The sequence below is a fragment of the Variovorax sp. W2I14 genome (genome assembly GCF_050435205.1).
In the GTDB taxonomy this organism is placed as follows: Bacteria; Pseudomonadota; Gammaproteobacteria; order Burkholderiales; family Burkholderiaceae_C; genus Variovorax; species Variovorax paradoxus_C.
Genome location: NZ_JBNDJX010000001.1, coordinates 846040 through 902542, shown reverse-complemented (window position 1 = coordinate 902542; position 56503 = coordinate 846040). Strand labels below are relative to the sequence as shown.

Sequence of the window (56503 nt, the reverse complement as noted above, 5' to 3'; positions counted from 1 at the left end):
GAGCGGCATCCCGCCGCTTTCGAAGCCCCTAGACTCGGACGCATGAGCCGTCCGAGTCCCCGCAAAGCCCTCCTCTACGCCTTCGTCCTCGGCCTTGGCGCTCTCTTCATCTGGTATTTCAAGCTCCTGGCCCTCGGCTATTACTGGCTGAGCACCACGCTGGGCGCATCGCAATGGGCGGGCAACTCGCTGTGGCTGCCGGGCTACCGGGTAGCGGTCGAGGGAATGCCGATCCAGGGCCTGACCCGCAACGCCTCGGGCCTGACCTTCAACACCGAAACCGGCACCCTCTTCACGGTCATCAACCGCCCGCCGCAGATCGCGGAGCTCACCACCGAAGGCCGGCTGCTGCGCGTCGTCGCGCTCGACGGCGTCAAGGACCCCGAGGGCATCACCTACGTGCAGGGCGACAGCTATGTGATCTCGGACGAGGACAGCCACCGCATCTACTGGGTGCAGATCGGCCGCGATACGCAGCGGGTGTCGGTGGCCGGCCGGCCGAGCCTGGGCATCGGCATCGACAAGCTGCACAACAGCAGCTTCGAAGGCGTGTCCTGGGACAGCGTGCACAAGCGCCTGTACGTGGTCCGCGAGAAGCTGCCGATGCGCGTGCTGATGATCACCGGGCTGGACCCGGCTACGCCCTCCGCGGGCTTCAACATCGACATCAGCGAATGGAAATCCTCGCGCGCGGCCTCGCTGTTCATGAGCGATCTTTCGTCGGTCACGGTGCATGACGAGACCGGGCATCTGCTGCTCCTGAGCGACGAGTCGGCGCTGATCGTGGAATACGCGGCGGACGGGCGCCCGGTCAGCATGCTGCCGCTGTGGCGCGGATTCAACGGCCTGCAGCGCAAGGTGCCGCAGCCCGAGGGCGTCGCGGTGGGGCCGGACGGCAAGCTCTACCTGCTGTCCGAGCCCAATCTGTTCTACCGCTTCGAGCGCGTGTCCGCGACGGCGCCTTCGCCTTCGCCTTCGCCAAAATAGAAAGACTGGGTGTCGGCGCGCGCTGCCGCAGAGCCAACGCATTGCCGCTCAAGACCCCAATGCCGGTATCGCGCACGATCGCATGCTCATCGCCGCTGCGAGCGCGTGGGCCAGCATGGCGGCGAGCGCCGCTCGGCCAGGCTCGGCCAGCCCAGCAAGCCCAGGCACAGCCAGGGTGCGCCCACGGCGACGGCAACCGCGGCGGACACCAGCCACGGACAGGCGGGTCCCATGGCGATCCACAGGAACAGGAAGAGCGTCAGTTCCTCCATGCAGTGACCCATGCCCCCTGGAGGGCGTCGCCGTGCGACTTCATGGCAAGGCACGGCGCGGTGCACGGCGTGCGCAGAAAAAGGCGGTAGTTGCCGGCGTCGCCTGCGACTTGCAGGCATGGCAATACACCCTGGGGCAGTTGCCCGAGAGCCGAATGCGGTACTGCAATGAACAGCGCCTGCTCCGGCCGCTTGTCCGCAACCCGCCGCGGATCGGCAATCTGCAGTGCGCGCCCACCTGAATAGAACGCAGCGGAGAACATGCGCTCCTGCACGAACGCCAGCGGCGTTTCCGGCCGCAGCTGGGCGCGGTACAGCTGCACCACGGCCTTGGCCGATTTGGCTTCGGCACGGCCGCCTGCGGTGAGATCGAACAACCATCCCGCAAACAGCACCGTGGCGACGAGCGTTCCTGCAAACAGCAGCCGGCGCGCACCGCCGTCGTCGCGATCGCTCAACCAGAGCGCGGCCAACAAGACCAATGGCGGCAGGCCTGGAAGCACATAGGTCCAGAGGATGTTGCCGGACGCCGTGAAGATCACGCCCGGCGCGAGACCGCAGGCCAGCAGATAGAAGACGATCGACCGCCGCGCATCCGCGTCCGCGCCGTCTGCCGGCGGACTTGTCCTCCCGCGCCGCGCACGCCAGATGGCAAGCGGCACCAGGATGCTCCAGGGAAGAAAGGCGCCGACCAGGAAGAGCCAGATGGTGCCGCGGGGAAAGGCATGCGCCGAACCGTAGCGGTCGCCCTGCCATCCCGAAACGACGAACCGGCTCCAGTGCTCGCCGATGAAGAAGTAGTCCAGGAAACCGGGCGTGCGCGTTTCGGCGAGCACATACCAGGGCGCGGCAAGCGCCAGCAGCAGCACGCCGTTTCGCATCCACGGCACGGCCTGCCACACCCTTTGCAGCTGCCCGGTCCACAGCGCCCAGGCGCCGGCAGGCAGCAGGATCAGCGCGCATCCCACAGGTCCCTTCGCCAGGAGAGTGATCCAGAGTCCGGCGATGAACAGCCATGCCTCGCGCTCGCGGTGCCCGGCCGGCCCTTGCAGCGCCAACCAGAAACTGCGCATCGACAGCACCGTGCCCAGGCACAGCGCCATGTCTGTGGTCACGGCGCCGGAGACCGTCCAGAACAGGACCGTGGTGCCGAGCAAGGGCAGCACATAGGCGGGCCGCCGCATCCCGGCGCGCCGCGCCCAGTCGTACGTGAGTCCGGCAATCGCAACGGCCATGAGAAAGTGAGGCAGCCGCGCGGCGAACTCGTTGATACCGAAGATCCGCATGCTCCCCGCGGACAGCCAGAAAGCCAGCGGCGGCTTGCCCCAGAACGGCATGCCGTCGGTGAACCACGGCGTGATCCAGTCCCCGCGCTCGGCCATCTTTCGCGCGATCTCGCCATAGCGTCCCTCGGTGGTGTCCATCAGCGGATAGCCCGCCAGCGACACCAGGCGCAGCGCAACGAAAAAGACGAGGACGCAGGTGGTCGCCGTGCCCAGCGCCTGCCGGGTGTCGGTCAGAAAACGCGACATCAGCGAACCGCGCCCGATCTGGATTTCGACAGCGGCGCCGCCGCCATCGCCGGCTCATGCCACCAGGATTCGCCCAGGCGCACGCTCCGCCTCATGTTCACCACGTCGGCACCGCCGCGCCATGCAGCGACCATGTCGGGAAGGAACTCGGGAGGGTCCTGCAGATCGGCGTCGATGACCACCACCGCCTCGCCGGTTGCGAGTTTCAGTCCTGCGCTCATTGCCGCTTCCTTGCCGAAGTTCCGGGTGAGGCGCGCATAGGAGATTCCGGAGTGGCTGCGCTGCAGGCGCTTGAGCAGATGGATGGTCTGGTCGGTACTTCCATCGTCGACGTAGATGATTTCGTACGTCACGCCAAGGCCCGCCAGCACGGCGGCCAGGCGCCGCAGGCATTCGACCAGCACCGCCTCCTCGTTGAACACCGGAACCACGACGCTGAGCGTCACCGCGGGGGCAGGACGCGGGGTCGGCCTCCCCCGCTGAGCCCACACGGCGCTTGTTGACGGCCCCCCCACCGTGCGGCCAGGCGAATAGAACCGATCAGCGCGCGCGCGATAAGGGGAACTTGAGCCGACAGAATGAAGCATTGAAATCGCACCAGGGCAACAGGATTTCTGCATCCTCCGTCTGTCAGACTTTCCGGCGACTTACCGGCCCTGCCCCGCCCGTTGCAAAGCTACGGGCGCGCTTGTGCCCCCGAACGGGCCAGCACAAACCTCATGCCCGGTTCGGCGTCCTCAGCGGACAGCGTCCATCCATGCGCCTGCGCGATTTCCTGGCAGATGGCGAGACCCAGGCCGGCACCATGGTCGCGCCGATGGGCGCCGCGCCAGAAGCGCGTGAACATCTTCGCGCGCTGTTCTGGATCGGCGCCCGGTCCCCAGTCCCGAACCGCCATGGCCTCGGCGCCCACCTCGACCGCGACCTCGGTGCCTCGCGGTGCGTGCTGGATCGCGTTCTCCATGAGGTTCTTCAGCACCGTGAAGAGCGCACCCCGGTCGGCGGTCCAGTGAACCGCCTTGCTGTGCAACCGGACTGAAAGATGCACATCCGCCGCGTGGGCCATGCGCTCCAGGTAGGCGACGCTCTCTTCGGCAACCTCCCGCACATCGACTTGCGCGAAGCTGTAGTTCTCGACCTCGCTGGCCTCGGCCAGGTGCAGCAGTTGCTGCACCTGCCGCGCCATGTGTTCGACATCTTTCAGCAACGCGCCGCGGCCAGCGCCCGGCTCGCTCAGTTCGATTTGCGCGCGGATCAATGCGAGCGGCGTCTTCAATTCATGCGCCGCCGTCGCAAGAAACTCCTGCTGAATGCGAAACCCGTACTCCAGCCGCTCGAGCACGCGATTGAAGCTCTCCACCAGCGGCACGATCTCGGACGGAACGCCAGCGGCCTGCAGCCGGGCATGGATGGACCTCGGGGCAATCGCCGCTGCGGAAGCCGCCACGTTTCGCAGCGGCTTGAGCGTGTAGCCGAGAACCAGGTATGCGCACGCACCGAACACGATGAGCAGGACGAGGCTGAACACGCCGATCCCGGCGGCCACGAACGGCAGCACGAAATGCCGATGCACGAGATCTCCAAACCGTGTGCTCGCGGCGAACTGCAGGAACCACGTCCGGCCGGCGTGTTCCACCGGCACGGTGGCGCCGTGTATCGGCATCCCGCTGTGCTCGAACCTGAAATAACCGCGTTCGGCCGGCCATGCCGCGCCCCCCCAGAACGCTTCGACCGAAGCGGACGACATCACGGCCTTGCCGGAAGCATCGAGGACGCGGTAGGCCACCTCTTGCCGGAGGCTCTCGTACATCCAGTCCGCACCGCTTTCGCGCGCATCGAATCCGACGGGTGTTCCCGTGTCGTCGAACTGCAATGCGCCCGCGAGCTCTTCCGCGCGTCCCACCAGATCGGCAACGAACAGCAGATCGCTGCGCACCGTCAGCACTGTGATGGCGATCGATGCGATCAACACGATGCTCAGCACCACGCCGAGCACGAACGCCAGCAGGATCTTCAGGCTCAGGCTATGCAGCCACGCCGGCTTCGCGAAGCGCATAGCCCAACCCTCTCACGTTGACGACCCGCTGGCGCGAGCCGATGGCGAGGAGTTTCCGGCGAAGCCGGTGCAGTGCCACGTCGAGCGCATTCGGCGTGACGGCTTCGCCCAATCCCCACGCAGCCGCTTCCAGCGCGGCGCGGCGCACCGTCTCGCCGTCGTTGTGCATCAGGAGAAGCAGGATCTGCATCTCCGCGGGTGCCAGCGAGATGCGCTCCTCACCGCAGCAGACGCTTCCATCGGCGGGTTTCAGCTGGAGATCGCCGAGCGCGGGATCGAGCGGCCGGCACACCATCGGGCGGCGCAGCAGTGCCCGCACGCGGGCCACCATTTCGTCCATCGCGAATGGCTTGGCGAGGTAGTCGTCGGCGCCGGACTCGAGCCCCTCCACCCGGTCGCGCAAGGCATCGCGCGCCGTCAACACGAGGCACGGCACGCCGACGCCACGCGCACGCAGGCGTTGCAGCAGGGCGAGCCCGTCGCCATCGGGCAGTCCCCGGTCGAGCACCAGCGCACCGTAGGGCTCCTGCTGCAGGGCTGCCCATGCGTCGTCGCCGCGATGAACGACGTCGGCTGCAATGCCTGCCGCTTCGAGCCCGCCGCATGTGAGCCGGGCCAGCCGTTCATGGTCCTCGACCAGGAGAATGCGATTCATCGACAGTGAAGCGGAAAGCTCGGGAGCGCACGCCGACGCTCATGTCGCGTTGACAAGCAAGGGATGGCGCGGCGGCAGAAATCGGTCGGTATCGGCTCAGCTGCCATTCATGCGCTGGAACAGCGCCTCGCCATGCTGGCGCGTACCGACCGCCTGGCCGATCAGCACTTCGTCGCGGTCTTCGTCCAGTAGCTTCAGCGCTTCGGCCGCAAACGCATCCGGGCTCATCATTCCGGCGCTCTTCGTGCCGTCGCTGCGCGTGTCGCCGCCCAGAGCGGTGTCGACGATGGGCGGAGCCAGTTCCACGACCTTGATCGCGGTGTGGCGAAGTTGATGCCGCAAGCTGAGCGTGAACGAATGGAGCGCGGCCTTGGTGGCGCAGTACACGGGCACATCGGCGATCGGCGCGAAAGCCAGGCCCGACGTGACGTTGACGATGACAGCGCGCGCTTGCCTCCGCAACTGCGGCAGGAGCTCGCCGATGAGCTGCACCGGCGCGGTGAAATTGATCGCGACTTCCTGCTCCAGGCCGTCCAGCGCGTGATCGCCGGTGAAGCTGCGGCGCGATTGAACGCCGGCGTTGTTGAAGACGACGCTCAGGTCCGGATGCTCGGCAGCGATCCACTCGACCAGCGCCCTTCTGCTCTCGGCGTTGGTGACATCGCAGACTCGCGTGATCAGCGCCGGCTCGATCGCCTGCGCGCGGGCCAGTGCCTCTTCGCCCCGGCCGCAGACGATGACGCGATTGCCGCGCGCAAGCAGTCCTTGCGCAAGCGCGAATCCGATGCCGCTGGAGCCTCCGGTAACGAGGATCGTGCTGTCCCGCAATGTCATGCTCTGGTCCTTTGAAAACGGGCACCGGTCCATCGCACTCGATGGCTCTCGGCGCCGTCCTGATAGGATTGAATGATGCCAACATGACATCATGTTGTCAATAAAGCTTGATAGAGACGTATGGCAAAAACGAAGCGAACCCCCGCCGGAGAAGCAATGAGCGGCTTGATGCTCGAGCTGTTCAGGCTCAACAGCCGCCTGCTGACGGCCGGCGACCGGCTGGTCGCGCCGCTCGGGCTCACGAGCGCCCGCTGGCAGATCCTCGGCACCATCTTCAAGGGCGAACACCCGCAGCCGGTGGCCTGGCTTGCCCGCAACCTGGGCGCCAATCGGCAGAACGTGCAACGGATAGTCAACGACCTCGAGAAAGAAAATCTCGTCGCGTTCGAGGCCAATCCTCACCACCGGCGGGCGCAACTGGTCGTCCTGACCGAGAGAGGAAAACAGGTCTACACCGATGCCATGGCCTTGCAGGCGCCGTGGATCAACAGCCTGTCGGACGGGATTGCCGTGGACGACATCAAGACGATGCAAACGATCATGGCGTCGCTGCGGCAGAAGCTGGAGCAAGACACGGAAGAAGACGAGGCGAGCTGACCGCTGTCAACGGCCAGCCTGCGCGGTGCTCTTTCAGACCTGAACCGGCAACCGGTCCAGGAACTTGTCCAGCGTGATCGGGTAGTCGCGCACGCGCACCCCCGTCGCGTTGTAGACCGCGTTGGCGATGGCAGCCGCCACGCCGCACAGGCCCAGTTCGCCGACGCCCTTGGCCTTCATCGGCGACATCGTGTCGTCCACCTCGTCGATGAAGATCACGTCCTGCTGCGGGATGTCCGCATGCACGGGCACCTCGTAGGCAGCGAGGTCGTGGTTGATGAAGCAGCCGGCGCGCGGGTCCACCACCAGTTCTTCCATCAACGCCGCACCCGCGCCCATCACCATTGCGCCGATGACCTGGCTGCGGGCCAGTTTCGGGTTCAGGATGCGGCCCGCCGCGCACACGGCCAGCATCCGCCGAAGCCGGATCTCGCCGGTGAAGGCGTGAACGCCCAGTTCCACGAAGTGCGCGCCGAAGGTCTGGTGGGCGTATTGCTTCGACAGGTCGCCGTAGGTCATCTCGTCCTCGGCCACGAGTTCGCCTTGCGCGGCAGCGTCCTTGAGCGGCACGCGGCGTTCGCCGGACTGCACGTGCCCATCGACGAACTCGATGCCGGTGGCAGTGAAGCCGAGTTTCTGCGCCACCGTCTCGCGCAGCTTCACGCACGCCGCGTACACGCCGGACGTCGCCGACGCAGCGCCCCACTGGCCGCCGGAGCCAGGTGACTCCGGAAGACGGCTGTCGCCGAGCCGCACGACGACTTGATCGAGGCGAACGCCCATCATCTCTGCCGCGGTCTGCGCAATGATGGTGTAGCTGCCCGTGCCGAGATCGGTCATGTCGGTTTCCACCGTGACGACGCCCTGACCGTCGAGCCGCACCCGCGCGGCGGACTTCGCAATCGGCGCACCGCGGATCGCAGCCGCCGCGCCCATGCCGACCAGCCACTGTCCGTCGCGCACCACGCCGGTTTTCGATTGCCGCTGGCGCCAACCGAAGCGCTCGGCGCCCACGCGCAGGCATTCGACCAGTTGTCGTTTGGAGAACGGCCGCCGCGGCTCTTCCGGCGCGAACTGCGTGTCGTTGAGGATGCGGAACTCGATGGGGTCGATGCCCAGCTTCTCGGCCATCTCGTCCATCGCGATCTCCAGCGTCATCATGCCGGGCGCCTCCCCGGGCGCACGCATGGCGTTGCCTTCGCCGAGGTCGAGCACGGCAAGGCGCAGCCGCGTCATGCGGTTCGCGCCTGCATAGAGCCAGCGCGTGGAGGCCGTGGCCGCCTCGGTGCGGCCGCCGCGCAGGTTGCCGGACCAGCTCTCGTGCCCGATGGCGGTGATCTTGCCGTCGCGCCCCGCGCCGATGCGGATGCGCTGGATCGTGGCGGGCCGGTGCGTCGTGCTGTTGAACATCAGCGGCCGTGTCAGCGCGACTTTCACCGGTCGTCCCACGGCGCGAGCGGCCAACGCCGCGGCCACGGTATCGGCCAGCACGGTGCCCTTGCCGCCGAATCCGCCGCCGATGTAGGGCGCCAGCAAGCGGATGTTTTCCTTGGGAATGCCGAGGATCAGGCCGAGATCGCGTGCGCCCCAGTTGAGCTGCTGGATCGGACACCACACGGTCAGCCGGTCGCCTTGCCACACCGCGATGCTGGCGTGCGGCTCCATCATCGCGTGCGACTGGTCGGGCGTGGTGTAGGTCTCGTCCAGGGTGACGGGGGCGGCGGCAAAGGCGCCCGCAAAGTCGCCGATGCCGCTTTGCGGCGGCGGTCCGAACGCAGCGGCCCTGGGTGTGACCGCGATGTCCTTGGCCACGGCCAGATCGAAGGCGCCGTGCGCCCGCACATAACGCACGTCCAGCAGCGATGCAGCCGCGCGCGCCTGCTCGAAGGTCTCGGCGACGACCACGGCCACAGCCTGCCCGTAGTGATCCACGCCCGGCCCCGCCAACGCGCGATCGACATAGAACGCACCGACGCCAAGCTTGCCGGCATTGCGTGCCGTCACGATCGCGAGGACGCCCGGCGCCGCCCGGGCACGCGACTCATCGATGCTGGAGATCCGCCCCTTGCCAATCGCTGCGCCCAGCACGAAGCCGTAGGCGGGCTTGCCGCCGATGTCGCGGTTCTCGTAGGCGTAGGTCGCGGTGCCGGTGGTTTTGAGCGGCCCGTCGATGCGGGTGACCGGTTGGCCCACGACCTTGAGCCGGTCGATTGGATTGCTGCCCGCAGGTTTGTCGAAATGCATGTTCCTATCCTCTTGGCTGCGCCAGCACGGCAGCGATGGCGCGGGTGGCCAGCGGCAGTTTGAAAGCGTTTTCTTCGGTCGGCCTGGCGTCCGCCAGCAGGTGCTCGGACACGGCGCGCGCACCGCGCGGCAATGCGGCATCGGCCGCTTCGACGCGCCACGGCCTGGGCGCCACACCGCCCAGCGCCACGCGCCCCGTGCCATCGCTTTGAACGATCGCCGCCACCGACACCAGCGCGAACGCATACGAGGCCCGGTCGCGCACCTTGTGATAGACCTGCGTCCCGCCGACCGGTTGGGGCAGCGTCACCGCCGTGATCAGCTCGGCCGGCTCCAGCACGGTTTCCACATGCGGCGTGACGCCGGGCAAGCGATGAAAGTCGGCAATCGGAATGGTGCGAGTCCGGCCATCGGGCCGTACGGTCTCGACCGCCGCATCGAGCACCCGCATCGCGACCGCCATGTCGCTCGGATGCGTGGCAATGCATGCGTCGCTGACACCGAGCAGGCCCAGCGACCGGCTCGCGCCGCCGATGGCCGAACAGCCGCTGCCCGGCATGCGCTTGTTGCAGGGCTGGTTCGTGTCATAGAAGTACGGGCAGCGGGTCCGCTGCAGCAGATTGCCGGCCGTCGTGGCGCGGTTGCGCAACTGCCCCGAGGCGCCGGCCAGCAGCGCGCGCGACAGCACGGCGTAGCCCTTCCGCACGCGCAGGTCGGCCGCCAGATCGGTGTTGCGAACCAGGGCACCGATGCGCAGGCCGCCTTCGGGTGTTGGCTCGATCTTGTCCAACGCCAAGCCATTGACATCGATGAGGTGCGCGGGCGTCTCGATCTGCAGCTTCATCAGGTCCAGCAGATTGGTGCCCCCGGCAATGAAGCGCGTCTCCGGACGCTGCGCCGCCAGTGCGGTGGCCTCGACCACGCTGTTCGCGCGCTGGTAACTGAAGAGCTTCATGCGCCCTCCCCGACTTCGGTGATGGCTTCGAGAATGTTGGCGTAGGCGCCGCAGCGGCAGATGTTGCCGCTCATTCGCTCGCGCAGCTCCTGCGCGCTCAGCAAGGGCACCGATGCGAGGTCGGCCGTGGCGTGGCTGGGGACGCCCCGCTTGATCTCGTCCAGCACAGCGACTGCCGAGCAGATCTGCCCGGGCGTGCAATAGCCGCATTGGTAGCCGTCGTGCTTCACGAAAGCTGCCTGCATCGGGTGCAGATGCCCGGGCCTGCCGAGCCCCTCCACCGTCGTGACGCTCGCGCCTTCGTGCATCACGGCGAGCGTCAGGCAGGAATTCACACGGCGGCCGTCCACGATGACGGTGCAGGCGCCGCACTGGCCGTGGTCGCAGCCCTTCTTCGTGCCGTTCAGCGCGAGGTGCTCGCGCAGCATGTCGAGCAAGGTGGTGCGCGGGTCCAGCTGAAGGTTGCGCAGTTCGCCGTTCACGTTCATCTGCACCCTGTGCAGCGCGGCTGGCTGCATGGCGGAAGCCGGCGCCGAACTCGCAGCAGCGCTCGGCTGGGCCGGTATCTGCGTCGAGACGCCAGCGCCTACGCCCATGAGGAAAAGGTCGCGTCGATTGATGGTGACATCGCGAGGTTCGGCCATGTGTGGACTCCTTCCAATCGCTTCAGCCCGCGGGCTGCGTCGCCAGATGCCGCGCCAGCGCCTCGCGCGCACGGCGGGCGCTGTCGGCATCCACGCGATCGCCCAGCACCTGCCCGAGTTGCTGCATCTGCCGCGCCGACAGGCCGACGTTCATGCTGATGCGGATGTGCGCCTGCAGTTGCGACTCGACGCCCGCGAGCGCGGCCAGCATGCTGACCGTGGCGACCTCGCGGCTCTGCCAGTCGAGGTTGTCTCGCTCGAAGATGTCGCCGAACAGATGCGTGCGAAGGTATTCGTTCGCCACGGGCGCGAAGTCGAACAGCGGCCCCTGCACCGGCGCGCCCGACAGCTTGGTCTGGTTGGCGGTTCCCGCGGCCAGCAGGGCATCGCCCTTCGGAATCGGGCGGCTGGGTGCGCGGCCCGGCGCATCCTTCACGCCGCGCTGCTTGCGCGCCTCCACGACCTTCATCAGTTCCCCCAGCGCATTGAGGCTGCGCGGAAAACCTGCGTAGGCGTAGAGCTGCACCAGCACTTCCTTGGCATCGCTGACGGCGAGGCCGGCGTCCAGCCCCTGGTTCAGCGCAGTGTTCAGTTTGGCGATGTCGCCGGCGGCTGCGAATGCCGCGATCGGCACGATGGCCTGCTGTGCGGCCGACAAGGTGTCGGCGTTGGATGTCGTTGTCATGTGGGTCGGTTCCTGGTTCTGGGATGCATGGCCGACGGAAGCCGTCAGCCCGAGAGCAGTGATGGCGGGCCATGGCTGCCGCGGTGCGGCGCCTAACGTGCGTGGTATTGCTCATCGCCCACCTTCTCCATCCACTCGACGTTCTTGCCGTCCACGGTGCCGGTCACGGCCAGGTGGCTCATCGCGGTGGTCGGTGCCGCGCCGTGCCAGTGCTTGACGCCGGGCGGGCACCAGACGGTGTCGCCCGCGCGGATTTCCTGGATCGGCTTGCCCCATTCCTGCGTCAGCCCCACGCCAGACATCACCACCAGCCGCTGGCCCGCGGGATGCGTATGCCAGGCCGAGCGCGCGCCGGGCTCGAAGGTCACCATGCCGCCCGAGGCGTTGATCTGCGCATTGGCAGGCCACACCGGATCGACCCGGACGCGGCCTGTGAAGTACTCGGCGGGACCGGCCGCCGAAGGCTGGCTCCCCGCGCGGGCGATCTGCTGCGCGGCGGCGGTTTGCGGTTCGGCGCCGCCGGCCTGGAGCGATGCGGCGCACAGCGCGGCGTAGCACAAGGGTGATTTCATGGGGTGTCCTTTCTGCTGGCTGGATGTGGGTTGCAGCGGCGTCGGATCGCGCGTCGGTCGGGTGCGCCGGCAGGCGGCGGCCGCATCGCGCAACGCCATGGCCCACGGTCGTTGTTGACTGAGATCAAGCGTAGGCGCGCATGCCCGCGATGACTAGCCACGCCGGCCCGCATGCACTTATCGACCTGCCGCATGAATCCCGCGCCGTCCTCCTACGTCGCACCGGCGGATCGATTGATGAATGGCAGCGATAGATGCATGCGGCCGCGAAGGTCTGGTCGCGCGGCCGGCGCATGCCTAGACTTGGCCTGTGAAAACCAACGCTACGAGACACGCATGCCACGCGACGATTTCAACGACCTGCTCGCATTTCTCTCGGTGGCGCGCGAGCGCAGCTTCACGCGTGCGGCCGCCAGGCTCGGCGTGTCGCCATCGTCGCTGAGCCACAAGGTGCGCGGGCTGGAAAGCCGCATGGGCGTGCGACTGCTGACCCGCACCACGCGCAGCGTGACGCCGACCGAAGCCGGCGAGCGGCTGATGGCGACCGTCGCGCCGCAGTTCGATGCCATCGAGACCGAACTGGAGTCCCTCGCCGAATTTCGCGACAAGCCCGCCGGCACCGTGCGCATCACCGCGGTCGACACGGTGGCGGACCTGTTCATCTGGCCGCGGCTCGCGCCGCTCCTGCATCAGTACCCCGACATCAAGCTGGAGATCGACACCAGCTACCGCATGGTCGACATCGTCGAGGAGCGCTACGACATCGGCGTGCGCACCGGCGAAGCCATCGACCGCGACATGGTGTCGGTGCGCCTCACGCCGGACTTCCGGCGCCTGATCGTCGGCGCGCCCGCCTACTTCGAAAACCACCCTGAACCGCGCACGCCGCAAGACCTTCTGCAGCACAACTGCATCACCCTGCGGCTCGCCACGCGCGGCGGCCTCTTTGCGTGGCCGCTGATGCGTGAGGGACAAGCCGAGCGCGTGCAGGTGCAGGGACAGCTCACCTTCAACGGCACCTACCAGATCCTGCAGGCGGCGCTGGACGGCTGCGGCCTCGCGTTCTCGCCGGAGTACTTGGCCGGACCGCATGTGCAGGCCGGTCGCCTGCGCTGCGTGATGGAAGACTGGTTTCCGACCTCGCCCGGCTTCTTCATGTATTACCCGAGCCGGCGCCAGAAGACGCAGGCGGTGGCGATGGTCATCGACGCGCTGCGCCTGGGAGATGCGCCGGGTTGAACTGCTGTGGGGTGCGCAGTGCGTCGATGACCAGCGCCAGCGTGCGTGTCGACTGACGCCGGCTCGGGTAGTAGGCATGCAGGCCCGGGAACATAGGGGCCCAGTCCTGCAGCACAGCCTGCAGGCGCCCTGCTGCCAAGTGAGGCTCGACCAGGTCTTGCGGAACGAAGGCCAGCCCGCAGCCGCTGAGCGCCGCATTCAACATCTGGTAGACGCTGTGGAAGGTGGCCTGCCCGCTCACGTTCACGTGCAGCTCGCGCGCGCCGTTTTTCAGTTCCCACGCGTACAGGCTGCCGCTGGACGCCAGGCGCAGCGTGATGCAGTTGTGCGCGAGCAATTCTTGCGGCGTGGCCGGCGCGCCATGCGCGGCCAGGTAATCGGGCGCGCCGACGATCAGCATCCGCTGGTCGGGCATGAGGCGCACGGCGACCATGTCCTTGGCGACCTGGTCACCCCAGCGCACACCGATGTCGAAGCCCTCGGCCACGATGTCGACCATGCGGTAGTCCGTGCTGATCTCGATCTTGAAATCGGGGTACTCGGCAATCAGCGGCCGCAGCCGCGGCCACAACAGGGTGTCCACCACATGGTCGATGGCCGTGATGCGGATGGTGCCGGCCGACTTGGCGCCGAGCTCGCTCACGGCGGCCACCTCGGATTCGATGTCCTGCAGCCGCGGCGCCACCGTCTGCAGCAGGCGCTCGCCGGCCTCGGTGGGCGCCACGCTGCGCGTCGTGCGCGTCAGCAGGCGCACGCCCAGGCGGGTTTCGAGGGCACGGATCGTGTGGCTCAGCGACGACTGCGACACGCCCAGCTTGGAGGCCGCGCGCGTGAAGCTGCGCTCGCGGGCCACCGCCATGAAAGCCAACAAGTCACTGATCGAGTCACGCGCCATTTGATCGCCAGGTTCGGTGATGCGGCATTCTGTCACCGGCCCGCTGTTGCACTACCCGCGATGGGCTGCCGCGCGCGTCAGCCTGAAACCTGCTTGCAGCTCTTGGATTGCTGCGCTTGCGCCAGCAAATTCGACCTGCGCTCCGATTCGTTCATGTGACTCGATGCATCGATGTAGCGAGCGGCAATGGCAAACGGTATGACGACTTTCCAGGAGTTGCTCTTGGCCTCGGCCGAACGCTCCTGCGTTACCTGCTCCTGCGCCAGCTGGTCTGCGATGGCGCGGCAATCGAGCGAGGAAAACTGCGTTTCCGGCATGCTGCTCTTGGGGATGTTCGTGCAACCCGTCACGAGCAGAACGAGGGGGAACGACAGCAGCAACGCATATCTCTTATGGATCATCTGTTTCTCTTTGAAGTGGAGGACGCGTCGGCGTGGAACGGCATCGGTTTCAAGTTACGCGGTGCACAGGTTCGGCACGGCGACCTTCTGAAAAAGATGCGGCCTCGCGACCATCGACGCCGGATGCGCCTTCACCTTCTCCTTGAATCCCGGGTGCCTGAAGGCCGCGCGCCATGCTGCAGCGGATTCGAAGACGGCGTAGTTGAGATACGTCGGGCTGTCTCCCAGCGCGCGATGAAGCTGTGTCGAGATGAAGCCCGGCTGGCTCTTCATGAAGGCGGCATCGCCGGCCCACGCCTCCAGGAACGCCGCTTCGTCTTCGGGCGCCATGGTGCAGAGGTTGACCAGCACGATGGGCGAGGCATCGATGTCCATCTGGCGACCGATCGGAAATGACGGGTCGAGCGGCTCGAGATCGGGCATGTTTTCGGTTCCTTGAAAAATCGCAGTCCTGTCGGACCACCGGGTCGGCGGAGCGACATGTCTTTCCCCGAACACCAACGCCTGGTGCCGATGAGGAAGCCTGATTGAGACATGCACTCGTGCCAGTTTCTGGCACCAGTTCAGAACTCCTGCCGCGTCGGACGAAAGAGGATTTCGTTGATGTCGACGTCTTCGGGTTGGCTCATCGCGAAGAGCGCGCAGCGGGCAAAGCTGCTCGCGGGAATCGCGTTGCGCGCGTAGAAGGCCTGCATCGCCTGCGTCATGCCTTCGGCCTTGGTGGAGGCGGGCAAGTCGGTGTCCACCGCGCCGGGCGAGAGGATGGTGGAGCGGATGTTGTAGGGCTTGAGCTCCTTGCGCACGCCTTCGGAAATGGCGCGCACCGCGAACTTGCTCGCGCTGTAGACCGCGCCGCCCGCGCTCACGATGTGGCCGGCCACCGACGAGACGTTGATGATCTGCCCGCTCTTTTGCGCCTTCATGTGCGGCAGCGCGGCAGCGATGCCATGGAGCACGCCCTTGATGTTCACGTCGATGGTCTGGTTCCACTCGTCCACGCGCAGCATCTCCAGCGGCGAGAGCGGCATCACCCCGGCGTTGTTGAGCATCACGTCGATGCGCCCGTGGGATTCGATGGCACGGGCCACCAGCGCCTGCACCTGATCGAGATGCACGACATCGGTCTGCACGATGCTCTCGGCACCGAGGCCGAGTTCTTCCGCCAGGGCCTGCAGGCGGTCGAGCCGCCTCGCACCCAGGACCACCTTGGCGCCGGCCCACACGAGATGGCGCGCCGTTTCCGCGCCCAGGCCGCTGCTGCCGCCGGTGATGACGACCACCTTGTTTTCGATTCCTTGCATCGCGCTTGTTCTTTCTTTTTCTGCTTCGGGTTGAAGCTGCGTCACAGGCCCAGCAGGCGCTCGGCGTTGCCGTGGGCAATGAGGGCCTTGTCCGCGTCGCTCACGGGCAGGCGCTCGATGAAGGCCCGCGCGCCGTCCAGGCTCTGATACGGATAGTCGATGGAATAAAGAATGCGCTCGGCACCCATCAGCGCATGGATGAACTGGAAGTGCGGCAGCGTGAGCATGCCGCTCGGCGAGACGTACACATGCTCGCGGTAGGTCTGCACGATGGGACGCCTGAGGCCCGAGGCTTCCTGCGGAATGGAGTCTTCCAGCCGCTGCAGGAAGAACGGCACCATCTCGCCCCAATGGCCGCTGATGACCTGCAGCCCGGGGTGCCGGTCGAAGGCTCCCGCGAGCAGCATGCGCACGACCTGGATGCCCGATTCGTTGTGCCAGCCCCAGGCGAACATGGCCAGGCGCGCGCTGAGCTCGCGCTCAAGGCCGCCGTAGTACGGTGCCTGCACGGCGGGCAGCGGCAGGCCTGGGTGCACGTACAGCGGCACTTTCAATTCGCTGAAGGCGGCAAGGATCGGCTCGTAGCGCGCATCGTCCAGGAAGGTGTCTCCGGGCCGGCCATTGATGAGCGCGCCCTTCAGGCCGAGCTCTTTCACCGCCCGCTCCAGTTCGCGCGCAGCCGCCTCGGGCGCCTGCCAAGGCAGCGTGGCAAAACCCGCGAAGCGCGTGGGATGCGTCCGCGCCGTTTCGGCCAGCCTGTCGTTGGCCGCGCGGTTCAGCGCAATGGCCTCCGCGGCGGGCAGCAACTGCGGGAACCCGCCATAGGAGAGCACCTGCATGTCGATGCCGGCGGCATCCATGTCGGCCAGCCGCGCGGCGCCCATCTCCAGCCCCTTGCGCGCGGACTCGCTGGGTGCAATGACATGCGGGCGGCTCGGGTCGGCCACGTTCCGGCCGTCCACCACGCGGCTGCCCCAGTCGCCGAAGTAAGGCGCCTCGGCGCGCACCAGCGCCTGGGTGGCGCCACCGATGGCACGGTCAAGCACGTGCTCTTCGACACAGATCAGTTTCACGCGATCCCCTTGAAAGCTTCAGCGGGCTTATGCCAACAGGGCGTCGCGCAGCGCGATGCCCAGGCTCGCGGCGGACTGCGGGTTCTGGCCGGTGATGAGCCGTCCGTCGACGACCACGTTGTCGGCCCAGTTGGCGGCGTTCTGGTGCTGCGCGCCGCGTTCGTTGAGCGTGGACGCGAGCAGGAAAGGCACGACGTGCGTGGACTCCACCTCCTCTTCCTCGCCGTTGGTGAAGGCAGCCACCCGCTTGCCGGCCACCAGCAGGCTGCCGTCGGCGCGGCGCGCGTTGACCAGGGCCGTCGGGCCGTGGCACACGGCCGAGACGATGCCGCCGGCCGCATCGATCTCGCGGATGGCCTTCTGCGCGGCCGCGTTGTCGGGGAAGTCCCACATCGTGCCGTGGCCGCCCGCAAAGAAGATGGCCGAGTAGCGCGACGGGTCCACGTCGTCGATGCACTGCGTGTGGGAGATGGCGTGGCGGAAATCGGCATCGGCCCAGTAGCGGGCAATGACCGGGTCTTTCATGTCCTCCAGCCCGTCCAGCGGCGCATCGCCACCGAGGATGGAGGCGAACTCCACCTGGATGCCGGCTGCCTGCAGCTTTTCCAGCGGATGGGTGACTTCGGCCAGGTTGTAGCCGGTGGGAATGCCCGTTGCGCCCTTCACGGCATTGCTGCTGACGACGAAGAGGATGGGCTTGAGTTCGGAGGCTTGCTTGGTCATGGTCGTAGGTTCCTGTGTTCGGCGCGCCTCAGGCGTTGCCCGGTGCGAAAAGCGACTCCCAGTTCAGGAAGGGTCCGAGCGGGATGACGTCCCAATCGAGGAGGCCGGCCTTGGCGAGCGGAAATTCGCGCAGCGTCTTCAGGGCGACCTCGGCCGATTCGCACTCGGCAATGATGGCCACGCCGGGGCGGTCCTGGCGGAAGTAGATGTCGCGCACGACGCCGCCCTTGTAGAGCTGCCAGGCGTGGCGGGCTTCGTCCTGCATGTGCGGCTGGTACTTTTCCAGGGTGGCACCGGGCGCGGGAATATCGAGGCAAAGAAATTTCATGAAGAGGCTCCTTGGTGAAAACGCATCAAGCGGGTTGAAGTCGGCGAACGGCCTGGGACGTGCGGCGGCCGAGAGGGGCGGCGGTTTCTGCGCCGCGGCGGCAGAAGAACGATCAGAGGGAGTTGATTGCCGCCTGGCTTTGTCGCCCAAAATTCTCGATTTCTTCTTGAAAACGATGTTAAGGTAGAAAAATACGATCCAATGTAGAAAAGCGTTCCCTTGCGGGACGGCTCAAATTCACCAATAGATGGGGTCGAGCGCAACGTGAAGGGCCATGGCTCGGCGCCACGCACTCGAAAGGCACCGACCGCGCTAGGTGCTGTCGGCCTGGTTGCAGGGAAGCCCAGCTCGCCATTCCTTGACAAGCTGCCGCCGCGCGCGCGGATAGCGTTCTTCCAGGAAATCGACCGTCACGATGCGGTCTGTGCGAATGCGGCAGAAGTCGCCGCTCTCCTCGCACCACGCGGCGATCAACCGCTGCGATTCGACGAAGCCGAGCATGATCGGCCAGAGGGTCAACTGAGAAACGGCCCCGCTGTCGTCCGCGTACCCGATGTGCATCTTTCGCTGCTCGCGCATGGCCCGCCGCACCTGCGCCAGATCGAAGACCGAGGCGTCTTTTCTCTTGCGAAAGATGTAGAGCGCGTTGTCGTCCAGCTCCGCCCTCATCTCGGCCGGAAGCACGCCGTTGATTTTTGCGAGCGCGTTCTGCACGGCAAGCGCCAGCGCCTCGTCGGCGTGGCGGCTGACCCACTGCGCACCGACCACGAGCGCCTGCACCTCTTCTTCCGTGAAAGACAGCGGCGGCAGCAGGAAGTCGGGCCGGAGGATATAGCCGACGCCGGCCTCGCCCTCGATGTGCGCCCCGATGGACTGCAGCGTGGCGATGTCGCGGCGAAGGGTCCGCAGCGACACGCCCGTCTCGCGCGCCAGCACTTCGCCGGACACGGTTCCGCGATGCCGGCGAAGCACCTGCATGAGGTCGAACAGGCGGTGGCTTCGCGACATGTCAGGCCATTGCCACGAGGCCCTTGCCGCCGAGCTTGCGGCCCGCTTCGAGCGCGGTGACGAGGCCGATCGCCTCGTTCAGCGGAACGATTTCGGCAATCGGCATCCGGAACTTGCCCTCCGCCGCGGCACGGGCGAGGCTGTCCAGAATGTCGGGCCGCGGCGTGCAGACGATCGGTTTGAGCCGCCGGTTGAAGACCGAACGAATGAACTTGCCCGGCGTGGGATCGAGGTCGAGGAACACGCCGTCCTCGCGCAGCAGGCTCAAGCCCAGGGCGGTCGTCATCGTGGCGGCCGTGTCGTAGACGACGTCGAAACGCTCGCGCATCTTCGACAAGTCGGTGGTCCGGTAGTCGAAGACGTTCTGCAGGCCAAGGGCACGTGCCCGCGCCATGGTTGCCGCGCTGCAAGTGCCGGAGACGATGGCGCCGTGCATTCGCGCAATCTGGACCGCCGCTTCGCCGACCGCGCCGGTGCAGCCGTTGATGAAGACATGCTGCCCGGCTGTCAGCCTGGCTTTGTCGACCAGCCCGTTCCAAGCCGTGACGCCGGGTGTTCCAAGGCAAGCCGCATCCTCGAAGGAGATGTTGCCGGGCTTCAGCGCCAAGGCGGTTTCGTTCGCGATGACGGCTTCGCCCAACGCGCCGCTTTCCTTGAATCGCGCCAGCCCGAACACCGCATCGCCAGGGACGAAGCGCGTGACGCCGGGCCCGACGGCGGTGACCGTCCCGGCGAAGTCGAATCCCATGGCGCGCGGAAACGCCTTGCCCGTGACGATCTTCATCTGGCCGTTGCGCAGCTTCCAGTCGATGGGGTTGATGGCTGCGAACCTGACCTTCACGGCCACCTGCCCTTGGCCGGGCGCCGCCAGCTCGAACTCGTCGAGCCGCATCAGCTCCGGACCACCGTACATGCCGTATTGAATGCGCTTCATGACCGCTTGCTCCTCGCGAACGATTCAGCGAAGTCCCGGATCACCGCGCGCGCAATTTCCGGTGCGGCGCTGTTGGCTTGAGTCACGATCTTTCCTTGTGTTGCCTGAGAAATTTCAGTCTAGGCAGCGCTGGTGCCAGGTTTTGGCACCAGTCTTCGTGGTGCCTGCCCCCGCGACCGCGAGCGAGTGCAATGCAGCGCATGACTGAAGCTCCTGGTGTCGGCAAACAAGCCCGCGGCAGGAAAAGAACCGCGTCACCCAGCCTAGTCCTTGTTGCCGCGCATTCCCACTGAAGCCATCGGCAGGCATACTAAGTAGAAAAATACTATCCAATGTAGAAGCGAATTCCCATGTCCACTGATCTGAATTCCCCAATGTATTTGGCCAAGGCGCCGCCGGAACGCCAGGAGCGGCTCGACGGCGTGACCTTGTTCGTGGATGTCGTGCGCCTGGGCGGCTTCACCCGCGCGGCCGAGCACCTGAGCCTCACCCGCTCGGCCGTGGGCAAGGCGATCGCGCGGCTGGAGGCGCGCCTGGACGTGCGCCTGTTTCATCGCACGACGCGCGTGCAAAGCCTCACCGAAGACGGCCAGATCTATTACGAACACTGCCTGCGCGCGCTCGCGGAGCTGCAGGCGGCGGAGGCGCAAATGGAGTCCGGCCGGCACCAGGTGGCGGGCCGTTTGCGCGTCTCGATGCCGGTCCTGTTCGGCCGCCATTGCATCGCGCCGATCCTCCTGGAACTCGCGCGCGAGCATCCGTCGCTCGAACTGCTCCTGAGCTTCAGCGACCGGCCTGTCGATGTGCTGGCCGAGGGCTTCGACCTCGCCGTTCGCAGCGGCTTCCTCGGGCATGAAAGCGAAGGCCTGCGCGCACGCAAGCTGGTGGTGCAACGCAAGCGCGTGTGCGCCTCGCCGGCTTACCTCTCCGCGCACGGGCGGCCGCAGAACACGGGCGAGCTGGCTTCGCACAGCATCCTCATCTACCGGCGAGCCGACCGCATCAACACGTGGCAGTTGCCCGATGCGACAGGACGCATCACGGAGATGCCGCTCACGTCACGCCTGCAGCTCGACGACCTGGAGTCCATCGCGGACGCGGCGACGACCGGCCTCGGCCTTGCGTGGTTGCCCGAATGGCTGGTGAAGGAGCGCCTGCGCACCGGAGCGCTGGTCAGCGTGCTGGACGACCAGACCGGCGCCTCGATGGATTGCTACGCCCTCTGGCCTGCTGCGCCGCACATGCCGCTGCGCCTGCGGCTGGCGGTGGATGCGTTGGTGGAACAGCTGCCCAAGGCATTGGGTGTGCCGGCGGAAGGCGGCTAGCGAGCCTCGTCTCGTCCCGGCGCGCCCGTCAACAGCGATGGAATCGGCTCGCTACTTCCGCTCGACGAGCGCGTAGAGCGCATCGGCCAATGGCGACCGCAGGGAAGCGCGCGACCACACCATGCCGACTTCGCGTGACGGGCACGGCGGAGGGAGCGGGCATCGCTTGGTGCGGCCATCGGATTTGCCGACGGCTGGCCAGTCCGGGAGGATCGAAACGCCGAAGCCCTCGGCCACCAACTGCGCGATGTGCTCGATGCCATCGAGCTCGAACCGCACCTTGGGCTTGATGCCGCGGCTTCGCAGATATTCGTCGGCCATCTTGCCCGCAACCACCTTGCGGTCGTAGAGGATGAACGGCTCGCGCGCCGCGGTGAGCAAGGGGTTGCGGACCGTCATCTCCCGGGGCGCGAGAAGAATCAGCGCCTCGCTCCGCAGCACGCGCCACTCGCAGGTCTTGGGCATGGCGAAGGTGGGATGAACCAGGATGGCCACATCCAGGTTGCCGCTCACCACCTGCTCAAGCAACTTCGATGAAGTCCCGGGCTCGATGTAGACCTGGATGGTCGGGTGGGCGCTCATCCAGCGCCGCAGCAGCGCAGGGACCATGCCCATCAACGCCGTGGGCGTTGCGCCCAGTCGCAACGGACCTGCCGGCAGCCCGGTATCGGATGCGGCCGAACGCAGTTCTCGCACGCCCCTCAAGACTTCCCGCGCCTGGTCGACCAGGCGCGCGCCGACCACCGTGGGCTTGACCGTTCGCCCGACGCGGGTCAGGAGCTGGCAGCCGATGTCCGCCTCGAGTGCACGCATCTGCTGGGTCACCGTGGTCGCCGGCAAATCGAGTCGGCGAGAGGCGTCGGCGACGGAGCCGCAGTCGACCACGGCCACGAAGCTCTGCAGGAAGCGTGTATCCATCCGACGGATTTTGCGTCATCTGAACCATTGGAAGACACCTTTCTTGAGCAGTCATCGCTCGGCAAAGTCAGGCCCATCAATCCTGATTGCCTACCGAGGAGCCCCAATGCCCATCATCGAATCCATTGAAGTCTGCGTTGCGCGAGTACCGCTGGAGAAAGTCACCTACCTCTCGAACCGCACGGTGGTCGACCGCCACTACGGCCTGGTCAAGGTCCGAAGTACCGACGGCGTCGAAGGCATCGGCTTCTGCTATGTCGGCAACGCTGCAGGCGAAATCTTTCGCGTGGCCGTCGAGCAATTGCTGGCGCCTGTGCTGATCGGGCGCGATTCGCTGGGCGTCGAAGGTCTGTGGAAAGACATGTACCAGGAGGCTCTTTTGCAGGGCCGCATGGGCACCGTCATGCGCGCGCTGAGCGCACTGGACATTGCGCTGTGGGACCTCAACGCGCGGACTGCCAGGCTGCCGCTTCACAAGTATCTCGGCGCCGTGGAACTGGACACCGTTGCGGCCTACGCGAGCGGCGGCTACTACGTGGACGGCAAGACGGCCGAGCATGTCGGTGAAGAAATGGCCGGTTACGTCGAGCTGGGCTTCAAGGCGGTCAAGATGAAGACGGGCCGCTGGAGTCCTCAAGGCGAAGAGTCGCGCGTCAAGGCGGCCCGCGAAGCCATCGGGCCAGACGTCGAGCTGATGCTCGACTGCAACAACGGCTGGATCGATACGGTGCAGGCGATGCAGTACCTGCGCCGCATCGAGCAATACGACCCGTACTTCATCGAGGAGCCGTTCGGCCCCGATGACGTCGAAAGCCATGCGCGTCTCGCCAAGCTGACGCGCATCCCGGTGGCGACCGCGGAAATCGGCTATGGCCGCTGGTACCACAAGCACTTGCTGGACATGGGGGCCGCTGCGATTCTGCAAACCGATGCGGCCGTGTGCGGCGGCATCACGGAGTGGAAGCGCATTGCCGCGATGGCTGCCGGCTATGGCATCCAGATGTGCCCGCATTGGTTCCACGACGTGCATGCACCGTTGGTCGCGTCCACGCCCAACGCTCGCTACGTCGAGTTCTTCTGGGACGACCAGGTGCTGAACTTCCGCCGCCTGCTGGACCGCCAGCTCGAACAGACCAAGGGCCGCGTGGTCCTGCACCAGACGCCGGGCCTGGGCTTCAACTTCGACGAGGCACAGGTCTCGAAATTCGGCTGCTGGACCCAGGTCGGCACCTGAGCGCTCGGAGGCAGACGAACACAACAAGGAGACACCCAATGCACCGAAGACACTTTCTTTCAACGGTCGCCGCCGCGGGAGCGCTTTGCGCAAGTCCGGCATTCGCCCAAGGCAAGCTGCCTTCCGGGCCGGTGCGGATTCTGGTGGGCTTCTCCGCGGGAGGCGGCACGGACATCCTGGCGCGCATCATCGCGAACAAGCTCAATGTCTTGTGGGGCATCCCGGTCATCGTCGAGAACAAGGCAGGCGCCGCGGGGCTGATCGCCGCGGCAGAGGCGGCAAAGGCGGCGCCCGACGGAAACACGCTCATGATGGGCCACATCAACGCGCTGGGCATTGCGCCTGCGCTCTATCCCAAGCTCGGCTTCTCGCCCGACAAGGACTTCGCGGCGATCGCGCTGGTGGGACAGACGCCGCAGGTGCTGGTCGCGAGTCCGAAGTCGGCCGCGACCCTCCCTGCCTTGCTCGAGCAACTCAAGAAGAAACCCGGCGAGGTGAGCTTCGGTTCGTCGGGCACGGGCTCGGCACAGCACCTGGCGTTGGCCTTGTTCGAGCAGTCGGCGAATGTCTCTGCGCTGCACGTGCCTTACAGAGGGGCCGCCAACGTGATGACGGACCTGGTCGGAAGCCAGATCGACTACGCGTTCGAAGGCATGACCACTGCATCACCGTTCATCAAGGGCGGAAAAATCAAGGCCATAGCGCAGACCGGCCTGAAGCGGGCGAAGGCCTTCGCCGATGTCCCCACGGTCGCTGAACAAGGCTATCCGGGGTTCAACGCCAGCATCTGGTTCGGCCTCGTCGGGCCCGCCAGGATGCGGGCGGACGTGGCGGCGCGCATCAACAACGACGTCAACCAGGTGCTGAAGATGCCGGATGTCGTGAGCAGGCTGGAAGAGTTCGGCGCCGAAGATGGCGGCGGCACGCCGCAACGCTTCGACGCCTTCATGCGCGACGAGCGCGCCAAGTGGGCCAGGCTCATCCAGGCGCGCGGTATCAAGGTCGACGCCTGAGGCGCTCCCTTGCCAGGTGACGTCACATCACGTCACGTCACGTCAAAAAGAAAAGCACCTGGCACCAGCGCGTGCATCGCCTGATCCAGTGCGCAGGCAAACATCAACTCGGAGACACAACATGAATATCACCCGTCGTTCGGCCCTCGTGGCCAGCGCCTCGCTCGTGGCAGGCGCGTCCTGGGGCCAGGCGCTGCCCAACAAACCCATCACCCTGGTCGTTCCCTTCGCACCCGGAGGCAACGCCGACATCGTGGCGCGCTGGATCGCGGTGCCGTATGCCAAGCTGTTGGGACAGAGCGTGATCGTGGACAACCGGGGCGGTGGAGGCGGCGCCATCGGGACTGCCCTCGTATCAAAAGCGCCCGCCGATGGCGCGACATTGCTGGCAGCCACGCCCGGCCAGCTCGGCACATTGCCTCACATGTTCAAGACGCCGTACAAGCTGGACGACTTCGTGCCCATCGGCGTTCTGAGCAAGACCTCCATTGCCGTCGTGGTTCGAAACGGCGATGTGCGCTTCAAGACAGTCGAGGAGTTCATCGCCTACGCCCGCGCCAACCCCGGAAAGCTCAATGTGGGCCACGCCGGTCCCGGATCGCCCAATCACCTGGCCATGCTGCAGTTCGAGAACGCTGCGAACTGCCGCTTCACACCGGTCGCCTACAAGGGTTCCGGCCCCGCGTTGATCGATCTGCGCGGGGGCACCATCGATGTCATGTTCGACCAGATCAGCAGCTCCCTTCCTCATCTGAAAGCCGGCACCCTGACCACGCTGGTGGTGCTCGGCCTCACGCGCGATGCGTCGGTGCCCGACACACGCTCGCTGAAGGAAGCCGGCCTGCCGGAATTCGACGCCAGCACGTACATCGGCCTTCTTGCGCCCAAGGGTGTCTCGGCCTCCGTAGTCGCAGCCCTCACCGCCGCGGCGCAAAAGGTCGCCAGCGACCCGGCGTTCGACCTTGGCCTGAAAGCGATCGGCAGCGGCGCGCACTATGAGGACCCCAAGCGTTTCGCCGAGATCCTCAAAGCGGACGAGGCCTTGGCGATCTCGCTCGTCAAGCAAGGGGAATTGGTCAATGAGTAACGACAGCCGAGCAGCAGCGGAGCCATGGTGGGATTGCCATTTCCATGTGTTCGACAACGCGCGCTACCCGCTCGCGCCGGGCGGGGCCTATGTCCCTGAAGACGCACCCCTCGACGCGTTTCGACAGGTGTGCGAGTCAAGGAGCATCCAGCGCGCTGTTCTGGTTCATCCCAGCGTTTACGGCGCGGACCACTCGAGCTTCGAAGATGCGCTGGCCACAAACGGCGATTGGCTTCGGGGCGTTGCTGTCGTCTACCCCGACGCGGCCGTCACCTCCGATGCGCAGATTGCGCGGTGGCACAAGCTCGGCGCCTGCGGGACTCGCATCAACCGGCTCTTTCCGGGGGCACCGGACGACATCGACAGCGTCATCGACCGGGTGAAGCCCTTCGGATGGCACGTCCAGGTGCTGGTCGATCTGGTGGAGGACCTTGGCGTGGTCAAGCAGATTGCGGCCAGCGGCATGCCGGTCGTGATCGACCATTTCGGGCATCACCCGGTCGATGAGCTGCTGCGCAGTTCCGCCTTCGCGGACCTGCTGGCGCTCATGCGGGAGGGTCAGGCGTGGGTCAAGCTGTCGGGTCCATACAGGGTGCAGCGAACCGAGGGACCGTGGCACTCGCTGCGCCGACTGGTCGATGCGATGGTCGCCGCGAACTCCCGGCGGCTGGTGTGGGGAAGCGACTGGCCTCATCCGCCGAGTTCGAGGCATCCATTTCCTCCTCCCAAAGCGTCGGAGATCGGGCTGACCATCTCGCACTGGCTGGAAGGGCCTGAGCTGTTGAGACGCGTCATGCATGAGAATCCTGGCGCGCTGTACGACCGCGGTCGGCCGTAGATATTCGGCGCCATCCTGCTTGCGTTCGCGTGCTCGATATGTACGTCGATGCGCAGGCTTCAAGGCTCAGGTGCTGAGCCGCTCTGGGAGAAATTCGCGCGGTGACCGACGCGAATCAAAACATGCGCAATCCGACACCCGGCCACGTCGATGTGCCGCCCCAAACGAAAAGCCCCTGTAGTCTTTCAACTACAGGGGCTTTTGTTTGGCGGAACCGGAGGGATTCGAACCCTCGATGAGGCTCTACACCCCATACTCCCTTAGCAGGGGAGCACCTTCGGCCACTCGGTCACAGTTCCTGAAAGCAGCCGAGATTATGCCACCGTCAGGAGGCCGGTTGGTCCAGATCGAAGGCTTTATGCAGCGCCCGAACGGCCAATTCCATATATTTTTCGTCGATCACGACCGAGGTCTTGATCTCGCTGGTCGAAATCATCTGGATGTTGATGCCCTCTTCGCTCAGCACGCGGAACATCTTGCTCGCCACGCCCACATGGCTGCGCATGCCGATGCCCACGATGCTGACCTTGCAGATCTTGGTGTCGCCCACGATCTCGGTCGCGCCCAGCGAAGGCATGACCTTCGATTGCAGCAGGTCGATGGTCTTGGCGTATTCGTTGCGGTGAACCGTGAAGCTGAAGTCGGTCTTGCCGTCCTTGCTCAGGTTCTGGATGATCACGTCGACCTCGATGTTGGCGTCCGCCACGGCACCGAGGATGTGATACGCGATGCCCGGCTTGTCGGGCACGCCGAGCACCGAGATCTTGGCTTCGTCGCGATTGAATGCGATGCCGGATACGACGGCTTGTTCCATGTTTTCGTCTTCCTCGAAAGTGATCAGCGTGCCGGACTTGGCCTCTTCATTGATGTCGATGTCCCATGCGGTGAAGCTCGAGAGCACACGCAGCGGCACCTTGTACTTGCCGGCGAATTCCACCGAGCGGATCTGCAGCACCTTGGAGCCGAGGCTCGCCATCTCGAGCATCTCTTCGAAGCTCACGGTGGTCAGGCGCCGCGCATCGGGCTCGACGCGCGGGTCGGTCGTGTAGACGCCGTCCACGTCGGTATAGATCAGGCACTCGTGCGCCTTCATGGCAGCCGCAATGGCCACGGCCGAGGTGTCGCTGCCGCCGCGGCCCAGCGTGGTGATGTTGCCCGCGTCGTCCACGCCCTGGAAGCCGGTGATGACCACCACCTTGCCCGCGTTCAGATCGGCCATCACGCGCAGGTCGTCGATGCTCTCGATGCGGGCCTTGGTGTGCGAGCTGTCGGTGCGCACCGGAACCTGCCAGCCCGCATAGCTCACCGACTCCATGCCCTCGGCCTGCAGCGCAATGGCCAGCAGCGCGGACGAAGCCTGTTCGCCGGTCGATGCCAGCATGTCGAGTTCGCGGTTGTGGGCTTCGCCCGGTTTGCTCGGCGCCAGTTCCTTGGCGAGGCCGAGCAGGCGATTGGTCTCGCCGCTCATGGCACTCGGAACCACGATCATCTGGTGGCCGGCGCGCGCCCACTTGGCGACGCGCTTGGCGACGTTTCTGATGCGCTCGGTCGAGCCCATCGACGTACCGCCGTATTTGTGAACGATCAATGCCATGGGTGAAATCAGAGAAAGGAAAAGGGCCGCTGGATAGGCGGCGCCCTGCAAGCTGTGGGAGCTAAGTCTTCGGCGAGGGCGGGGCATTGTACCAATGCAGCCGATCGCCCTTCCGCTCGGCGAAACCGCCGGCCACTTTGAGGTGGATGCGATGGCCGCGCGTGGTGCAGGCGCGGACCTGATCGAGCAGCTGGTCGAGCTGCGCGGCGCTGGGCGCGCAGCCGTGAGACTGCATCAGCCAGTGGCGCGCCACATTCGCTTGGCGGGCTCGCGAAAGCGCCTGCAGCGCCTTGATGAGTGGCGGGTTGCCCACGGCTTCGAGGTCTTGCGCGGCGAGTTCGAGCAGCAGTTGCTGCGCCTGCGCCGCATGGCCGATGCTGCGCGCGAACGTCGCGCGGAACTGCGGAAAAGCCTGCTCCAGTGCTGGCAGCAGCACCGCGCGAATCCGGTTGCGGGTGTAGCGGGCATCGCCGTTGCTCGGGTCTTCGATCCATGGCAGATCGCGCCCTGCAAGCCAGGCTCGGATGTCAGCTGCCGGCACTGTCAGCAGAGGTCGATAGATGTTCAAACCATGGCGTTCGGCCTGCGCGGGCATGGCCGCCAAACCCGGAAGGCCGGCACCACGCGACAGTGCCAGCAAGAGCGTTTCGACCTGGTCGTCAGCGTGATGCCCGAGAGCGATGGACCGGATGGCGGGACGCTCCGCATTCGCATGCGCCATGGCACCAAACGCCTCGTAGCGTGCGCGCCGCGCGGTGTCTTCGGGACTGTCCCCTGGCGCATGCCGCGCATCGACCCGATGCACGACGAGCGGCACGCCAAGCCGCTCGCACACCTCGCCGCAATGCCGCTCGAAATCGTCGGCCGCGGCCTGCAGTCCGTGGTGCACATGAAAGGCCACTACCTGCCCCGGCCAGCGCGAGGCGCTAACGGCCAGCAAGGCGGTGGAGTCCGCACCGCCACTGAAGCCCACCGCCAGCGGCCATTGCGCCGGCTCGAACGCGGCGATGGCGCGTTCGAAGGCTTCGCTCATGGGTGCTCAGCGGCCGGTGTCGGCCTTGGTGTCGTTGAAACGGCCGTAGCTCTGCAAACGCTCGTAGCGGCGTTCCAGTAGTTCCTTGGGCTTCAGGTCGCTGACCTGGCGGAACGCATCGTTGAGTGCGCGCTTCAGGAATGCCGCCATCTGGCGATGGTCGCGGTGCGCGCCGCCGACCGGCTCGTTCACGATCTTGTCGACCAGTCCCAGCGCCTTCAGGCGATGCGCGGTGATACCGAGCGCATCGGCCGCTTCCTGCGCCTTGTCGCTGGTCTTCCAGAGAATGGACGCACAACCTTCGGGGCTGATCACAGAGTAGATCGAGTACTGCAGCATCACGAGCTGGTCGCCGACCGAGATGGCCAGCGCACCGCCGGAGCCGCCCTCGCCGATGATCGTGACGATGATCGGCACCTCGAGCTGCGCCATCTCGAAGATGTTGCGGCCGATGGCTTCGGACTGGCCGCGCTCTTCGGCGTCGATGCCGGGGTATGCGCCGGGCGTGTCCACGAAGGTGAACACGGGCAGCTTGAACTTCTCGGCCGTCTTCATGAGACGCAAGGCCTTGCGATAGCCCTCGGGCTTGCTCATGCCGAAGTTGCGCGCGGTGCGCTCCTTCGTGTCGCGGCCCTTTTGATGGCCGAGCACCATGCAAGGCACGCCATTGAAGCGCGCGAGGCCGCCCACGATCGACAGGTCGTCCGAGAAATGCCGGTCGCCGTGCAGTTCGACGAAGTCGGTGAAGATTTCGTTGACGTAATCGAGCGTGTAGGGGCGCTCCGGATGCCGGGCGATCTTGGTGATCTGCCAGGGCGTCAGGTCGCTGTAGATGTCCTTGGTGAGCTGCTGGCTTTTCTTGCCGAGCTGATCGATTTCTTCCGAAATGTCGACCGCCGATTCGGTCTGTACATAGCGCAGTTCTTCAATCTTTGTTTCGAGTTCCGCAATGGGCTGCTCGAAATCGAGGAAGGTTCGTTTCGCCAACGTCTTCTCCTGTTTTATTTCAATACGCGACCGGCACGGGGTCCAGCGACCGCCAAATATACCAAGTCGCCACGCTGCAATACGGGGCCCAGGCCACGGCGACATCGCGGGCATCGCTGCGGCTCACCGGGTCGCCCGAAAAGTAATTGACGCTGATGCCGTTGAGCAGCCCGACGTCGTCCACAGGCAGCACGTTCGGACGCATCAGGTGGAAGATGAGGAACATCTCGGCCGTCCAGCGGCCAATGCCGCGAATGGCCACGAGCTCTTCGATGATGAGCTCGTCGGCCATGTCTTTCCATGCATCGACGTGCACCACGCCCGAGTCGAAATGCAAGGCCAGGTCGACCAAATATTCGATCTTGCGCGCCGAGAGGCCCGCTGCGCGCATGTCGTCGACCTTGAGCTTGAGCACGTTCGCCGGCGTCAGCTTGCGCGGCAGCACGGCGAACTTGTCCCAGACGGTTTGCGCGGCCTTCACCGAGATCTGCTGGCCCACGACGCTGCGCGCCAACGTGGTGAAGGCGTCGCCGCGCGATTCGAGACATGCGGTGCCGAACTTCGGAATCAACCGCTTCATCACGCGGTCTTTCTTGGCCAGGTGCTTGCAGGCCTCTTCCCAATAATCCGGCGTGTAGATCTGAACGGTCGGGTTTTTGGAAGCTGGCATGGGGTTGGTGGTTCCGTTCACTTCGCGACGGTCCAGCTCGTGCCAGTGGGCGAATCCTTGAGCACGATGCCCTGATCGAGCAGCCCTTGGCGGATGCGATCGGCCTCGGCGAAATTCTTCGCAGCCTTGGCGGCGGCACGCGCATCGATCTGCGCCTGGATGGCCGCGTCGTCGAGCGTTGCGCCTGCGCGGAGGAAACTCTTCGGATCGCTCTGCAGTATCTGCACGCACCCACCCAGCGCCTTCAGCAGCCCGGCCTGCGTGGCCGAGCGCGTGCGATTGACTTCGCCCGCCAGGTCGAACAGCACGGCCACCGCTTCGGGCGTGGCGAAGTCTTCGTCCATCGCGGCCTTGAAGCGCGCGGCGTAGGGGTCGTTCCAGTCGATGGTCGTCACCTCGGCCGGCGCCACCAGCTCGAGTGCCGTGTACAGCCGCTTGAGCGAATTGCGCGCGTCGTCCAGATGCACGTCGCTGTAATTGAGCGGCCGGCGGTAGTGCGCGCGCAGCACGAAGAAACGGATGGTCTCGGCGTCGTACTTCTTCAGCACGTCGCGGATCAGGAAGAAGTTGCCCAGGCTCTTGGACATCTTCTCGTTGTCGGTCACGATGAAGCCGTTGTGCATCCAGTAGTTGGATAGCGGCTTGTCGTTGGCGCCTTCGCTCTGCGCGATTTCGTTCTCATGGTGCGGGAACTGCAGGTCTTCGCCGCCGCCGTGGATGTCGAGTGTTTCGCCCAGCAGCGCGCAGGCCATGGCCGAGCACTCGATGTGCCAGCCCGGACGGCCGGCGCCGAATTCGCTGGCCCACTTGACCTCATCGGGTTCACTTGCTTTCGCGCTCTTCCAGAGCACCGGGTCGAGCGGGTCGTCCTTGCCGTCGAGCACGGCCACGCGCTCGCCCGCATGCAGTTCGTCGATCGACTTTCCACTCAACTTGCCGTAGCCGGGGAACTTGCGGATGGCGTAGTTCACGTCGCCGTTGTCGGCGCGGTAGGCCAGGCCCTTCTTCTCGAGCGTGCCGATCATCGACAACATCTGCGGGATGTAGTCGGTGGCGCGTGGCTCGTGCGTGGGGCGCGCGATGCCCAGCGCATCGGCGTCTTCGTGCAGCGCGTCGATCATGCGATCGGTCAGCGCGCGGATGCTCTCGCCGTTTTCCACGGCGCGGCGAATGATCTTGTCGTCGATGTCGGTGATGTTGCGCACGTAGGTCACGTCGAAGCCGCTGGCCTTCAGCCAGCGCTGCACCACGTCGAAGGCGATCATCGAGCGGGCGTGGCCCAGGTGGCAGTAGTCGTAGACCGTCATGCCGCAAACGTACATGCGCACCTTGCCAGGTTGCAATGGGGAGAATTCCTCCAATTCACGCGACAGCGTGTTGTAGATGCGCAGACTCATGAGACTCGGAAAGCGTCGCTTCGCGCACGTGCGGCACGGGCGAACGACGGGGTATTTCAGGGGTGACGGGGACAGTGGCCACGAGGGGTTGGACATGGCCCCTCGGCTACAATGCCACGCAGTATAAACGGCCGCCGCAGCCTGCTGCCGCGTCCCTCCCGGGTGTTCTCCAGGCCCGCATTCCCCTATCCTGCCGAGGCTTCATGAAGCACGCCGTGTTCTCCAAACTCTCCATCGCCTTCGCACTCCTGTTCAGCCTGTGGGGTTCCGTTGCGCATGCCAACGAGTACGACGAAGTGAACCTTCTGCTACGTCAAGGCAAGGCCACCGAAGCGCTCGCCAAGGCCGACACCTACATCGCCGGCAAGCCGCGCGATCCGCAGATGCGCTTTCTGCGCGGCGTGATCCTCACCGAGCAGAACAAGCAGCCCGAGGCCATCATCGCCTTCACCCAGCTCACGCAGGATTTCCCCGAGCTGCCCGAGCCCTACAACAACCTCGCGGCGCTGTATGCCTCGCAAAGCAAGTTCGACCAGGCACGCGCCGCGCTCGAATCGGCGATCAAGCTCAACCCGAACTACGCGACCGCGCACGAGAACCTCGGCGACGTGTATGCGCGCCTCGCGGCACAGGAATACGTGAAGGCGCAGCAGTTCGCCAGCACCAACGCCAGCGTCGCGCCCAAGCTCCTGCTGATCCGCCAGATCTTCTCCTCGAAGGCCGAGGCCGAAGCCGCCGCGCTGCCGGCCGCGCCTGTGGTCATCCGCAAGCCGGTCGGCAAGTCCAGCAAGTAAGCCGCTGCCGGCACGGGCGGTGCGACGCATGCGTTGCACGGTCTGCGCCCTCCCCCTTTCGCAAACGGAGCATCATTTGACGATCCACGCCTTTTCAAGATTCAGCCGCCGCAACGCCTTCATCCTGGCCGCGGCCATCGGCTTCGCCGCCACCGGCCACGCGCAGCAAGCCGCACCGCGCGTGAAGCTCGCCACCTCGGCCGGCGACATCGTGGTCGAGCTCGATGCGGCCAAGGCCCCCAAGTCGGTCGAGAACTTCCTGCAGTACGTGAAAGACAAGCACTACGACGGCACGGTGTTCCACCGCGTCATCGACGGCTTCATGATCCAGGGCGGCGGCTTCACGGCCGACATGCAGCAAAAGCCCACGCGCTCGCCGATTCCGCTCGAAGCGAGCAACGGCCTGAAGAACGACAAGTACACGATCGCCATGGCGCGCACCGGCAACCCGAACTCGGCCACCTCGCAGTTCTTCATCAATGTGAAGAACAACGACTCGCTCAACGCGCCCAACCCCGACGGCTACGGCTACACGGTGTTCGGCAAGGTCGTGGCCGGCACCGACGTGGTCGACAAGATCCGCGCCGTGCAGACCGGCAACAAGGGCGGCATGCAGAACGTGCCCCTCGAGACCATCACCATCAAGTCCGCCACGCTGGCGAAGTAATTCGTTCCCCCAATTTCCGAAGAAGGAGTCCCTCATGAGCAACCCCCAAGTCGAACTGCACATCAAGAACTACGGCGTGATCACGCTCGAACTCGACGCCGAGAAGGCGCCCAAGTCGGCCGAGAACTTCATCGGCTACGTGAAGAAGGGCCACTATGACAACACGGTGTTCCACCGCGTGATCCCCGGCTTCATGGTGCAAGGCGGCGGCTTCGAGCCCGGCATGAAGCAAAAGCCCACCGGCGCCGAGATCGAGAACGAAGCCAACAACGGCCTGAAGAACGCCAACTACACGGTCGCCATGGCCCGCACCAGCGCGCCGCACTCGGCCACCGCGCAGTTCTTCATCAACGTCGCCGACAACGGCTTCCTGAACCACACGGCACCCTCGGCACAAGGCTGGGGCTACGCGGTGTTCGGCAAGGTCATCAACGGCACCGACGTGGTCGACAAGATCAAGGCCGTGAAGACGGGCCGCAAGGGCTTCCACGACGACGTGCCGCTCGAAGACGTGGTGATCGAAAAGGCTGTCGTCATCGCTGAATGACCCGCAACAGGCACGGCGCGGCATGACCAACGTGGCGAACCCGGCTTTCACCGAGCTGGTGGCGCCGCCCGCGTGGCGCACCGTCGACCTGATCTCCGACCTGCACCTGCAGGCCGGCGAGCCCGCCACCTTCGAGGCCTGGCGGGGTTACCTCGAAACCACGCCGGCCGATGCGCTGGTCATCCTCGGCGACCTGTTCGAGGTGTGGGTGGGCGACGATGCCGCCGCCTCCCCCGGCTTCGAGGCGCAATGCGCCGAGCTACTGCGCCGCACAGCGCAGCGCCTGCCGGTGTTCTTCATGCACGGCAACCGCGACTTCCTGGTCGGCCCCGCGCTCGCGGCGCAATGCGGCCTCACGCTGCTCGACGACCCCACCGTGCTGGTGCTGCACGGCCAGCGCTGGCTGCTGAGCCACGGCGACATCCTCTGCCTGGAAGACACCGAGTACCTCAAGTTCCGCGCGATGGTTCGCACGCCTGAATGGCAGGCCGCGTTCCTGGCACGCCCGCTCGAAGAGCGCCGCGCGCTCGCGCGCGCGATGCGCACGCAGAGCGAAGACCGCAAGCGCAATCCCTCGACGATCTGGGCCGACGTGGACACCGACGCCGCGCGCCAATGGCTGCAGCAGGCCAAGGCGCAAACGATGGTGCACGGCCACACGCACCGCCCCGCCGAGCACGACCTGGGCAACGGCCTGCGCCGCATCGTACTGAGCGACTGGGACGTGGCCGCCCATCCGCCGCGTGCGCAGTTGCTGTGCCTCTCCACCGCCGGCGCACAGCGCGTCGACCTGCGCTAGCACCGCCGATGTTCAAGTGGCTGCGCCGCCTGCGCGCCCTGCCCCCGATTCCCGATGCCGCCTGGCAGGCCACGCTGGCGCGCTATGCCTTCCTGGCCGACCGCCCCGCTGCCGATGTTCAGCTGCTGCGTACGCTCACGGCCGAGTTCCTGCGCGACAAGGAATTCCACGGCACCCAGGGATTTGTCATCACCGACGAAGTGGCGCTGGCCATCGCGGCGCAGGCCGTGCTGCCTGTGCTGCACCTGAAAGGCCATCTCGACTGGTACGACGATTTCGTCGGCATCGTGGTGCATCCGTCCGAGGTTGTGGCGCGGCGCAAGGTCGTCGACGAAGCACTGGTCGTGCACGAGTACGACGAGGTGGTGGCCGGCGAAGCCATGGACCGCGGCCCCGTCATGCTCAGCTGGCAGGACGTGCTCGCGAGCAGCGTCACCAGCGAAGGCGGCTACAACGTCGTGATCCACGAGTTCGCCCACAAGATCGACATGCGCGGCGGCGATGCCGATGGCTGCCCACCCTTGCCATCCGGCTTCGCGGGCAAGCGGAGCGCCCGCGAATCGCGCACCGCGTGGCTCGCCGTGCTGCAACCGGCCTACGACGATTTCCGCGAGAAAACCATCATGGCCGAGCGCTTCGGCGCCGAGCCGCCATGGCTCGACGATTACGGCGCGACATCGATCAGCGAGTTCCTTCGCGGTGGCCTGCGAAGCCTACTTCGTGAACCGGCCGAACTTCGCCCGGGACTTCGCTGCGGTGACTGCTCTTTTCGATGAGTTTTTCCTGAGCCGGCAGGCCTGAGCGGCAGCCGGGTCCGCAGTTCAACGCCCCAAAGAAAAAGACGCCCCGCGGGGCGTCTTTTTCATGGCCGTCTGGCGCTTACTTGCGCAGCAGCGCCTTCAACGCGTTCTGCAGACGGCGTGCGCTGGCCGCATCGTGCGCCGCAGCCAGCACCTTGCCGGCATCCTGGCCCCAGGTCTGGGCCGGCGCCGGGTCGCCGCGTTTGGTCAGCAGCTTGAGTTGCAGCGCACGGCGTGCGTCGAGTTGCTCAGCGGGCGTCGGCACTTCGGCGGCCATTTCCAGGCGCAGCAGCGCTTCGGCAGCATCGCTGGCCGCGGCCGTCGGCGCGCTGCCGACAGCTTGCGACCAGGTGGTGCGCACGGCCGGCGTGACCGCGCGACCCAGCTCCTGAACGCTCGGAAGGCGAGCCGCATCGCGCTGCTCCCAGGCGCCGAGCACCTGCGTCAGTGCTTCGCCATGGGCTTGCGCAGCGAGCTTGCGCAGCGCCATGTCCGCACGTTCGAGCGCTTCGCGCTGGGCACGGAAAGCGGCGTCGCCCAAGCGCGGGCCGCGGTCTTCGAAGCGCGGGGGACGGTCGCCGAAACGACCGGCCGGTGCGCCGCGATCGCCACCACGGTCACCGCGTGCGTCGGGGCGCGGGCCGCCACGGTCGCCAGGACGGCCCGGGCCACCGGGGCCTGGCCGGCCGCCGTCGCGACGGTCGCCGAACTTGCCGCCGGCGCGTCCTGCGGGTGCCGCTTCGGTCTTCTTGCTGCTGGGACGGTCGTCGCCACGCATGGCCACGACCGGCTTGGGCGCCGGCTTCGGCGCGGCGGCTGGTGCGGGGCTTTCGATAGCGGCGGCTTCGCCGGCTTCGTGCGCTGCGCCGTCGGCGCGTGCGGAGGCATCGGCGCCATCGGCCGGGGCCACGAGGTCGGGCGCGGCGGGCTGCGCTGCTTCGGTCGGTGCGGCCGACGAGGCTTCCGCATCGCTCGGGCTCGGCGCCTGCTCGGCGCTTTCGGCGAATTCAGCAGCCGCCTGTCCGGGCGCTACGACTTCAGTTGCGCCGACCGACGGACCGTCGCTGCTCACCACAGCCTGTTCGGCCTTGGGTGCGGGGGGCGGCGCTTCGCCACGCAGCGCGCCTTCGAGGCGGGCGATGGCGGCGCGGATCTTCTGCACGTCACCGCCGGCATTGGCCGCGTCGAGCGCCTTGGACGCATCGAGCACATGGCGGTCGTGCTCGCTCATGGCGGCCGACGCCTTTTCACGCTCGGCGGTCTTGCGGTTGAAGGCTTCGTCGATGGGGGCGCGGAAGGCGTCCCACAGTTTCTGTTCATGGCGGCGGTCGAGCGGCACGCTCTGCGCCTCGTGCTGCCAGCGCTGCTGGAGTGCCTTGACGGCGTCGATGCGCAGCATCGGCTGGGCGCCGAGCTCGGTGGCCTCGGCGATCATGGCCTGGCGACGTTCGACGCTGGCCTTCTGGGCCGTCTCGAACGGTGCGCGCGCGGCGCCGAAGGCTTCGTTCCACTGCGGCTGCAGTTCGGCGAAGACCTTCTCGCCCACGTGGCCGGCATCGCGCCAGCGGTCGGCGAACTGGTGCAACGCGCGGTTGTGCGCCTTCAGGTCGGTGGCGCCGGCATGCTCGGCGGCCCAGGCCTTGACCTCTTCGATCAGCGCCACGCGATGCGCGCGGTGCTCGGCCGCATCGGCGCGCACCTTTTCGAGCCAGGCTTCGACCACCTTGTGGGCTTCGTTGCACGCTTCGTCGAAGCGCTTCCACAGCGCATGGTTCGGCACGCCTCCCTGGTCGGCCTGCTTCCACTGGTCGCGCAATGCGCGCAGCGTTTCCTGCATCTTGCGGCCACCGAGGGCCTGGCCTTCGGGGCGCTTGAGCAGGCCTTCGGCCTTGGCGACGAGGTCTTCGCGGACCTTGTCGGCGCTCCAGCGCTGCCAGCCTTCGAGCTCGCCGGCCGCGACCAGCGCGGCGTGCACGCGGGCTTCGAGCGGCGCCTCGACCAGCTTGCCGTGCTCCTTGAGCACCGCACGCAGCGCGGCGGCCGCACCGGCGCTGGCCTTGCCGTGGCCTTCGGCGGTTTCCTGTTCGAGCTTGGCGAGCGCAACCTGAACGGCGTCCTGCGCAGCGGCACGAACGGCCGGATCGATCTTGGGTGCGGCAGGCCGTGCGGGCACTGCGGCCTTGGGGGCGAGCACCTCGCCGCGCGCGCTGCGCAGCTCGTCGGCCCACACGGGCACCGGCGGCAGCGGCGCGGCAGCATCGGCGGCGGCGGCGATGGCCTGCGCCAGCGCGCTGTGGAACGCATCGGACACGACCAGCAGCTGCGACTTCGACGCTTCGAGCTGCGGCGCGAACTTGGCGTCGAGGCTGTTCCAGTTGATGTCGGCCGTGATGTCGGCGGCCTGCTGCTGCCAGTGGGTCACGTCGTTGCGCAGCGACTCTTCGGCGGCCTGTGCGTCCTGCCAGCCCTTGGTGGAGAGCACTTCAAAGCGCTGTGCCAGCAGCACGGCGGCTTCGCGGTGCACCTGGGCGCGGTGTTGCAGGTCTTCGATGCCCTTGACGCGTTCGGCCAGCTTGGCCTTGAGGCCCGCGAGCGGTTCGCGCGAGAGCGGCGCGCCGGCCTTGGCGGCGTCGCGCTGCCAGGCAAGCGCATCGGCGATGTTGAGCTTGGACTGGCCCAGCAGCAGTTCGGCCTTCTGTGCCCATTCGGCAGCAATCGCCTCCTGGCCCTTGGCGCGCTTGAGCTCGTCGAGCTTTTCGCGCAGCAGGCGCGCGGCGCCCTTGTCGCGACCGCTCAGCTCCTTGAAGACTTCCTGCATTTGCTCGGATGCCGGGTTGCCCGCGAGCCAGTCGCGGATGCGCGCGGCGCGCTCGCCGGAAGTCGGCGCGGTGAAAGCGCCGCCGGTGAGCGTATCGAGGGCTTGAAGGTCGTGTGGCTTGGAAGAAGTAGAGGTCACTGGCGAAATCGTTGTCTTGGTAGAGAAAGCGAAGGCGCCGGCAAAGGCCGGCGCACATCGACATTTTCACCCACTTGCGATGGACCGCCGAATTCCGTGGCGGAACGGCGGCCAACGCTGGTGGCGGGCTGGGAGATTTAACGGGAACTACATATATAGCAAGCTGATGCAAAAAGCCAAGTGGCCGTTTTCACTTCATGGTCAGTTTGAGCTCGGCGCCCGGCTTCCAGTCGGCACCGCTGGCCGTGGTGCGCACCGCGCCCAGGAACAGCCGCTCGCTCGTGAGCTTCTGCGCCAGCAGGTAGTCGCGCACCGCCGCGCCGCGCTCCACGGCCAGTTGGCGCATCGATTCCTCGTCGACCGGCACGCTCGCGAACAGCAGGTTTTCCATTTCCTTGACCGGCAAATCCTTGGCCAGTCCGACGAGGTTGCGCGGCTTGGTGATGTCGGCGCGCTTGTACACCGCCGTCAGCAGCTCGGGGTATTCGGCGTCGGTGACCGGCGGCACCTCGGTGCCGGTCTGGCCGCTGCGCACCGCGACACGGCGCTTCTCGGCCTGGGTGAGCTGTCGCACGCGCTGGCGCTGGTAGGCATCGCGCTCCTTCTCGAGGCTGGAGGTGCCGATGACCGTCATCTCCAGCGTCGGCCGCTCGGTCAGCGCCTTGGCGACCTTGTCCAGGCTTTCCTTGGCCGCGGCGCTGAGCACCGAACTGCCCGCCTCGAAGGTGATGGCGCTCGATTCGCCGCTGCCGCCACCACCCAGGCCGCCGGTGAGCAGGCTGAACGGCGCCGTCACCGCCTTGACGATCAGGTTGACCACCGCCTTCCAGATCAGCGGTCCGACGCTGAACTGCGGATCGTTGAGCGAGCCGCTGAGCGGCAGGTCGACGTCGATCACGCCGTTGCGGTCGGCCAGCAAGGCCACGGCCAGTTTCACCGGCAGGCTGTTGGGCGCACCGGCGACTTCCTCGCCGAACTGCAGTTGGTTGAGCACCAGCTTGTTCGTGGCCGTGAGCTGGCCGTCGGGCGCGACCTTGTAGTTCACGTCCATGCTCATCTTGCCGCGCTCGATGCCGTGGCCGGCGTAGCGCACCGAATACGGCGACAGCGGCGCGAGGTCGAGATCGCGCATCTTGGCGGTGATGTCGAGCTCGAGCGGCTTGGCCAGCGGATTGAGCTTGCCGGTGATTTCCAGCGCAGCCGTCTGCTGCGCCTTGCCGCGCAATTCCAGGTCGGCCAGCGCCGGGCGGCCCGTCTCGCCCTTGGGCGGGTTCGAGGAGAAGGAACTGAGCTTGCCGGTCAGCTCGCTCAGGTCGGCCGAGTAGTTCGGCTTGACGAACAGGTCGGTGAAATCGATCTTGCCGTTGACCAGGCTCATCGGACCGAAGTTGATGACCGGCGTGAGGCCGGTGTCCGCCGGTGCCTGCGTCGTGGCCACCGGCGCGGCGGCCGGCTTGGCGGGTTCGGGGCTGCCGCCGACCATGGCTTCGGCCGACACCGGCGCGCCGCCGGAGCGCTGCACAGGCGCCGCCGCGCGGGTCGTGGTGGTGGTGCCGCCCGGTCCCTTCTGGGTCTTGGCGTCGGCAGAGGCCGCAGCCGCGGCACCTTCGGCCTCGCCCTTCTTCGTCAGATTGAGCAGGTTGAGCCGGCCGGTCGGATCGACGATCACGCGGGCGAAAAAGTCGGTCAGCGTGGTTTCGCGCACGTCCACCTTCGGCGGCGTATTGGGCGCCAGGCCGACCTGCAGCCCGCGCAGGCTCAGCGTCTTCCAGCTCAGGAGCTGGTTGGTGTTGCGGTCGAAACCGGGGGACTGGGTGAGCGACACGCTGTTGGCGCGGAAGTCGTCCAGTGCGGTGTCGCCGGCCAGCTTGACGGTCATGCCGGCTGGCGTGGTCGTGTAGTGGACCGTGCCGCGGTAGCTCGCGAAAGCGCGGCGGATGTCGACGTTGAGTGCGTCCGCGTAGTAGGCCTTGAAGGCGTGCGCGGGGAACGAGATCACCTCGAGCCGGCCCTCGGCGGCCAGCGGTTTGAGCACGACGTTGCCCTTGTAGTCGAACTTGCCCGGCTCGGAGCGGCCGGAGCCGATGCGGCCCGAGACCTGCAGCGGCGACACGGTGTTGGTCTCGGGCGCGATCTTCTGTGCGTTCAGCTTGAAGGCCGTGACCTCGACCGTCACCGGCAACGCGCCGGCCTTGTCTGAATAGGAGAGGCTGCCGTTGTCGACTGCCATCGTGGCGATGGTCAGCGCCCAGGGCTTGGTGTTGGCGTCGGCCTTGGCCGATCCGGCGCCGGCCGGCTTGGGCGCCGCCACCTTGGCTTCGGCCGCGCCGCCGCTGCCGGCCGGGGTGCGCAGCCAGCGCTCGAACATCCAGCGCTTTTCGCTGTCGCGCTCGACGCGTACCTTGGGGTTGGTGGCGGTGAACGAGGCGATGTTCAGCGTGTGCTGCGTCATGTCGACCTCGGCATCGACCAGCTCGAAACGGCCGACGCTCGCCAGCGCGGTCTTGGTCTGGGTCAGCGCAAGCCCGTCGGCTGCCAGCCGGCGCGCCTTGAACTTGAGGTTGGGCTGGTTCCAGGCGATGTCGATCTGGCCGCTGAGCTTGCCGTCGAGCGTGGGCTCCAGGCTCTGCGCCAGATACGGTGCAGCCAGCGAGAGCGGCAGCGCGTCGACCTCGGTCTGCACGTCCGCCACCTTGTCGGTGGCGCTGCCCTTGAACTTGAGCGAGGCGCCTGCAATGGCGGTGCCGCCGTTGAACTGGGCCGGCTTCTCCATCGGCCAGGTGATGGCGGTGACGTCGAGCCCCAGGTCCGTCAGGTCGACGGCGGCCGCGGGCTTGACGGTCTCGTCGCGCCAGCCGATGCGCCCGCCGCTCAGCGCCACCTTGTCGACCTGCACCTTCAGCTTGGGCTTTTCGGCCGTCTTGCCGGCCGGTGCGCTGGCTGGGGCGGCGGGGAGTGGTGCCACTTTTTCCGCAGCGCCGGTGGCCGGATCGGTGGCCATCAGGTTGAGTTGGCCCGAGGCATCGCGCGCCACCACGAGCTGCGGATTGGCCAGCGCCACTTCGCTCAAATGGAACACCGATTCAAGCGGGCGAACATCGGCCAGCGCGAGCTTGAGCGAATCGAAGCCCAGCAGGTCGCGGCCCCTGGCATCGCTCAGCTTGGCGCCGTGCGCCTCGACCGTGCCGTAGATCTTGAGGCCGGTGGTCGTGGCCTGCTGGAAGTCGATCTTCAGGTCGGCATCGAGACTGCCGGCCTGCAGCTTCACCGGCAGGCCGCCGGGGATGTAGCCGAGGTAAGGCACGAGGTCGAGCCCCTTGAACTGCACGTGGGCGTCGGTCTTGCGGCTGGCCGAGAAGGGCGTGGTGAAGGCGGCCGAATCGAAGTTGCTGCCGTTGAGCACGAAGGCCAGCTTGGGCTCGGTCTTGACCTCGCGCTGCGAAGCCAGGTTGCTCAGGAAAGGCACGTCGAGCACGAAGTTGCGCAGCTCGTGCTTGCGCTTGACTGTCTGGTCGTCGAAGTCGACCGCGCCGTCCTTGATCGAGATGTTGTAGATCGCAAAACGTGCCGGCTCGGCCTTGGGGTCGGGCGGGGGACCCGAGGCCAGCTTGGCGAGGATGTCGTCGATGTCGTACTTGCCGTCGGCCTGGTGCGTGAGCAGGATGGCGGGCGACTCGACCGAGACCGCATCGATCACGGGCGCCAGGCGAAAGAGCGATTGCAGTTCGGCGTCGGCGTAGATGCGCTTGATGGCCAATTGCGGCTGCTTGCCGTCGGCGGTGGCGATGCGCAGGTCATGCAGCGCGAGTTCGAGAGTCCAGGGCTTGAAATCGATCTTGCCCACGGTGACCTGCCGGCCCAGCTTTTCGCTCGCGATCTTTTGAAGCTGGCTCTTGGCGATCGGCGGCACCGCCAACCATGCGATGACCCAGAGGGCCAACAGAACCAGCAAGGCGACGATCCCACGTCGCACCCATTTGTTTTGTTTGAGCGAAGCTAAATCCATCGCGGGAGTGTGCCGCAAACAAGCGTCGATGCAGAAACAAGAAAGCCCGGCAGCGCGACGGAATGTCTCGCTGCCGGGCTTGATGGCGGGCCTAACACCCAAGCCATCGATTCGCACGACTGGAAGTCAATGGTTCCTGCCGTGCTGGCAGCAAGAGATTGCCACCGTGGATCCTCCGTCGTTCGAGCCCTTGACTTGCACCTCGGGCTGCCTGACTTCGGAAAAACGCCTGAAAACCCAGGCCCGTTCAGATTAGGTGGCGCACCCTCGCATTGCAAATCCAATCTTCCAAGGGATTTCCCTTAAGCAGAACGCCTCTGGGAGGGGTCACTTTTTAAACATCTATTAGCATAAGAAACAAAATCCTTATGCTTGACCGAGTATTTAGCCACGCTAGAATCCGCCCTGCTCCGACTGCCAGACGCAGAGGGGCCACCCTGAATCCGCTGCCGAGAACTCCCCCGGCTTGATCAGGTCACCGCGCTCCTTACCCACACCCCTCCATGCGCGGAGCCTGATTCGTACCAATCCAAGCGCCGCTGCCTTCATCCATCGCCTCTCCAGGCGCTGCGAGCAGGTGCCGCACAGAAAGGAAGAGCGATGAACAAGGCGTTTGATGCCACAGCCCGCGGGCTGAGGACCTTTGTGTCCGATGTGGCAGACGGCTTTTTTGAAATCACCCACAACGGGTTCGCGTTGGTCGGTTTGGCCATCGTGTTCGCGGCCCTCGCCCTCGTGGCACGGCCCGATCTGCGCCAGACCGGCGAGGAACAGCTCATGGGCTGGCTGCAGTCGCGCAAGCCCGCGCCTGAAGTCACCGACCTGGAGCCGACCGCGATCGAGCGCACCACGGCCGCGAGCCCCGGCGACCTGCCCAAGCAGCAGGCCGCCGTGGCGTACTGGCTGAGCAAGAAATACAGCGTGGCGGCCGAACCGTTGAGCGTGCTCGTGGCCGAGGCCTACAACATCGGCAAGCGCACCAAGCTCGACCCGACGCTGATCCTGGCCATCATGGCCGTGGAATCCAGCTTCAACCCGTTCGCCCAGAGCCACGTCGGCGCCCAGGGCCTGATGCAGGTCATGACGCGCGTGCACGGCGACAAGTACGAAAGCGCGGGCGGCACGCTCACCGCCTTCGACCCGGTGACGAACATGCGCGTCGGCGTGAAGGTGCTGCAGGAATGCATCTCCCGCGCCGGCTCGCTCGAAGGGGGCCTGCGCTACTACGTGGGCGCGGCCAACCTGGAAGACGACGGCGGCTACGCCAGCAAGGTGATGGCCGAGCACGAGCGCCTGCTGCAGGTCGCCAACGGCCGCGCACCGTCGGTGCAGCCGCCCCGCACGACCGTGCGTGCCCAGCCGATTCCCATCGTGACGCCGGCACCGGCACCGATCAAGGCTGAAGAAGGCTCGGAACCCGCAAAGGTCGCCCTGCTTTCCGCCGTTTCCTGAAGCTGGCCTGGCCGGGTGTGAGCTACACTCGGCCCCGTACGCGACTGGCGATAGGCGCAGCACCTGAACAAGGTGCCACGCGCTGACGTGGAATACCACTGGGAAGCGTGCCGCCTGACCACAACAGGCGTTCAGCCGTTCGCCTGGGCAGCCCTTGTTTGGTTGAAGAACAAGGACCTCGTCTTCAAAGGACTGCCATGTACCAACGCAATATCCTGGTCGAACAGACCGATCCCGAGATCTGGGCCGCCATTCAAGCCGAAAACGCGCGCCAGGAACATCACATCGAGCTGATCGCCAGCGAGAACTACGCCTCGCCGGCCGTCATGCAGGCCCAGGGCTCGCAGCTCACTAACAAGTACGCCGAAGGCTACCCGGGCAAGCGCTACTACGGCGGCTGCGAGCACGTCGACGTGGCCGAGCAACTGGCCATCGACCGGGTCAAGCAGATCTTCGGTGCCGACGCCGCCAACGTGCAGCCGCATTGCGGCGCCTCGGCCAACGAAGCCGTGATGCTCGCCTTCCTCAAGCCTGGCGACACCATCATGGGCATGAGCCTGGCCGAAGGCGGCCACCTGACCCACGGCATGCCACTCAACATGAGCGGCAAGTGGTTCAACGTGGTGAGCTACGGCCTGGACGCCAACGAAGCCATCGACTACGACGCGATGGAACGCAAGGCGCACGAGCACATGCCCAAGCTGATCATCGCCGGCGCCTCGGCCTACTCGCTGCACATCGACTTCGAGCGCTTCGCCAAGGTGGCGAAGGACGTGGGCGCGATCTTCATGGTCGACATCGCCCATTACGCCGGCCTCGTGGCCGCGGGCGTGTACCCCAACCCGGTGCCGCACGCCGACATCGTGACCTCCACCACGCACAAGAGCCTGCGCGGCCCGCGCGGCGGCATCATCCTGATGAAGTCGCAGCACGAGAAGGCGATCAACAGCGCGATCTTCCCGGGCCTGCAAGGCGGTCCGCTGATGCACGTGATCGCCGCCAAGGCCGTCGCGTTCAAGGAAGCGATGACGCCCGAGTTCAAGGCTTACCAGCAACAGGTGGTCAAGAACGCCAAGATCGTGGCTGACACCCTCACCGAGCGGGGCCTGCGCATCGTGAGCGGCCGCACCGAGAGCCACGTGATGCTGGTCGACCTGCGTTCGAAGGGCATCACCGGCAAGGAAGCCGAAGCCGTGCTGGGCAGCGCCCACATGACGATCAACAAGAACGCGATCCCCAACGACCCCGAAAAGCCGATGGTCACCAGCGGCGTGCGCATCGGCACCCCGGCCATGACCACCCGCGGCTTCAAGGACGAAGAGGCCCGCATCACCGCGAACCTGGTCGCCGACGTTCTCGAGAACCCGCGCGACGCGGCAAACATCGACGCGGTGCGCGCCAAGGTGCACGCGCTGACGAGCCGCTTCCCCGTCTATCGCTGATCTGCACGGCCCGACCGCATGAAATGCCCTTTTTGCGGTCATCTTGAAACGCAGGTCGTGGAGACCCGCGTTTCGGAAGACGCCGACTTCGTCCGCAGGCGCCGCCAGTGCAGCGCCTGCGACAAGCGCTTCACCACCTACGAGCGCCCCGACGTCAACTTCCCGGTGGTCGTGAAGAAGGACGGCAGCCGCGCCGACTTCGACTCCTCCAAGGTACGTGCCTCGATGATGCTGGCGCTGCGCAAGCGCCCGGTGAGCATCGAGCAGATCGACACCGCTCTCTTGCGGATCGAGCAGAAGCTTTTGGCCAGCGGCCTGCGCGAAATCGATTCGACGAAAGTCGGCGAACTGGTGATGCGCGAACTCAAGCGCCTGGACAAGGTCGCCTATGTGCGCTTTGCCTCGGTGTACCGCAGCTTCGAGGACGTCGACGAATTCCGGCAGTTGCTGCGGGACATCTGATTCCCAGGGCAGTTTTCTTCAGGCGCCGCTTTCTCCCCTGGCGCACGCCCCCGAGCCGCAATCGCCGCTCACATCCGGATTGCAGACCTTCGCCCGGCCCGACGCCGAGACGATGACCGAGGCCCTGCGCCCGGTCTCGGCCTTGAACGTCAGGCAGCCCGCGCTGAAGCCGGCCCTGGCGGTCTGGCGCGAGAACCCGTTGCCGTCGTAGCGCAGGCCTTGCGCAAAGCCGCCGCCGAGCGTCGTGTCGATGCTTACGCCCTGCGGCAGTCGGTCGAAGCGCCGCAGCGTTTGTGTTTGGCTCTGCGTGGAGGACGACGCATCGGAGCCGGTTCGGACCACCCAGCCTTCGGACCAATCGCCGCCCGCGAGTGCCGCTACCTCCACGCCCTGCGCGCGCTGGATGGCCTCCATGCGCGCGAAGCCAAGCGCTGAACTGAAGCCCTGCGCAGCCGTCGCGAGGCGCTGGTTGAGCAGCAGGTCGCGAAAGCTCGGCACGCCGATGGCCGCCAGCACCGCGACGATGGCAACGATCGCCATCAATTCGATCAGCGTGAAACCGCTGAACGGTGTCGTGTTGTCGCGCGTCATTGCCAGCACCTGCCGGGCAGCGTCCCGTCGCATCCTTTGCCGCCCGTGCTGTCCGCCCAGAGATTGCCGACATGGGGATCGGCGAACCCCGCCTTCAGCGTCGCCGTCAGCCGGATGCAGCCAGTGATGCTCCCTCGCCCTTCGCAATTGGCGCTCTTGACGATGTACTTGCCGCCCACGCCCCCCTCCCCCGACTCGCCCTCGTAGGGCCGGTATCGCCCGACCCGGGTATAGAGGCGCTCCTGCTCCTGCATCTGCTGCATGAGCGCGGAACGCCCCTCGCTGCGCCAGCCTTTGCGAACGAAATCCATGTACGACGGATAGGAAATGGCCGCCAGGATCGCGGCGATGGCCAGCACGATCAGCATCTCGATCAGCGTGAAACCGCGAAGCGTCGGGGCCTTCACTGCTTTGCCCTCCGGTAGTCGGAGATCTGTCGCCAGTTCAGCCGTCTGCCGGTCTGGCCCATGTTGCTGTCGCCGGCGGGCTGCGCGGTCGAGAGCCCTGCGCCCCGGCTGCTGCGCGCGCCCGTGCTGACGATGGCGAGGCGCTTGGTTGCCGGGCGGCGTCCGAATGCATCGCTGGCCCCGACACCGGCCGTGCCCACCTGCACCAGATGTGGCGCCCCCAGCATGCCGGCGCTCGATGGCATGCAAGTGCCACCCTGCGAGAGCCCCGTCATCGCATTCACCGCGCAGGTGCGGCCACCGCCGTCTGCACTGCAGGCGCCGGAATCGGGAATCAGCGTGTTGAAGAACAACTGGCCGTCGCCCAGCACCGGCTTGAAGACCATCCGCTCGCCCCGTTCGGGCCCCGCCGGCAGGTCGAAGTACCAGCCACGCCGGGCGTTCGTCTTGCCATCGAACGCGCCATACACGAAGGCATCGCCGGTGACCGGCGGGAATGCCTGCCCATCGACAGCGCCGGTCTTACGCTGCTGCAACTGCACGCGCGCTTGGCCGGCGGGAATGGCCATGCCGTTGTCGTACACGCCGTACATCGTCTGCACGCCCCGGCTCGAATGCCCCAGGTCTTCGGGGCTCACGAACTTTCCGGTTCCGAAGAGCACGATCGCGCCGCCCTCAGGACCCACGCCGACCTCGGGCGCGACGGTGATCGGCTGCCGCTTCGCATCCGCGCCGCTGCCGGCCATGGCGACCATCAGGGGTTTGCCGTTCAGCGCCAAGGCCTTGGCGCCCCACGGTGCATTGCCCGAGAAGTCGAACTTCCACAGATTGCCCTGTGTGTCGCCTGCGTAGAGAAAGCGCGTGGCGTCGTCCGCGCCCGCGTAGTCGCCCGGCGTGCTCAAGGTGTTCACCAGGTTCTTGTCCGCGGGTGCCGGCAGGACGATCTTGTAGTAGTTGGTGTTTTGCTTCCAGGCTTCGCCTGCGGACTTGTCCAGCGAAAGCAGGAACAGCGCGGCCTGCTTGCCGGGGTTGGCGTTGTTGAAGCCCGAGGGAACGACGGCAAACCAGCCATAGGTCGCCGCCCGGGTTCTGGTGGCTGCCGCGGTTCGGAACTTCATGATGCGCGGCGCCTGGGTCACGTGGCCCATGTCGTCGTCGTAGGCGCCGCTGAACTCCCAGAGCACCTTGTCGGCCGAGAACGCCGTGGGGTCGGTCACGTCGAGCGTGAAGACGCCGGTGGCTCCACCGCCATTGCCGGAAACCAGCACGGTCTTCCACGCACCATCGGCCATGCGGGCGTCGCCGACGACGGGCGTTCCGTCGACGTAGCTGCGGTGCACATAATCCGGCGAGGTGTAGGCCGCCAGGCGGGCGAACATGATGCGCGGCACGTAGGCGAAGAGTTCGTTGCCAGTGCGGGCGTCGAAGGCATGCAGCATGCCGTCGTTGGCGCCGACGTACACCGTATGCCGCCTGCCACGGTGCGTGGCCAGGAAGCTGTCGTACCCCGCCTCCCGGATCGCGGGGTTTGGCGCTCCTACGTACACCGGATTCGAATTGGTCACATCGCCCATGACCGAGTCGCGCACGCGAAAAATGCCCTGCGGTGCGGACAGTTCCCGCCGCCGGTCCCCGCGCAGGTAGGCCAGCCGTTCGGCGCCCAGGCCGTCGGAGACATCGGGCACGACATACGGCGTCGCATTCAGCCAGCCGCGCAGCCCCCTGTCGAGCGCTTCCCACTGGAACGGCGTGCCGATGTCGCCCGTCGAGAGCGTGAAGATGCGCCTGCTCGCGACATCGCGCGCGGCCACGGGCGGCACTGCGCTCGGATTGCCGGTCAGCAACTCGCCGGCGTCCCAGTCCGGCTTGTCGGCGCGCTGCACCGTACCGGTCGCTGCATCCGGCTGGAGGGGATACGACAGCAGCGTGCCCGACCAGCGTCGCCCGTTGAACTGCGGCACGTAGAGGCTCGCGCCAGCCTGCGCGATCGTGTTCGACGAAATGGCGCTCCCCGCCGTGACGCCGCCGGCCGGGGCCACGGCGCGCAGGAAGATCCGGCGGATGGCCTCCGTCATCTGCGCCGGTTCACCGGCCAGGAAGTAGTTGGCGGGCTTGGGCTGGTTGTCGCCGTCGAGGCCTTCGGCCCACTCGGAACCGCCGCCCGCCGCCAGGAACGGATTGCCGTCGTCGTTGCTGTCGGCAAAACCGCCGTACTTCGCAGCCAGATAGAAGGCGCTGCCGCGTTGCCTCTGCCCGATGGCGCTCCCACCGCCCTGCCCCATGTCGATGGCAAAGGTCTGCACGCGCAAGCCCGAGTGGTCGCTGCGGATCTTCTGCGTGCGAGCCCAGTACGCAAGGCCTGCCATCCCGAACGATCCCTTGTCGGCGCCTGTTTCCGCGCTCGCGATGTCGGCCGAGGTCAACGGCATGCCGTCCTTGTAGTTGAACGCGCGCGGCCCCTCGTTGCCGCTAGTGGTGAGACCCGTCTTGCCCGAAGGGTGGGCATAGGCAAGCGCCTCCCTGTTTTCAAAGGCGCCGACCAGACCTGTCCAGTAGGCCGTGTCGGGCTCATGGGCAGCGATGCTGAAGCTGCGATCGAAATCGCCGATGGAGTTCCCCCTCGACATGCCGGGCAGCGAACGGTCGTAGTGGGTGTCGGCGTCGCCGATCACCAGGACATCGCTTCTCTGGCAGCTCACGGCAATGGGATCACCATGGCTTCGAGGGCTGTCGCTGCCGGCGACCGCTTGGGGCGTCGGCGCCTTGCCCTGCAGGTAGCGCAGCGACTCGTAGTAGAGCTCGCCTGCAGGATCGAACGTGCTGTAGGCGCCTTGCCGGACGCCGTTGCGCCCGAAACGGTTGATGGCGTTGACGACTCCGGGGCCTTCCGCTGTATCGGCCTTGAACACGCCCGTTGTCGCATTCCACTCGGCTTGCGGGTTGTCGACCGTGTCGAAAGCGGTGTCGATCTTCCTGGACCCGACGTGCTTCATCGGTGCGCGCAGCACGCCGCCATAGCGGGCGGGGTCGTCGTCCGGCAGGTAGCCGAAGACGGAGAACTTCATCCGACCTGCGTAGCGCTGGATGGCACCCACGGGCTTGGAATTGCCGTCCGGGTATCTGGCGCAAAGCGCCGGACGCACCGCCGCCTCGTTCGCCGCGCACACCTCGACGCGCGCGATGTAAGGCGTGCCGCCCGGCGCCGAGCAAGTACCAGTAGCGGCTGCTCCGACGACGAACCGATCGAGGCAGTTGCTGAAGTGCAGCGTGTCCGTTGCAAGCACCGCGCCGCGCGCGCCCGTGACGAGCGGCGTCAGCCTGTTCAAGTTGCCGATGACCGCCTTGTCGGGGAAGTCGGCGCTGCGGTGAAAGTCCTCCGGCAACACCGCGCGCTGCAACACCGTGCGGCCCGGTTCGTCGATCACACGGTCGCCGCCCGTCAACGCGAGGCGCACCCCGTCGAGGGAAGACGACACCGCCCAGTTCAGCAGGTTGCCGCTCCACTGGTTGGCGCAGGCGATTTCTCCGCTGCTCAGCCTCGTTGCCGCGGACGAGCGCTTGAAGTAAGCGTCGCCTGACGCATAGCTGTAGCAGCCCATCGCGTCCCAGTAACCGCCATAGGTTTTCTTTGCGTCGAAGCTGTCGCGGTACGCGGGGCCGGCGTTCGCGCGCTTCAGCGAAAGATCGATCACCAGCCCCGGGTCGCCGCGTGAAGCCAGCGAAAACATCGGCTCGCCCGGAAGCTCCGCGTCGGCTGCGTTGGCCGTTGTCGCGGCATGGGCGCACGTGGCGGCGAAGGCCACCATCGCGCAAATTCGAAGAAAGCGCATGAAGGTCCCGTTCTCAGGAAGGGCAGCCAAGGCTGGCCGGCGGTTTGTACAAGGTGGTCTGCAGAACGACCTGTGTCTCTTCGCGCATGCCGTAGCCGACGGCCGTGACGCGAAAGATGTAGCTGGCGTCCTGGGCACTCGCGCTCTGCAGCACATTGCCCTGCCAGTTGCCGCGGCTGCGAACGGCTTCCACGATGTAGCGCGGTGCGCGGGCCGGCAGCGCACCGGCGTGGCTGCCGGTGGCGGCGTCGCCGCTGAAATAGGTCTGGCCGGTGAAGGTGCCGTAGGCGACCGACTTGCCGCTCCCGGCCGAAAGATCGACGCTCACCCACGCCGGATCGGCGCCCGGCTCGGCGGGCGCGCACAGCCCCTGCTGTTCGCCGTCGGCACCGCACCCCGCGACGAAGGCTGTCGCATCGGAGCGATTGAAAAGGCAGAGGCGCTGCCGTGCGTTCTCGTTGGGCCCGAGCACATCGGTTTCAGCATCGACAAGAGCAGCCTCGGCGGCCTGGAATGCCACCTCGGCATCGCGGTCGTTGCGGGCGCTGCGCTCGCTGACCAACGAGACCTGCGCCGCGCCGACGCCCAGCAAGGTGGCCACGACGAGAAGCAGCAGCACGACGATCAGCGAGAAGCCCCGCTACGGCGGCGAAAGACGGCGCGGGCTCACGACGCCGGCGCCCTCAACGCATTGCGCAGCATGACCGTGAAGGTCGCCACGCGCCGCAGCCGGCCATCGGCCGCGGGCCTGAAGCTCAGCTCGGAGAAATCGGTGCCCAGCGGATAGAGCACCTCTTCCGCTTCCTGGCGCTCGCCCCGGCCGTGCGCACTGCGCGCCACCATGCCGATGCGAAGGCCAACCACCTTGCGCCATTCGTCGGCGACCTTGTCCCCGGAGGCGGCCATGGCTTCGAGCTGCGCGGCGTTCAGCCACTGCTCGGGAACACCGTTGCCGTCTGCGTCGTGACCATAGACGACCTTGAACACCTCGATGCCGCGCGCCAGGGGCTGCGCCCTGAACGCCCCGCCTCTGGCGCTGCGGTATTTGCAGTAAAGCTCGGGTTCCTTGTCCGTGGCTTCGGCGACATAGAAAAAACTCCAGGCGCGGTCCGCGGACACGGGTACGTCAACCGCCGGACCGGGCTGCGCGAAACCCATGCAGTCGATCATGGTGCCGTCGGGCTCGGTGCCGTCGCCATCGGCACGACTGCGGCCAAAAAAGCGGACCCGCAGCGAATCGCTTGCGTTGATGCCGCGCGTGCCGTGCGCGCCGTGGCTGTCGCCGACGCCGCTGACGCGGGTGTCGCTTGCGCCCACGATGTCGAGGTCGGCGGGATCGCTTGACGACGCCGTGGTGCCCGTGCTGCCCGTCGCGCCTTCGGAACCCTGGGATTCCCTGGCATCGCGCGCGTGGTCGGAATAGCCCGCCTGCCGCGCAACGCTCCGGACGACGAAACCCGCGAACCTCAGCGACTCCTCCACCGCCTGCGCATCGGCATCGGCCGTGAACAACCGCTGGCTGGCGACAAAGGCGACCGTGGCCGCGAGCACGACGATCAGCGCAACGGCCGTCGCAACCAGCAGTTCGACCAGCGTCACGCCGCGTTCGCGCACGCGGCCGACGAACTCAGGAACCCTCTTGGCCATCACGTGCCTGCCCTGCGACCAGTTGCATCACCAGGCGCGGCGCCGACGATGAATCCGCCTTCGCACCGAGGCCGGCGCGAGGCGTCCAGCCGAGCTTCACGACCACGGTGCGGCCGGTCTTGCTGCATGTCCAGGTGTACTCATCGGCTGCCGCGTTCCAGGGCGCCTCGTCGAAGCACACGCTGGCGCGCGCATCGGGCAGCGCCTTCGCGATACGGCGCTGCCACTCGTTCATGTCCCATGCCGCGAGGTCCGCCGTGCTGCAAACCGCGCCGCCTCCCACGCAGGCCGCGCCGGTTGACGCGGCTTCCGAAGCGCCGCCCTCTCGCCAGTCTTCGACAAGATAGGCATTGCCCGCATCGTTGCGCGCGGCGATGCCCTTGTTCATCCGCGCCTTCTCCGACAGATCGCGCGCCAGATTGAGCGCTGCCGTGAAGGTTGCCGACTCGTTGCTCGCACGCACCGACGCCAGCAGCATGCCGATCGTGCCGAGCAGCCCCAGGCTCAGCACGACGATGGATACCAATATCTCCACGAGCGAAAAGCCCGCGGCCCGATGCTTCGTTGAAGCCATGTTCGATGTCCTCCCTGATCTGCTGCAACTTGTGTTGCTTCTTTATTCCCGCCATCGAACTTCGAGCGTAGGGGCCGCTTGCGGCAGGGCGCGCACCGTTCATCCGCATCGGTATGCCGCTCGTATGATCGAACGGCACCGGTGTTAAATTTTTCCCCGTCCCGCACCGCACCGTCTCTTTCATTCCCATGCCTTCACACGAACAAGACGCGCAGCACATCGCGACAGCCCTGCGCCTGGCGTCCGACGCCTTGCTGCTGACCGATCCGAACCCGCGCGTCGGCTGCGTGCTGTGCGACGCCGAGGGGCGCGTGCTGGGCCAGGGGCATACGCAGAAGGCCGGCGGTCCGCATGCCGAGGTGATGGCGTTGCGCGATGCGGCGGCGCAAGGCCACTCGGTCGAAGGCGCGACGGCCTACGTCACGCTGGAGCCCTGTTCCCACCACGGCCGCACCGGGCCTTGCTGCGATGCGCTGATTGCGGCGGGCATCGGGCGGGTTGTGGCGTCGCTGGCCGATCCGAATCCGCTGGTCGCAGGCCAGGGCTTCGAGCGGCTGCGTGCGGCAGGCGTCGAGGTCGAAGTCGGCCCCGGCGCCGACGAGTCGCGCGAACTCAACATCGGCTTCTTCAGCCGCATGGTGCGCAAGACGCCCTGGGTGCGGCTCAAGGTGGCTGCTTCGCTGGACGGCAAGACGGGCCTCGAAAACGGCGTGAGCCAATGGATCACCTCCGAGCCCGCGCGTGCGGACGGCCACGCTTGGCGCGCCCGCGCGAGCGCTGTGCTGACCGGTGTTGGCACGGTGCTCGAAGACAACCCGCGCCTTGATGTACGTCTGGTCGAGACACCGCGCCAGCCGCATCTGGTCGTGGTTGACAGTCGCCTCCAGACACCGCCAGACGCTCACATATTCATAGCAGGCCGCCCGGTGTGGATCTACGCGGCCGCACGGGACGAAGCCAAGGCTGCCGCGCTGGAAGCCAGCGGCGCCACGGTTACTTGCCTTGCCAATGCCGACGGCAAGGTCGATCTGCAGGCGATGTTGAAAGACCTGGCAGCGCGCGGCGTCAACGAGCTGCACGTCGAGTCGGGACACAAGCTCAATGGATCGCTCATCCGGGAGGGCTGCGTCGACGAACTGCTGGTCTACCTCGCGCCCAAGCTGATCGGCACCGGCCTAGACATCGCAAGCCACCTCCATGCAGGCGGTCCGCTCACCTCACTGGCGGGCGTTCTCCCCCTGGAATTCAAGTTCGTGGACATGTTCGGGCCGGACCTTCGCATCGTGGCGCGGGTGACGGGAAGGGACAGGTTCTAGCGTTCGGCCCGAACGGCCTTCGTTCTCTGCGAAAATGTGCGAATGTTCACCGGAATCATCACCGGCGTGGGGCGCATCGCCGCCATCCACGACCTCGGCACCTCCTCCTCCTACGGCAAAAGACTCAGCATTGCGGTGCCTGACGGCTATCTCGACGACGTCGGGCTGGGCGACAGCATCGCGCTGAACGGCGCCTGCATGACCGTCACCACGCTCGTTCCCGAGCAGCAACTGTTCACCATCGACATTTCCGCTGAATCCCTCGACAAGACCGCCGGCCTCACCGACGAGGGCAGCCGCATCAACCTCGAAAAAGCCCTGCGCGCGAGCGATCGCCTCGGCGGCCACATCGTCTCGGGCCATGTGGACGGCATCGGCACGGTGAGCTTCTTCGAGCCGGTCGGCGAGAGCTGGGAGCTGCGCGTGGTCGCACCGCCCGCCCTCGCCCGCTTTCTTGCCTACAAGGGCTCGATCACCATCAACGGCGTGAGCCTCACCGTCAACAGCGTCAAGGACATCGAAGACGGCGCCGAGGTCAGCATCAACCTGATCCCGCACACGGTGGACAACACCTCCCTCGGCGGCTTGAAGGCCGGCTCGAAGGTCAATCTAGAAATCGATACCGTGGCGCGCTACGTGGAGCGCATGCTCCAGGCGGGCGTCCTGGTCCCCCAGGCTTCCACGTATTCCAAGGACACCGCCGAATGAATGCCTCCGTCACGCCCATCGGCGCCGCCCCGAGCGCCGCGCGCGCGCCAGCCCCCATTTCATCGGTCGAGGAGATCGTCGCCGAGCTGGCTGCCGGCCGCATGGTGATCCTTGTGGACGAGGAAGACCGGGAGAACGAAGGCGACATCGTCATCGCGGCCGACCACATCACGCCCGAATCCATCAACTTCATGGCCCGCCATGCACGCGGCCTGATCTGCCTCACGCTCTCGCGCGAAATGTGCGAGCGGCTGCAGCTCCCGCCGATGGTGCAGCGCAACGGCGCCAAGCATTCGACGGCCTTCACTGTTTCCATCGAAGCCGCCGAGGGCGTCACCACCGGCATCTCGGCCGCCGACCGCGCCCGCACCGTGCAGGCTGCGGTGGCGCCGAATGCCGTGGCCGCTGACCTCGTGCAGCCCGGCCACATCTTCCCGCTGCAGGCGGTGGACGGCGGCGTGCTGATGCGCGCCGGCCATACCGAAGCCGGCTGCGACCTGGCCGCCATGGCCGGCTGCTCGCCCGCCTCGGTGATCTGCGAGGTGATGAACGAAGACGGCACCATGGCCCGCCTGCCCGACCTGCAGATCTTCGCGGCCGAGCACGGCCTCAAGATCGGCACCATCGCCGCGCTCATCGAGCACCGCAGCCGCGTCGAATCGCTGGTCGAGAAGGTCGGCTGCCGCGAGATTCAAACCGCCTGGGGCGCCTTCACCGCCCACGCCTTCATCGACAAGCCCAGCCGCGGCGTCCACCTGGCGCTGGTGCGTGGCAAGTGGGCGCCCGAAGACACGGTATCGGTGCGGGTGCACGAGCCGCTCTCGGTGCTGGACGCACTCGAAATCAACCGCTCCCTGCACTCCTGGAGCCTGGACGCCAGCCTCTCGCACATCGCGACCGAGGGCAAGGGCGTGGCCGTGCTCTTGAACTGCGGCGAAACCGCCGGCGAGCTGCTCGCGCAGTTCGACGGCACCGCGCGTCCCGCGCAAGCCCCCGAGCGCGGCCGCATGGACCTGCGCAGCTACGGCATCGGCGCGCAGATCCTGCGCGAATGCGGCGTGCACAAGATGAACCTGCTGGGCACGCCGCGTCGCATGCCGAGCATGGCAGCGGGCTACGGCCTGGAAATTGCCGGCTATCTCACGAAAGACTGAACGACCATGCAAGGTTCAAACAAGGGCGAGACGACGCTCAACGGCAAGGGCCTGCGCATCGGCATCGTGCAGGCGCGCTTCAACGCCGACATCACCGACGCGCTGGCTGCGGCCTGCCTCGCCGAACTCGAATCGCTGGGCGTGGCTGCGTCCGACATCCATCATGTGAAGGTGCCCGGCGCCCTCGAAGTGCCCGTGGCGCTGCAGGCGCTGGCCGAGCGCGGCGGCTACCACGCGCTCGTCGCGCTGGGCTGCATCATCCGCGGCGAGACCTACCACTTCGAACTGGTGGCCAACGAATCGGGCGCGAGCGTGAGCCG

53 protein-coding genes, 1 tRNA gene, 1 pseudogene and 1 riboswitch (1 of these 56 cut by a window edge) are annotated in these 56503 nt (G+C 66.5%); of the genes and pseudogenes, 20 read left to right on the top strand and 35 right to left on the bottom strand.

The features are described from left to right. The first annotated feature begins 42 nt into the window (after positions 1-42). Complete coding sequence (locus tag QF040_RS04250) at positions 43-987, top strand: SdiA-regulated domain-containing protein (RefSeq protein ID WP_429609973.1); 945 nt, start codon at positions 43-45, stop codon at positions 985-987. An 86-nt stretch (positions 988-1073) separates the two neighbouring features. Here the strand turns inward: QF040_RS04250 and QF040_RS04245 are convergent, their stop codons facing one another. The 6 genes from QF040_RS04245 to QF040_RS04220 all read right to left on the bottom strand — a co-directional run bounded on the left by QF040_RS04245 (position 1074) and on the right by QF040_RS04220 (position 6336). Next, positions 1074-1259: a hypothetical protein gene (locus QF040_RS04245; protein ID WP_429609972.1), complete on the bottom strand. Its 186-nt coding sequence runs from the start codon at positions 1257-1259 to the stop codon at positions 1074-1076. Then, a complete protein-coding gene (locus QF040_RS04240; RefSeq protein WP_429609971.1) occupies positions 1247-2791 on the bottom strand; it encodes an ArnT family glycosyltransferase in 1545 nt (514 codons plus the stop codon). Before QF040_RS04240 ends, QF040_RS04245 begins: the two co-directional genes overlap by 13 nt. Further along, positions 2791-3237: a glycosyltransferase family 2 protein gene (locus tag QF040_RS04235; RefSeq protein WP_429609970.1), complete on the bottom strand. Its 447-nt coding sequence runs from the start codon at positions 3235-3237 to the stop codon at positions 2791-2793. Before QF040_RS04235 ends, QF040_RS04240 begins: the two co-directional genes overlap by 1 nt. Positions 3238-3467: 230 nt before the next feature. Beyond that, complete coding sequence (locus QF040_RS04230) at positions 3468-4847, bottom strand: sensor histidine kinase (protein WP_429609969.1); 1380 nt, start codon at positions 4845-4847, stop codon at positions 3468-3470. Beyond that, positions 4816-5502: a response regulator transcription factor gene (locus QF040_RS04225; protein ID WP_429609968.1), complete on the bottom strand. Its 687-nt coding sequence runs from the start codon at positions 5500-5502 to the stop codon at positions 4816-4818. Before QF040_RS04225 ends, QF040_RS04230 begins: the two co-directional genes overlap by 32 nt. 96 nt (positions 5503-5598) lie before the next feature. Then, positions 5599-6336, bottom strand: a complete 738-nt coding sequence (locus QF040_RS04220; protein WP_429609967.1) for an SDR family oxidoreductase — start codon at positions 6334-6336, stop codon at positions 5599-5601. 156 nt (positions 6337-6492) lie between these two features. Here QF040_RS04220 and QF040_RS04215 point away from each other — a divergent pair, with 156 nt between their 5' ends. Then, positions 6493-6933, top strand: coding sequence for a MarR family winged helix-turn-helix transcriptional regulator (locus QF040_RS04215; protein ID WP_429609966.1), 441 nt, complete (start codon positions 6493-6495; stop codon positions 6931-6933). A 33-nt stretch (positions 6934-6966) separates the two neighbouring features. On the opposite strand, the gene paoC is transcribed toward QF040_RS04215, so the two are convergent. The 5 genes from paoC to QF040_RS04190 all read right to left on the bottom strand — a co-directional run bounded on the left by paoC (position 6967) and on the right by QF040_RS04190 (position 12033). Then, entirely contained in the window at positions 6967-9177 is a 2211-nt protein-coding gene (gene paoC, locus QF040_RS04210) for an aldehyde oxidoreductase molybdenum-binding subunit PaoC (RefSeq protein ID WP_429609965.1), read from the bottom strand. A 4-nt stretch (positions 9178-9181) separates the two neighbouring features. Then, the gene (locus QF040_RS04205; protein WP_429609964.1) at positions 9182-10132 is read right to left on the bottom strand and encodes an FAD binding domain-containing protein; all 951 of its coding nucleotides are present in this window, start codon (positions 10130-10132) and stop codon (positions 9182-9184) included. Next, positions 10129-10776: an aldehyde dehydrogenase iron-sulfur subunit PaoA gene (gene paoA, locus QF040_RS04200; protein ID WP_429609963.1), complete on the bottom strand. Its 648-nt coding sequence runs from the start codon at positions 10774-10776 to the stop codon at positions 10129-10131. The genes QF040_RS04205 and paoA overlap by 4 nt, the downstream gene beginning before the upstream one ends. Positions 10777-10798: 22 nt before the next feature. Next, a complete protein-coding gene (locus QF040_RS04195) occupies positions 10799-11461 on the bottom strand; it encodes a carboxymuconolactone decarboxylase family protein (protein ID WP_429609962.1) in 663 nt (220 codons plus the stop codon). Positions 11462-11553: 92 nt separating this feature from the next. Continuing rightward, on the bottom strand, positions 11554-12033 hold the full coding sequence (locus tag QF040_RS04190) for a (R)-mandelonitrile lyase (protein ID WP_307685160.1): 480 nt from the start codon (positions 12031-12033) through the stop codon (positions 11554-11556). 336 nt (positions 12034-12369) lie between these two features. On the opposite strand from QF040_RS04190, the gene QF040_RS04185 reads away from it, so the two are divergent. After that, positions 12370-13272: a LysR family transcriptional regulator gene (locus QF040_RS04185; protein WP_429609961.1), complete on the top strand. Its 903-nt coding sequence runs from the start codon at positions 12370-12372 to the stop codon at positions 13270-13272. Here the strand turns inward: QF040_RS04185 and QF040_RS04180 are convergent. The 9 genes from QF040_RS04180 to QF040_RS04140 form a co-directional block, all read right to left on the bottom strand. Beyond that, positions 13235-14167, bottom strand: coding sequence for a LysR family transcriptional regulator (locus QF040_RS04180; RefSeq protein WP_429609960.1), 933 nt, complete (start codon positions 14165-14167; stop codon positions 13235-13237). The two genes, QF040_RS04185 and QF040_RS04180, sit on opposite strands and share 38 nt — an antisense overlap. Before the next feature lie 77 nt (positions 14168-14244). Beyond that, positions 14245-14547, bottom strand: a complete 303-nt coding sequence (locus tag QF040_RS04175; protein WP_429609959.1) for a hypothetical protein — start codon at positions 14545-14547, stop codon at positions 14245-14247. Between the two features lie 75 nt (positions 14548-14622). Next, positions 14623-14991 (bottom strand): antibiotic biosynthesis monooxygenase family protein, encoded by a 369-nt coding sequence (locus QF040_RS04170; RefSeq protein WP_429609958.1) that lies wholly within the window; start codon positions 14989-14991, stop codon positions 14623-14625. A gap of 140 nt (positions 14992-15131) precedes the next feature. After that, a complete protein-coding gene (locus tag QF040_RS04165; RefSeq protein WP_307642515.1) occupies positions 15132-15869 on the bottom strand; it encodes an SDR family oxidoreductase in 738 nt (245 codons plus the stop codon). Between the two features lie 41 nt (positions 15870-15910). Continuing rightward, entirely contained in the window at positions 15911-16942 is a 1032-nt protein-coding gene (locus QF040_RS04160; protein ID WP_429609957.1) for an amidohydrolase family protein, read from the bottom strand. Positions 16943-16969: 27 nt separating this feature from the next. Beyond that, complete coding sequence (locus QF040_RS04155; RefSeq protein WP_429609956.1) at positions 16970-17665, bottom strand: type 1 glutamine amidotransferase domain-containing protein; 696 nt, start codon at positions 17663-17665, stop codon at positions 16970-16972. Between the two features lie 28 nt (positions 17666-17693). Next, entirely contained in the window at positions 17694-17993 is a 300-nt protein-coding gene (locus tag QF040_RS04150; RefSeq protein WP_258354789.1) for a superoxide dismutase, read from the bottom strand. Between the two features lie 312 nt (positions 17994-18305). After that, the gene (locus tag QF040_RS04145) at positions 18306-19001 is read right to left on the bottom strand and encodes a helix-turn-helix transcriptional regulator (protein WP_429609955.1); all 696 of its coding nucleotides are present in this window, start codon (positions 18999-19001) and stop codon (positions 18306-18308) included. 1 nt (position 19002) lies between these two features. Then, entirely contained in the window at positions 19003-19935 is a 933-nt protein-coding gene (locus tag QF040_RS04140; RefSeq protein ID WP_429609954.1) for an NAD(P)-dependent alcohol dehydrogenase, read from the bottom strand. Between the two features lie 374 nt (positions 19936-20309). Between QF040_RS04140 and QF040_RS04135 the strand changes: the two genes are divergently transcribed. Beyond that, entirely contained in the window at positions 20310-21260 is a 951-nt protein-coding gene (locus QF040_RS04135) for a LysR family transcriptional regulator (RefSeq protein ID WP_429609953.1), read from the top strand. 51 nt (positions 21261-21311) lie between these two features. On the opposite strand, the gene QF040_RS04130 is transcribed toward QF040_RS04135, so the two are convergent. After that, a complete protein-coding gene (locus tag QF040_RS04130) occupies positions 21312-22178 on the bottom strand; it encodes a LysR family transcriptional regulator (protein WP_429609952.1) in 867 nt (288 codons plus the stop codon). A 106-nt stretch (positions 22179-22284) separates the two neighbouring features. Here QF040_RS04130 and QF040_RS04125 point away from each other — a divergent pair, with 106 nt between their 5' ends. From QF040_RS04125 to QF040_RS04110, 4 genes are all read left to right on the top strand, one after another. Beyond that, positions 22285-23412 (top strand): mandelate racemase/muconate lactonizing enzyme family protein, encoded by a 1128-nt coding sequence (locus QF040_RS04125; RefSeq protein WP_429609951.1) that lies wholly within the window; start codon positions 22285-22287, stop codon positions 23410-23412. 38 nt (positions 23413-23450) lie between these two features. Beyond that, complete coding sequence (locus QF040_RS04120) at positions 23451-24425, top strand: Bug family tripartite tricarboxylate transporter substrate binding protein (RefSeq protein ID WP_429609950.1); 975 nt, start codon at positions 23451-23453, stop codon at positions 24423-24425. A 121-nt stretch (positions 24426-24546) separates the two neighbouring features. Next, complete coding sequence (locus QF040_RS04115) at positions 24547-25512, top strand: Bug family tripartite tricarboxylate transporter substrate binding protein (RefSeq protein WP_429609949.1); 966 nt, start codon at positions 24547-24549, stop codon at positions 25510-25512. After that, positions 25505-26350 (top strand): amidohydrolase family protein, encoded by an 846-nt coding sequence (locus tag QF040_RS04110; protein WP_429609948.1) that lies wholly within the window; start codon positions 25505-25507, stop codon positions 26348-26350. The genes QF040_RS04115 and QF040_RS04110 overlap by 8 nt, the downstream gene beginning before the upstream one ends. A 206-nt stretch (positions 26351-26556) precedes the next feature. Here QF040_RS04110 and QF040_RS04105 read toward each other — a convergent pair. The 6 genes from QF040_RS04105 to cysS form a co-directional block, all read right to left on the bottom strand. Beyond that, positions 26557-26649, bottom strand: a tRNA-Ser gene (locus tag QF040_RS04105). A 26-nt stretch (positions 26650-26675) separates the two neighbouring features. After that, positions 26676-27944, bottom strand: coding sequence for an aspartate kinase (locus QF040_RS04100; protein ID WP_306876892.1), 1269 nt, complete (start codon positions 27942-27944; stop codon positions 26676-26678). Positions 27945-28005: 61 nt separating this feature from the next. Next, positions 28006-28977 carry a tRNA lysidine(34) synthetase TilS gene (gene tilS / locus QF040_RS04095; RefSeq protein WP_429609947.1) on the bottom strand — a complete coding sequence of 324 codons (972 nt, stop codon included), beginning with the start codon at positions 28975-28977 and terminating at the stop codon, positions 28006-28008. A gap of 6 nt (positions 28978-28983) precedes the next feature. Further along, complete coding sequence (locus tag QF040_RS04090; protein ID WP_042580102.1) at positions 28984-29964, bottom strand: acetyl-CoA carboxylase carboxyltransferase subunit alpha; 981 nt, start codon at positions 29962-29964, stop codon at positions 28984-28986. A gap of 19 nt (positions 29965-29983) precedes the next feature. Further along, entirely contained in the window at positions 29984-30634 is a 651-nt protein-coding gene (locus QF040_RS04085; RefSeq protein WP_013541915.1) for a DNA-3-methyladenine glycosylase family protein, read from the bottom strand. A gap of 17 nt (positions 30635-30651) precedes the next feature. Then, entirely contained in the window at positions 30652-32031 is a 1380-nt protein-coding gene (gene cysS / locus QF040_RS04080) for a cysteine--tRNA ligase (protein WP_429609946.1), read from the bottom strand. Positions 32032-32234: 203 nt separating this feature from the next. Here cysS and QF040_RS04075 point away from each other — a divergent pair, with 203 nt between their 5' ends. The 5 genes and pseudogenes from QF040_RS04075 to QF040_RS04055 all read left to right on the top strand — a co-directional run bounded on the left by QF040_RS04075 (position 32235) and on the right by QF040_RS04055 (position 35639). Beyond that, positions 32235-32825, top strand: a complete 591-nt coding sequence (locus tag QF040_RS04075; RefSeq protein WP_013541917.1) for a tetratricopeptide repeat protein — start codon at positions 32235-32237, stop codon at positions 32823-32825. Between the two features lie 76 nt (positions 32826-32901). Beyond that, on the top strand, positions 32902-33492 hold the full coding sequence (locus QF040_RS04070; RefSeq protein WP_429609945.1) for a peptidylprolyl isomerase: 591 nt from the start codon (positions 32902-32904) through the stop codon (positions 33490-33492). Positions 33493-33526: 34 nt separating this feature from the next. Beyond that, positions 33527-34039 carry a peptidylprolyl isomerase gene (locus QF040_RS04065; protein WP_307507881.1) on the top strand — a complete coding sequence of 171 codons (513 nt, stop codon included), beginning with the start codon at positions 33527-33529 and terminating at the stop codon, positions 34037-34039. A 22-nt stretch (positions 34040-34061) separates the two neighbouring features. Continuing rightward, positions 34062-34838 (top strand): UDP-2,3-diacylglucosamine diphosphatase, encoded by a 777-nt coding sequence (locus QF040_RS04060; RefSeq protein WP_429609944.1) that lies wholly within the window; start codon positions 34062-34064, stop codon positions 34836-34838. A gap of 8 nt (positions 34839-34846) precedes the next feature. Next, a pseudogene (locus tag QF040_RS04055) lies at positions 34847-35639 on the top strand (zinc-dependent peptidase). Positions 35640-35717: 78 nt separating this feature from the next. Here the strand turns inward: QF040_RS04055 and QF040_RS04050 are convergent. Continuing rightward, the gene (locus QF040_RS04050; RefSeq protein WP_429609943.1) at positions 35718-38594 is read right to left on the bottom strand and encodes a DUF349 domain-containing protein; all 2877 of its coding nucleotides are present in this window, start codon (positions 38592-38594) and stop codon (positions 35718-35720) included. A gap of 190 nt (positions 38595-38784) precedes the next feature. Then, the gene (locus tag QF040_RS04045; RefSeq protein WP_429609942.1) at positions 38785-42600 is read right to left on the bottom strand and encodes a DUF748 domain-containing protein; all 3816 of its coding nucleotides are present in this window, start codon (positions 42598-42600) and stop codon (positions 38785-38787) included. Between the two features lie 600 nt (positions 42601-43200). Between QF040_RS04045 and QF040_RS04040 the strand changes: the two genes are divergently transcribed. The 3 genes from QF040_RS04040 to nrdR all read left to right on the top strand — a co-directional run bounded on the left by QF040_RS04040 (position 43201) and on the right by nrdR (position 45956). Next, a complete protein-coding gene (locus QF040_RS04040; RefSeq protein ID WP_307507891.1) occupies positions 43201-44052 on the top strand; it encodes a lytic transglycosylase domain-containing protein in 852 nt (283 codons plus the stop codon). A 30-nt stretch (positions 44053-44082) separates the two neighbouring features. Next, positions 44083-44208, top strand: a riboswitch (ZMP/ZTP riboswitch). A 41-nt stretch (positions 44209-44249) separates the two neighbouring features. Then, positions 44250-45494 (top strand): serine hydroxymethyltransferase, encoded by a 1245-nt coding sequence (gene glyA, locus QF040_RS04035; RefSeq protein WP_013541925.1) that lies wholly within the window; start codon positions 44250-44252, stop codon positions 45492-45494. A gap of 18 nt (positions 45495-45512) precedes the next feature. Next, positions 45513-45956 (top strand): transcriptional regulator NrdR, encoded by a 444-nt coding sequence (nrdR, locus tag QF040_RS04030; RefSeq protein WP_013541926.1) that lies wholly within the window; start codon positions 45513-45515, stop codon positions 45954-45956. 18 nt (positions 45957-45974) lie between these two features. Here nrdR and QF040_RS04025 read toward each other — a convergent pair whose 3' ends face one another. Genes QF040_RS04025 through pilV form a run of 6 tightly spaced genes read right to left on the bottom strand, consistent with a single transcriptional unit; the run spans position 45975 to position 53005 of the window. Then, positions 45975-46547 carry a GspH/FimT family pseudopilin gene (locus tag QF040_RS04025; protein WP_429609941.1) on the bottom strand — a complete coding sequence of 191 codons (573 nt, stop codon included), beginning with the start codon at positions 46545-46547 and terminating at the stop codon, positions 45975-45977. After that, positions 46544-46954 carry a type IV pilin protein gene (locus QF040_RS04020; protein WP_429609940.1) on the bottom strand — a complete coding sequence of 137 codons (411 nt, stop codon included), beginning with the start codon at positions 46952-46954 and terminating at the stop codon, positions 46544-46546. The genes QF040_RS04025 and QF040_RS04020 overlap by 4 nt, the downstream gene beginning before the upstream one ends. Further along, positions 46951-50784, bottom strand: coding sequence for a pilus assembly protein (locus tag QF040_RS04015; protein WP_429609939.1), 3834 nt, complete (start codon positions 50782-50784; stop codon positions 46951-46953). Before QF040_RS04015 ends, QF040_RS04020 begins: the two co-directional genes overlap by 4 nt. 13 nt (positions 50785-50797) lie before the next feature. Further along, positions 50798-51412 carry a pilus assembly PilX family protein gene (locus QF040_RS04010; protein WP_429614611.1) on the bottom strand — a complete coding sequence of 205 codons (615 nt, stop codon included), beginning with the start codon at positions 51410-51412 and terminating at the stop codon, positions 50798-50800. Between the two features lie 38 nt (positions 51413-51450). Further along, entirely contained in the window at positions 51451-52431 is a 981-nt protein-coding gene (locus tag QF040_RS04005) for a PilW family protein (protein WP_429609938.1), read from the bottom strand. Next, positions 52412-53005, bottom strand: a complete 594-nt coding sequence (gene pilV, locus QF040_RS04000) for a type IV pilus modification protein PilV (RefSeq protein WP_429609937.1) — start codon at positions 53003-53005, stop codon at positions 52412-52414. The genes QF040_RS04005 and pilV overlap by 20 nt, the downstream gene beginning before the upstream one ends. 188 nt (positions 53006-53193) lie before the next feature. On the opposite strand from pilV, the gene ribD reads away from it, so the two are divergent. The 4 genes in view from ribD to ribH are tightly spaced (at most 42 nt apart) and all read left to right on the top strand, a layout consistent with a single transcriptional unit that may run on beyond the window. Then, a complete protein-coding gene (gene ribD / locus QF040_RS03995) occupies positions 53194-54321 on the top strand; it encodes a bifunctional diaminohydroxyphosphoribosylaminopyrimidine deaminase/5-amino-6-(5-phosphoribosylamino)uracil reductase RibD (RefSeq protein WP_429609936.1) in 1128 nt (375 codons plus the stop codon). 42 nt (positions 54322-54363) lie between these two features. Then, positions 54364-55029, top strand: a complete 666-nt coding sequence (locus QF040_RS03990; protein WP_307601113.1) for a riboflavin synthase — start codon at positions 54364-54366, stop codon at positions 55027-55029. Continuing rightward, on the top strand, positions 55026-56183 hold the full coding sequence (ribBA, locus tag QF040_RS03985; RefSeq protein ID WP_306876918.1) for a bifunctional 3,4-dihydroxy-2-butanone-4-phosphate synthase/GTP cyclohydrolase II: 1158 nt from the start codon (positions 55026-55028) through the stop codon (positions 56181-56183). The genes QF040_RS03990 and ribBA overlap by 4 nt, the downstream gene beginning before the upstream one ends. 6 nt (positions 56184-56189) lie before the next feature. After that, positions 56190-56503: the 5' portion of a 6,7-dimethyl-8-ribityllumazine synthase gene (gene ribH, locus QF040_RS03980; RefSeq protein ID WP_306876919.1), read on the top strand. 148 nt of this gene lie beyond the right edge of the window; the window shows 314 of its 462 coding nt (coding positions 1-314); it begins with the start codon at positions 56190-56192; the stop codon falls past the right edge of the window.

Coding starts and splice junctions, on each gene's coding strand:
- QF040_RS04250 (WP_429609973.1), top strand. CDS start 43: ATGAGCCGTCCGAGTCCCCGCAAAGCCCTCCTCTACGCCTTCGTCCTC.
- QF040_RS04245 (WP_429609972.1), bottom strand. CDS start 1,259: ATGGAGGAACTGACGCTCTTCCTGTTCCTGTGGATCGCCATGGGACCC.
- QF040_RS04240 (WP_429609971.1), bottom strand. CDS start 2,791: ATGTCGCGTTTTCTGACCGACACCCGGCAGGCGCTGGGCACGGCGACC.
- QF040_RS04230 (WP_429609969.1), bottom strand. CDS start 4,847: ATGCGCTTCGCGAAGCCGGCGTGGCTGCATAGCCTGAGCCTGAAGATC.
- QF040_RS04225 (WP_429609968.1), bottom strand. CDS start 5,502: ATGAATCGCATTCTCCTGGTCGAGGACCATGAACGGCTGGCCCGGCTC.
- QF040_RS04220 (WP_429609967.1), bottom strand. CDS start 6,336: ATGACATTGCGGGACAGCACGATCCTCGTTACCGGAGGCTCCAGCGGC.
- QF040_RS04215 (WP_429609966.1), top strand. CDS start 6,493: ATGAGCGGCTTGATGCTCGAGCTGTTCAGGCTCAACAGCCGCCTGCTG.
- paoC (WP_429609965.1), bottom strand. CDS start 9,177: ATGCATTTCGACAAACCTGCGGGCAGCAATCCAATCGACCGGCTCAAG.
- QF040_RS04205 (WP_429609964.1), bottom strand. CDS start 10,132: ATGAAGCTCTTCAGTTACCAGCGCGCGAACAGCGTGGTCGAGGCCACC.
- paoA (WP_429609963.1), bottom strand. CDS start 10,776: ATGGCCGAACCTCGCGATGTCACCATCAATCGACGCGACCTTTTCCTC.
- QF040_RS04195 (WP_429609962.1), bottom strand. CDS start 11,461: ATGACAACGACATCCAACGCCGACACCTTGTCGGCCGCACAGCAGGCC.
- QF040_RS04190 (WP_307685160.1), bottom strand. CDS start 12,033: ATGAAATCACCCTTGTGCTACGCCGCGCTGTGCGCCGCATCGCTCCAG.
- QF040_RS04185 (WP_429609961.1), top strand. CDS start 12,370: ATGCCACGCGACGATTTCAACGACCTGCTCGCATTTCTCTCGGTGGCG.
- QF040_RS04180 (WP_429609960.1), bottom strand. CDS start 14,167: ATGGCGCGTGACTCGATCAGTGACTTGTTGGCTTTCATGGCGGTGGCC.
- QF040_RS04170 (WP_429609958.1), bottom strand. CDS start 14,991: ATGCCCGATCTCGAGCCGCTCGACCCGTCATTTCCGATCGGTCGCCAG.
- QF040_RS04165 (WP_307642515.1), bottom strand. CDS start 15,869: ATGCAAGGAATCGAAAACAAGGTGGTCGTCATCACCGGCGGCAGCAGC.
- QF040_RS04155 (WP_429609956.1), bottom strand. CDS start 17,665: ATGACCAAGCAAGCCTCCGAACTCAAGCCCATCCTCTTCGTCGTCAGC.
- QF040_RS04150 (WP_258354789.1), bottom strand. CDS start 17,993: ATGAAATTTCTTTGCCTCGATATTCCCGCGCCCGGTGCCACCCTGGAA.
- QF040_RS04145 (WP_429609955.1), bottom strand. CDS start 19,001: ATGTCGCGAAGCCACCGCCTGTTCGACCTCATGCAGGTGCTTCGCCGG.
- QF040_RS04140 (WP_429609954.1), bottom strand. CDS start 19,935: ATGAAGCGCATTCAATACGGCATGTACGGTGGTCCGGAGCTGATGCGG.
- QF040_RS04135 (WP_429609953.1), top strand. CDS start 20,310: ATGTATTTGGCCAAGGCGCCGCCGGAACGCCAGGAGCGGCTCGACGGC.
- QF040_RS04130 (WP_429609952.1), bottom strand. CDS start 22,178: ATGGATACACGCTTCCTGCAGAGCTTCGTGGCCGTGGTCGACTGCGGC.
- QF040_RS04125 (WP_429609951.1), top strand. CDS start 22,285: ATGCCCATCATCGAATCCATTGAAGTCTGCGTTGCGCGAGTACCGCTG.
- QF040_RS04120 (WP_429609950.1), top strand. CDS start 23,451: ATGCACCGAAGACACTTTCTTTCAACGGTCGCCGCCGCGGGAGCGCTT.
- QF040_RS04115 (WP_429609949.1), top strand. CDS start 24,547: ATGAATATCACCCGTCGTTCGGCCCTCGTGGCCAGCGCCTCGCTCGTG.
- QF040_RS04110 (WP_429609948.1), top strand. CDS start 25,505: ATGAGTAACGACAGCCGAGCAGCAGCGGAGCCATGGTGGGATTGCCAT.
- QF040_RS04100 (WP_306876892.1), bottom strand. CDS start 27,944: ATGGCATTGATCGTTCACAAATACGGCGGTACGTCGATGGGCTCGACC.
- tilS (WP_429609947.1), bottom strand. CDS start 28,977: ATGAGCGAAGCCTTCGAACGCGCCATCGCCGCGTTCGAGCCGGCGCAA.
- QF040_RS04085 (WP_013541915.1), bottom strand. CDS start 30,634: ATGCCAGCTTCCAAAAACCCGACCGTTCAGATCTACACGCCGGATTAT.
- cysS (WP_429609946.1), bottom strand. CDS start 32,031: ATGAGTCTGCGCATCTACAACACGCTGTCGCGTGAATTGGAGGAATTC.
- QF040_RS04075 (WP_013541917.1), top strand. CDS start 32,235: ATGAAGCACGCCGTGTTCTCCAAACTCTCCATCGCCTTCGCACTCCTG.
- QF040_RS04065 (WP_307507881.1), top strand. CDS start 33,527: ATGAGCAACCCCCAAGTCGAACTGCACATCAAGAACTACGGCGTGATC.
- QF040_RS04060 (WP_429609944.1), top strand. CDS start 34,062: ATGACCAACGTGGCGAACCCGGCTTTCACCGAGCTGGTGGCGCCGCCC.
- QF040_RS04045 (WP_429609942.1), bottom strand. CDS start 42,600: ATGGATTTAGCTTCGCTCAAACAAAACAAATGGGTGCGACGTGGGATC.
- QF040_RS04040 (WP_307507891.1), top strand. CDS start 43,201: ATGAACAAGGCGTTTGATGCCACAGCCCGCGGGCTGAGGACCTTTGTG.
- glyA (WP_013541925.1), top strand. CDS start 44,250: ATGTACCAACGCAATATCCTGGTCGAACAGACCGATCCCGAGATCTGG.
- nrdR (WP_013541926.1), top strand. CDS start 45,513: ATGAAATGCCCTTTTTGCGGTCATCTTGAAACGCAGGTCGTGGAGACC.
- QF040_RS04025 (WP_429609941.1), bottom strand. CDS start 46,547: ATGACGCGCGACAACACGACACCGTTCAGCGGTTTCACGCTGATCGAA.
- QF040_RS04015 (WP_429609939.1), bottom strand. CDS start 50,784: ATGCGCTTTCTTCGAATTTGCGCGATGGTGGCCTTCGCCGCCACGTGC.
- QF040_RS04005 (WP_429609938.1), bottom strand. CDS start 52,431: ATGGCCAAGAGGGTTCCTGAGTTCGTCGGCCGCGTGCGCGAACGCGGC.
- pilV (WP_429609937.1), bottom strand. CDS start 53,005: ATGGCTTCAACGAAGCATCGGGCCGCGGGCTTTTCGCTCGTGGAGATA.
- ribD (WP_429609936.1), top strand. CDS start 53,194: ATGCCTTCACACGAACAAGACGCGCAGCACATCGCGACAGCCCTGCGC.
- QF040_RS03990 (WP_307601113.1), top strand. CDS start 54,364: ATGTTCACCGGAATCATCACCGGCGTGGGGCGCATCGCCGCCATCCAC.
- ribBA (WP_306876918.1), top strand. CDS start 55,026: ATGAATGCCTCCGTCACGCCCATCGGCGCCGCCCCGAGCGCCGCGCGC.